We start from the raw sequence: 56,514 nt of genomic DNA on the forward strand, positions 1-56,514 counted from the left end.
GGCATCGGCCACCGAGTCGCCGCCGGTGATGCTGGCGGCGATGGGGATTCTTGCCGCGGCCTGTACCGGGCTGGCGCTCGCACCGCAGGCGCTCGGGCCGGCACTTTCCCGCGCTGTCGGCGCTGCCACTGGTACGTCCGGCACGGTGATGAGCGGCGGGGTGAGCCTGCGACTGGCCGGGATCGCCAGCACTATGTCCCCGCTGCTGACCGCGATCGCCCTGGTGGTCGCGGTGGCCGGCACGGCCGGCCTGGTCCGGCTGGTGACCGGGCGGGTCGCCCGACGCCGGGCGGTGGCATTGTGGGACTGCGGCGCCGGCCCACCCACCGCGCGGATGCAGTACACCGCCACCTCGTTCGCCGAGCCCTTGCAGCGGGTCTTCGACGACGTCCTCGCCCCGGAGACCGACGTCGACGTCACCCCGCACGCTGAATCCGCGTACCTGGTCGCCCGGGTGGCCTACCAGACACGGGTCCCCGACCGGGTGGAGCACGCCCTCTACACACCGCTGATCACCGCGGCCCGCCAGCTGGGCCGGTTGGGGCCGGTGCTGGCCAACGGCAGCGTGCACCGATACCTCGGCTACGGGTTCTTCGGCGTCACCGGCCTGCTGCTGATCCTGGCGGTCACCCGATGACCACGACAACCACGTCCGCGCTGATCGCCACCCTGCTCGCCACCGCGGCGCAGGTCGTCGTGGTGGCGGCCGGAGCACCGCTGCTGGTCGGGGTGATGCGCCAGGTCCGGGCGCGGTTGGAAGGCCGTGCCGGCGCCGGTGTCATGCAGCCGTGGCGGGACCTGCGCAAGCTCCTGCGCCGCCAGCCTGCCACGCCGGCCGGGACCGGCTGGGCGTTCCGGCTGGCCCCGCTGCTGCTGATGGGGACCTCGCTGGTGCTGGCCGCGGTGATACCGCTGCTGAGCACCGCTTCGCCCCTGGACCCGGTGGCCGACCTGTTCGCCGTCGTCGGGCTGCTCGCGCTGGGCACCGTCGTCCTCGCCCTCGCGGCCCTCGACACCGGGACGGCGTTCGGCGGGATGGGTGCCAGTCGGGCAATCACCATCCTGGCGTTGGTCGAGCCGACCATCCTCGTCGCGGTGCTCGCGTTGTCCGCCCGGGTCGGCTCCACCAACCTGGCCGCGATCGTCACCGCCACCCTGCACGACCCACTGCAGGTCGTCTCCCCTGCCAGCCTCCTGGCCGCGGCCGCCCTCACGATCGTGGTGGTGGCCGAGACCGGGCGGCTGCCGGTCGACAACCCGGCAACCCACCTGGAACTCACCATGATCCATGAGGCGATGGTCCTGGAGTACGCCGGCACCGACCTGGCACTGCTCGAGTGGGCGTCCTCGATCCGACTGACCGTCCTGCTCGGCCTGCTCGCCAGCCTGTTCGCGCCCTGGGGCATCGCCGGCACCAGCCTCGCCGCCCTTCCCCTCGCCATACCGGCCTTCCTGGTCAAAGTGGCGGTGTTGGGGGCCGGATTGGGCGTGGCCGAGGTGTTCATCGCCAAACTGCGCCTGTTCCGGGTGCCGGAACTGCTCGCCGGCTCCTTCGTCCTTGCCCTGCTCGCCGTCGCCTCCTCCTTCTTCCTCGCCTGAAAGCACCCATCGCCTGAAAGCATTGAGAAGCCTGACGTGACCGACACCCGCTATCCGCTGTTCCTGGACCTGGCCGCTGGCCTGTTCCTGCTCACCGCGATCGGTGTGCTGTGGCGCCAGCAGCTCTCCTCCATGATCCGGCTGTTCGGCCTGCAAGGCGCCGCCCTCGCGGCCATCGTCGCGATCCTCGGCCTCCACCAGCACAGCCTGGAACTGATCCTCGTCGCTGTCGGGCTGGGCGTGCTGCGCGCCGGAGTACTGCCCTGGCTCGCCCGGCGAGCGTTGGGCGACTCCCCGGGCGAGGCCCGCGAGACCCGGCCAGTGATCAACGTGGCCGCGTCCCTACTGGCCGCAGCCGCGCTGACCTTTCTGGCGTACGCGGTGACCCGGCCCCTCGTCACGCTGGCACCGTCACCGGCGACCACGATCCTGCCCGCCGCGGTGGCGGTGGTGCTGATCGGGTTCTTCACCCTGGTCACCCGCCGCCGCGCCCTGTCCCAGGTGGTCGGGTTCCTGCTGCTGGACAACGGGATCACCGCCACCGCGTTCCTGGCCACCGCCGGGGTCCCGCTGATCGTGGAGCTCGGCGTCTCCTTCGACCTGCTGCTGGTCGTCCTCGTGCTGCAGGTCCTGACCACCCGGCTGCGCACCGCCTTCGGCAGCACCGACCTGGACGAACTACGGGAGCTGCACGACTGATGACCATCATCCTGTTGCTCGCCCCGATCGGGTTACCACTCGCGGCCACTCTCGTGTATGCCGCCGCGGGCTGGCGTGGCCACAGCACCGCATGGGCGGGCGTCGTCACCACCGCCCTGCTCGCGGCCGACGCGGTGACACTGGCCACCACCGTCACACAGCACGGCCCGGTCCGCACCGCCGGCGGCCTGCTCCGCGCCGACGCCCTCTCCGTATGGATGCTGCTCGGCGTCGCGGCGGTGGCCTTGCTGGCCTGCTGGGCTTCCCCGGCGTACCTGGCCGCCGAGCACACCAGCACGAGCCGGGCCCGCTGGTACGGCGTCCTGCTGCACCTGTTCATCGCTGCGATGGCCACCGCGGTACTGGCCGGCAACCTCGGCATCCTCTGGGTCGCGGTGGAAGCAACGACGATCGTCACCGCGTTCCTGGTCGGGCACCACCGCAGCCGCACCGCGCTGGAAGCCGCCTGGAAGTACGTGGTCATCTGCTCCGCCGCCATCGCCGTCGCGTTCCTCGGCCTGGTCCTGCTCTACTACGCCGCCCGGCACGCCGGCCTCGGCAGCGAGCAGGCCCTGGACTGGGCCACGCTGACCGGGTACGCCCACCAGTTGGACCCGGCCGTCACCCGAATCGCGGTCGGTCTGGCCGTCGTCGGGTTCGGTGCCAAGGCCGGTCTCATCCCGTTGCATGCCTGGCTGCCCGATGCCCACTCCCAAGCCCCCGCTCCGGTCTCGGCCCTGATGTCCGGCGTCCTGCTGCCGGTGGCCCTCTACGCCGTGCTGCGGGTCAAGGCGATCGCCGACCCCGCCCTCGGCGCCGGCTACCTGCGCACCCTGCTGCTGACACTCGCCCTGGCCACCCTCGCCCTCGCCGCCGTGCTGCTGATCGGGCAGCGCGACTACAAACGGATGCTGGCCTACTCCTCCATGGAACACATGGGCCTGATCGCCCTGGCCGCCGCCATCGGCACCCAACTCGCGATCGCCGCCCTGCTGCTGCACATGGCCGGGCACGGCCTGGCCAAAACCGTCGCCTTCCTGTCCGCCGGGCATATCCTGCACCGCCATACCAGCAGCCAGATCACCGACGTCCGCGCCCTGGCCACCCGCATGCCGCTGCTCGCCGGACTGTTCGGTCTCGCCGTCCTCGCACTGCTCGGCTTCCCACCCGCCGCGCTCTTCGCCAGCGAACTGGGCATCGCCCGCGCCGGCGCCGGCGGCGGACTGATCTGGGCAACCGCCGCCGCGTTCATCCTCATGCTCGTCGCGTTCGCCGCCATCGCCGCCCACACCGGGCGGATGCTGCTGGGCCCCCCACCCGTCCCGGAAACAGTCACCGCTGACGCGAGCGACCCACCAGCCGCGTTCACCCTCACCGCCGCGACGCCACTGATCGCCGGACTCCTCGGGGTGGCCGCTCTCGGCATCACCCTTGGCCCCTTCGCCGACCTCCTGCACACCGCGGCCAGCATCGTGGCGGCATCATGACCGACAACACCGCGACCACCAGCCCACCACCGCTGCCCGGCGGCCAACCCGTCGGCCATCACCGCGTCGCCATCCCCACCACCGCCGCCACTCTGGCCGAACACGCCGACGTCCTGCAGCACCGCGGCTTCCGACTCGCCCTGGTCGCCGCGCACCACGACCATGGGCCAGACCGCGACACGCTGCGCGCCGTGTACCTCTACACCGCCGCCGACCCCGACCGGCGAGTGGAACTGCACCTGCCCATCGACCGCGACGACCCGGCCGTGCCGACCCTGGCCGGGCTGTCGTTCCCCGCCAGCCGGTTCGAACGCGAAATGCACGACCTCTACGGCATCCAACCCCTCGACCACCCACTGCCCCGGCGACTCATCCGGCACCGGCACTGGCCCGCCGGCTGGTACCCGATGCGCCACGACGCCGGCCCGCCACCGCAGTTCGGTGACACCGACGAGTCATTCCCGTTCCTCACCGTTCAAGGCCCGGGGGTGTACGAAATTCCGGTCGGACCGGTCCACGCCGGCCTGATCGAACCCGGCCACTTCCGGTTCTCCGTCGTCGGGGAGACCATCCTGAAACTCAAGGCCCGCCTCTGGTACGTCCACAAAGGCATCGAGCAACTCTTCCAGGGCCGCTCTGTCCAAGGTGGCCTGCCACTGGCGGAACGCATCTCCGGCGACACCGCTGTCGGCCACGCCCTGGCCTACTGCCTCGCGGTCGAGGACGCGCTGCACATCCGGGTCCCGGTCAAGGCACGGCGGATCCGGGCCATCCTGCTGGAACTCGAACGCCTCTACAACCACATCAGCGACATCGGCGCCCTCTGCAACGACGTCGGCCACGGCATCCTCAACGCCCACGCCCTGCGCATCAAGGAAACCCTGCTGCGCCTCAACAAGGACACCACCGGGCACCGGCTGCTCCGCGGCGGCATCCTGCCCGGCGGAGCCGACCTCCGCCAGGTCCCCGACCCGGCACACCTCGCCGCAATCGGCGCCGACATCCGCGACGTCACACGACTCGCCCTCGGCAACTCACTGGTCGCCGAACGCTTCACCGGCACCGCCGTCCTCACCGCCCAGCAGGCCCGCGACCTCGACACGCTCGGCTACGTCGCCCGCGCCAGCGGCCTGAACATCGACGCCCGCCGCGACCACCCCACCGGCATTCTCACCGACGACGGCCTGCAACTCGGTGACCTGCTGACCGTCCCCACCCACACCGGCGGCGACGTCCTCGCCAGGTTCCAGCAACGCGCCACCGAAATCGACGCCTCCCTCGCTGTGCTCGATACCCTGATCCGCACCGTCACACCCGGCGTCATCGACGGCTCGCCCACCGCCGACCGCACACCCCCAGCTGGTCCCGGAGCTTCCGGCGTGGGCATCGTGGAGAGCTGGCGCGGCACCATCGTGCATCGCGTCGAAACCGGACCCGACCAGCGCCTGACCCGGGTCAAGATCGTCGACCCGTCGTTCTTCAACTGGCCCGCCCTGCCCGTCGCGCTCGCCGGTACCATCGTGCCCGACTTCCCCCTCGCGAACAAAAGCTTCAACCTCTCCTACGCCGGCAACGATCTCTAGGAACAAGCGGGACACGGGCACACGTCCCAGCCAAGTACACGGGGTCACACCCCCGACCGGAGGAACGGCCGAACTCGCCGGAGTCGCCGGTGTGGTTGCCGAAAACCTCATCCGGGCAGGTCAAGCGGCGTGTTTGTATTCGTGGAGGATGCCGCCGAGGCGATCGTGTCGTCGGACGCGGAGCCTGGCTATCTGGTCCGGATCGGCGATCGGTGTGGGCAGTGGGTGCAGCGGTCGCGCGTTGGCGGGGCCTTGGTGTGGTCGATGTTCGTTGTAGAAGTGTTCGAATTCGCGCAGTGCGTGCAGGAGGTGTCGCTGGTTCCAGATCAGTGTCCGGTCCGGTAGTTCGTGGCGGCAGGTCCGTACCCACCGTTCCATGATCGAGTTCATGCGGGGTGTCTGGATGCCGCTGAGTACGACCTTGATACCGGCGTCGGTGAGCACGGCGTCGAACAGTTCGGGGAACTTGCCGTCCCGGTCGCGGATCAGGTACTTGGCGTTGGATCCGGCGTCCTCGAGGTCCATGGCGAGGTTTCGCGCGACCTGTGCTACCCAGGAGGCGGTCGGATGGGCGGTGGCGCCGAAGACCCGGATCCGGCGGCTGGCGTGCTCGATCATCGCGAGCACGTACATTCGTGTCCCGCTCAACGTGACCGTTTCGAGGAAGTCTCATGCCAGCAGGGCGTCGGCCTGCGACCGTAGGAAGTCATCCCAGGTACTGGAGGACTGTTCGGGTACTGGATCGATCCCGGCCTCTTTGAGGATTTCCCAGACCGTGGACGCGGCGACCTTGACTCCCAGCACGAGTAGTTCGCCGTGGAGACGTCGGTAGCCCCAGCTGGGGTTTCCTTCGCCAGGCGCAGCACCAGGACGCGGATGGACCGTAGCGTGCGTGACCGGCCGGGGCGCTTGGGTCGGGAGGCGGCTGCGTGGCGGCGGGCGATGAGGTCGCGGTGCCAGCGCAGGACAGTGTCGGGGCGGACGAGGAGCCGCAGTCGGTGGAGCACGTCGATGGGCAGTTGATGCAGCAGCGCTGCCAGGAACGCTCGATCGGTCGGGTCGAACCGCACCTTCTCGTTGCCCAACTGGCGTTGCAGCACCATGATCTGGTGGCGTAGGGCGAGGATTTCGGCGTCCTTGTCCCGGTCGCGATCGGTAGCAGCCGCAGGATCGCGAGCGCGTTCGTCACACCGAGGTACGCCAGTCGTAGCAACACGACGGGCCATCATCCCGCAGTTGTCCTCGGCCATGCGTGAGGACGGCCGTACTTTGAACGGGTCGAGATCCCTGATGGCCCGGTATGACCCTGACCAGGGTGGATGACATTTTCGGCAAGCACAACGTCCGGAGGGTGGCCGTTGAGGATGACCGGCCGTGCCGCCACCCCGCTGTTGGCCAGTTCCACCGCGACCAGGTCCTTGCCCCAGGCCACCAGCTGCCGGGTCGTCAGAGCGACGAGCTCGGCGCCGAGATGGTCCCAGTGCACGGCGTGGATCGCATGCAGCACCGCGCCCCGGACCCGAGCCTCTGCCGCCGCCGCCAGCGCCCGGCGGGAGTGTTCCGAGGTGTCCACCCCTGCAGCACCGCGCCCCGGACCCGAGCCTCTGCCGCCGCCGCCAGCGCCCGGCGGGAGTGTTCCGAGGTGTCCACCCCGACGATCACCCGCCCGGCGGGCTGCCCCGCTGGCGCGTGTTCCCGTACGACCGTCACCGGGCATCGCGCCGCCGCCAGGTAGGACCGGCTCACCGAGCCCCAGCAGCAGTCCGACGATCGGGTTGCGACTTCGGAATCCGGCCGCCAGGATGTCCGCTTCCCGGCAGGCGGCGACCAGGTCGGCGGCCGGTTTACCGCCACCGTAACGGAACACCACCGAATACCCTGCGGTCAGCGGCTCCACTGTCGTTCGCAGCGCAGCGAACACCGCCTCGCCGTCCACGGTATCGGACAACTGTGCGGCGGGTGCCGGCGTGCCGCCCTCCACGACTGTGCAGACGACCAGCCTGGCACCGTGCAACTTCGCTGCTGCGGCACCCCACCGCGCCGCCGCCAACGCGCTCGCGGAACCGTCAAAGCCCACCACAACCTGCTCGACCACTGCACTGACCCTTCCGCAACGCTGGCCTTCTCAAGGGCACCCCGGCTGGGGGTAGCGCCGGGACGGCGGTGACGTCATGACGGTGGCTCACCGGGACCGCAGCATCACCCGGGTCGTCGCTCGGCAACGATGCCGTACCGCCGTCACCGCCCGGTTCGTCCCCTGGAGCGCTGGCGCAGCACGGCATGTCGAACGGTGCGGCTGACGTCACTGGCGGACACGATGCCGACCAACTCATCGTTGCTGACGACCAGCGCCCGGCCATCCGCGCTCCCAGCCAGTCGTGGCAGCAGCTCCATGATCGGCTCGTCCGGAGCCGCGACGGCCACCCCGCTCAACGGGCAGGCCACGTCACGCAGCCGGGTGTCGGCCCGCCGCTGCGGCGGCACCTGCTCCATGCGCCGCAGCGTGACCAGCCCAGCCGGACCCGAACCATCCACGAGCGGAAACGTCGAGTGCCTCGCGCCCCACAGATAATTGTCGACGAAGTCCGCAACGGTCAGGTCCGCCGGCACGGTAGCGGGCCGCGGTGTCATGACCTCAGCGACCCGGACCCCGGCCAGCGCTGCGCCCTGCACCGTCTGCCGCTCCTCTGCCGCCGCGGCGGACACGATGAACCAGCCGATCAGCATCAGCCACAACCCGCCGAGCCCGGCATCGAACAGCACCTGTCCGAGACCCAACGCGATCAGCAGGGCACCGAACACCCGGCCAGTCCGGGCCGCCGCCACAGCAGCCCAGACGCGGTCCCCGCGCCACTTCCACAACCCGGCACGCAACAACCGCCCCCCGTCCAGCGGCGCCGCGGGCAGCAGGTTGAACGCGGCCAGTACCAGATTGATCCCCGCCAGCCAGCTCACCGTGCCGAACACCAGGCCATGCCACCCCGCCGCGGCCAGCGCCACCGCGACCGCGGCGAACCCGAAACCGATCAGCAGGCTGACGAGCGGCCCGACGCCCGCGATCCGCGCATCGGCACCCGGACCGGGCGCCTGCCCCCGCAACCTGGCCATGCCACCGAAGATCCACAGCGTGATGCCGTCCACTGCCATGCCGTTGCGACGAGCCAGCACGGCGTGGGACACCTCGTGCGCGAGCAGACCGGCGAAGAACACCATCGCCGCGGACAGCCCGGCCACGACGTAGGCCCACCCCGGCCGGCCCGGATAGTCGGTGGGAAGCCGGCTGGCCGCCAGCAGCCATGCAAGCAGCCCGAAGATGATCAGGACACTCCAGTTCACGCCGACCTCGACGCCGGCGACCCTGCCCAGGCGGAAGCTGGCAGTCATGTTGACCCCCTCACGCCACACCGCCGGACCGGCACTCGCCGACCGCCGGCAACGTTGCGATATCCGTCGGGCACAGGCACAAACCTCGCCGGCAGCAGCGTCACACGCGCCTCCGTCATCACCACGGCGGTACTCGGCAGGCGCGGCACAGCGATGGCCGTATCGCAACGACCGCCCCGGCCGTCGCCACAGTCGACAACGCGGGCCCGCCGCGGATCTCGGCGTAGCAGTCCGGACCGCAGCGCAAGACCCGCTCGCCACGGAGCAGTGTCGGGCAAGGCCGGCGCCGGAGCGAAGCGGGACGTGACGTCGACGTGCGAACATCCGCGCACACGCCCATCAGCGTGCACCGGCCCGTTCACCGCACGTCGTCACCGTTGACCGCCGGTCCCATCCCGCCGCCGTGACCGTGCACGGTCACGGCGGCGTAAACTCCTGTAGGGGCTCAATACTCCGATGTGGCGTTGACCAGCGGCGGCGTGGCAGGTCGGCTTGCGAGATGATGCCACACTGTGTCGCCTCGCTTGCTGTATCTGATCTTCTGCCGGGTGCTTGGCTGGCTCGTGCTGCTCGCCCGGACCACGGCCGCGAAGAACGCCGAGATCCTCGTTCTACGTCACGAAGTGGCGATCCTGCGGCGGCAGCATCCAAAGCCGCGCTTGTCCTGGCCCGACCGTGCCGTTCTCGCCGCGTTGATCCGGCTGCTGCCCAGGCAGTTGAAGGCCTTGCGGCTGGTGACCCCGGCGACGGTGCTGACCCGGCACCGCCGACTGGTCGCCCGGAAGTGGACCTACCCCAACCATGGCGGCCGGCCCCGCCTGAACGGTGAACTCGCCGATCTGATCGGACGACTCGCCGTCGAGAACCCGACCTGGGGCTACGTCCGGATCCAGGGCGAGTTGCGCAAGCTCGGCCACCGCGTCAGCCGCGCCACCATCCAGCGACTGCTTCGCCTGCGGCGCATCCCACCCGCCCCGCAGCGGTCGCAGACCACATGGCGGCAGTTCCTGCGCACCCAGGCCGACACGATGCTGGCCTGCGACTTCCTGCACGTCGACTGCGCTGTCACTCTCACACGCGTATACGTGTTCTTCGTGATCGAGGTTGGCACACGCTACGTCCACGTGCTGGGTGTCACGACGAACCCCGACGGAGCCTGGACCGCGCATGCGGCCCGCAACTTCCTGATGGACTTCGGCGACCACGCGGACCGGTTCAGGTACCTCATCCGCGATCGCGGCGGACAGTTCACCGCCATGTTCGACGCGGTCCTCGCCGGCGCGGGCATCGAGGTGATCAAGACCCCGCCGCGCTGTCCTCGGGTCAACGCGTACGCCGAGCGGTGGGTGAGAACGCTACGAAGCGAGCTCACCGACCGGATGCTCATCTTCGGGCAGCGACATCTTCGCCATGTCCTGGCCGAGTACGTGAAGCACTACAACGAGAGCCGGCCGCACCGGGCCCTGAGCCTGTCACCGCCACACCCACCGGCCACCGTCATTGATCTTGCGGAGCAGCGGCGGATACGGCGAAAACCGATCCTCGGCGGGCTGATCAACGAGTATCAGCGGGCCGCATAGATCCTCAAGAAGCCGTAGGTCACCACCGGTACGGGGTATTGAGCCCCTACACCCATCGATCAACCCAGACTTTCAAGATCTGTAGCGTCCGGCGCTGTTGAGTACGCCCTCGATTGTTGGCGCCGGTCGGTCTCGGTGCGCGGGATGATTGAGCTTTATCATGTACGGCGTGGGCGTTCGCGATTGGTTCGTCGGCCTGACCGCCGTCGTGGTCGTGGGTGGTGGCGCCGCGGCGTGCTCAGCGCGGCATTCGACGCACGCCACGATCGACGTAGATGCCGTGGTCGCCCTGGCTGATCAGCCCGTCCATGTGCGGGTGTCGGGCCTGCGGGCCCGCGAGGCCGTCACCGTCGCGTCGCAGGCCGCCGACGCCAAGGGTCAGCGCTGGCGCGGGGAGGCGACCTTCGCGGCGGACGGCGACGGCGTCGTTGACCTCGATCGGTCCGCGCCTGTGTCGGGCTCGTACGGCGGCGCCGACGGCATGGGCCTGTTCTGGTCGATGCGGCCGGCGACCGGCGATCCGGACGAGGCGTGGTTCAGTCCCGGGTACCCCGACGCGGCCGGGGCGTTCGAGGTCCGGTTGACCGTGACCGTGGCCGGTCGGGAGATCGCGGCGCGCACCTTGACCAGGCAGTGGAACGCTACCGGTGTGACCCACCGGACCCTGACGCTCGACGTCGACGGAGTGGCCGGAGTCCTGTTTCTGCCGTCCCCGGGTGCCGTACGCCGCCCCGGCGTGCTGCTTCTCGGCGGTTCCGAGGGCGGTGTCGGGCGGAAGTACGACGCGGCGCTGCTCGCCTCGCACGGCTACCCGGCGCTGGCGTTGGGCTACTTCGGTGTACCCGGTCTGCCCGAAACCCTGCGCGACATACCGCTGGAATACTTCGTGACGGCGGCGCGGCTCCTACGCGCGCAGCCGGGGGCCGATCCCGGTGGGGTGGTGGTCAACGGCTACTCCCGCGGCTCCGAGGCGGCGCTGCTGCTGGCCGAGTCCTACCCCGATCTCGTCCGCGGCGCCATCTTGTACGCGCCCAATGACGTCGTCTGGTCGAGCTTTCCCGGCGGTGGCAACGCCTGGACCAACGGCGGCGTCGCAGTGCCGCGCACCGCCATCCCGGTCACCCACGTGGCCGGTCCGGTCCTCGCCATCGCCGGCGGCAAGGACCGGCTCTGGCCGTCCGCCGCGCAGGCGCAGCGGATCATGCAACGCCTCGACGACGCCCACATCACCGCCGCGCACCAGGCCCTGGTCTATCCGGACGCCGGCCACGGCGTCGGCAGCTTCCCGTACCTTGCCGCGGGCACGTCGTCGCCGATCTCCCCGGATGCCGATATCGCCAGGACACTGGGCGGCACCCGCGACGCCGACGCCGCGGCCCGCAGCGACGGCTGGCCGAAGGTCCTCGCCTTCCTGGCCGCCTGAGCCAGCCCCCCGACCGTCTGACTGGCGTCCGACGCGCCTCCGGCTGCATCTACTCAAAGGACAAGCCACCCATCAACCAGCATCTACATAATGAACCCGGGCCGCCGTACTAGAGCGTTCTGCCCGGTTTTGGCCGAAATCTTGCTAGCGCTTCCGTTAGCGCGCGCTAACAAGAACTATCCAATGTGTACATCATGAGCTTGAATATTCCCAGCTCACACTGTCGGGACGGCGGGATTCGAACCCACGACCCCTTGACCCCCAGTCGTTGAAGGCCCCAGCGATGTGCTCAAGCACGTTCTCCCAGGTCACCGAAAGTATGAACCGGCCGAGCAAAGGGGTCTACGAATCATCTTGCCGTCGGAGCCCGGCCGCTGTCCGGAGGTGGCGTTTGTCGTTCATGCTGCGCTCAGCGCCTCGGCGGTCGGGGCGAAGTCCGGCGCGATGAGTCCTGCAAGGTCGTCGGCACTCTGGCGCCGGCGGCCGGCGTTGACCCGGGAGTAGTAGCGCATCAGCGTCGCCGGATCATGACCGAGACGCTCAGCCACCTCCACTATGCCGTACCCGAGGTCCAGCAAGTTCGAGGCGACCAGGTGCCGGATCTGGTGCGGACCGAGCGGCCGTCCCCGCCGACCGGTGAACATGTACCCCGGCGCCAACGCTTTCCTTCCCTGCGGCCTCGCACCGGTCACGACTGTGAGCGTCGCCGGGTCGAGCACCAGACTGCGGGTGCCGTTGTGCGACTTCGGCGACTTCTCCCGCACCCGACTCGTCGGCTCCTCAACCACCCGCTGCCGGCGAACCGTCAACGTCGCAACGTCCGGTTCGAGATCGCACCAGCGCAGACCGCACAGCTCGCCGCGACGCAAACCCGTTGTCAGCAGCAACCGCCACATCGGAAACAGTCGGTCGGCAGCAACATACTCGTGGAACGGCCGGACCTCGTCCACGGTCCACACCGCACGCAGGTCGTCGGACTCCCGCGGCTTGCACGCACCGGGAGGCCGACCGGTCTGTTCCCCGAACGCCTTACCCAGAACCAGAGTAGCTAGCAGTCTCCAACTGCTGATATGCGCGCTCGACCATCCGGCCGCTCAACCGCGACGCATGTACCCGACCCACCATCGGATAGATCAGGTTCAACAGGCGACCGTAGTTGTACACCGTGTTCGGCTGCAACTGCTGCACCCGACCCGCCAACCAGTCCTCACACAACGTCTGCACCGTGTCCGACAGCCGCAACCTCGGCCGCTGCGCGTCACGCTGCCGGCACAACCGCCGATACTCCGCCAGTGCCGCCCGCTCCGTGACGAACCCGCCCCGACGGGCCTGCAACCGCGAACCAGCACCATCACGACCCAACTCCAACCGGAAACCGAACAACCCAGTCACCGGACCCCGAACGATCACATCAACATCGGCCATGACAACCTCCGCTGCCGCTCAACGTTCTGGAATGAACCCTCCACTCCATCCGACCGCGACACAGCCCCAATCACAACAGCACTCCACACCACCGGAGGAACCCCAAAATCGAGTGCACCGTCTTGACGCAAAGCACCAGCGACGGGGATACGGTTCGCGTCCTGGTCGACCTTGCGCGGAATACACACCCTGAGTAGACGTCAGTACTTGGGCGGACTTCCTGCGGTCGCGGACCGCCGCCCGGCTGTGGCGCTACCGCGATGCCGCTGCCACGGCGTCAGTGATGGTCCGGACGACTCCGTCGTGGGGCGCCGCGGCATCCACTGTGGACACGTTCGGCCCGGCCTTTGATGTGCCGACGGTGATGAACCGCTTCGCCGGAAACGCCGGCGCGCCCTTCACGACCGCCCGCACCGGCAGGTCCCCAGCGGCGAAGATCAAGTCGCAGCCGCCCTGGGCGAGACTGTTGAGGAACGTGACCGCGTTGTCGACGGTCTGCGCATCGCTGATCTCGAGGTACTGCACCTTCGCCCGGGTCTGCAGCGAGGCGTCCTGCATCGCCTTCCACACCGGCTCCGCCGCCGCGTCGCGCACCCCGTCGCTGGGGGTAAGCAGGCAGGCGGTGAACTGCAGGTACTCCCGCTCCCGCAGCTCGGGTGCCCGGTCCGGCCACGACACGACCACGAGCACGATCGCAACCAGCAGCGCCGCGCCGCCACCGGCAAGCCACCGCTGCGGCACCGTCAACCGCCGCCACCCCACGGCCGGCACCGGCTTCGTACGCTTCATCGGCCCACACGCCATGACACCCTCCCCGTCGAACTACGAGCCGCCTCCGGTCCGCGGCGCAGACGGCAGGAGACCGCCGCCGGAGACTCCAGCGAGAGCTTCCCCACGGCCGGTCACGCCAAGGGTGCGGATTTCAGGCCGGCGAGCACGCGCGACGACCTTCGTCACCACCTTGGAGTAGCGGTCGGCACAGGCATCCGGCTGTCAGGTTGCGCCGGCGAGGGTGCCGTACACCGTGTCCTCGCCGTACTCTTGGAAGAGGGACTCCGCGTCGTAGGTCCGCACCGCCTCGGCCCACTGCGGCGGACCGGAGACGACATACCAGTCGTGCTCCTCGTGCAGCAGATACACACCGGACCCGGCCGACGCCGCGATGCCGTGCCGCGCGAGGATCTCCGCCTCCCGCCCGGCCGGGGCCTGCCGCAGGTATAGGTCCTCGAACACGGGCGGGAACGACATGAACTTCACGGCAGAGAAGCTCACCTCGAGCCGCTTCGGCAGGCCCGCCTGCGGCACGGCGTTGCTCATCAGGATGATCTGGCTGTGTGTCCGCGTCGCCCGGGCCAGCTGGAACTGCCGGCCCGGCGCCCGCAGCTCCGTCAACGAATCCATGGCAGCTCCGGAATCTTGAAGTTGATCCACTCGTCCTCGTTCTGGGGTAGTCGGGGCCTGACCGAGTCGCTCACGTCGACGCCATTCTCCCACCATGAGACCGTGTCGAGCGGCCGCGGCTGATGGCGGCCGATGCCGATGAACGACAGCCTGCCGAGGCTCACACGAGAAGTCATCGGCCGTGTCCCGCCACACGGACCATCGTTGAGGTACAGCCGGGTGGTCCTGCGGACCTGCGCCGCCGTGCAGGGTGGGCGTCGCCGCGGGCCGGGCTCATGGCCACCAGCAGCTTCGGCGGCCATGTCGCTGCGCCCTGCTTCGTCACGTTCCACCGGATGACCGGTCGGCCTCCAGACCCTGCCGGCCTTGGCCGGCCATGGGCAGCTTCACGTTGACAGACGTGCCAGCGCCGGCCGGGTTGGTCAGTGTGAATGTACCGCCGAGCGCCTCGACGCGGTCGCGCAGGCCAGCCAGGCCGGAGCCCTGGTTCGGGTCCGCGTCGCCGGCGCTGTCATCATGGACGGTCACGGTGAGGATCTCGCCAGGCGCCGACTCGTCGGCGACGACGTCGATCTCCACGGAGACCTCCGAGACGTCGGCGTGCTTGGCCGAGTTGGCGAGCGCCTCCGAAATCACATGGTAGGCGGCGACCTCGACGTAGCCGGGCAGGCGATGGTTCAGCCCGCCGTGCACCGCCACCGGGACCGCGCTGCGGCGGGCGAGCGCCTTGACCGCGGGGACCAGTCCGCCCTGGGAGAGGAGTGCTGGATGGATACCGCGGACGATCCGCTGAAGGTTCTCGAAGGCGGCGGACAGCCCCGCGGAGGTGTCCGACAACCGGGACCGTACCTCGCCGAACTCCTCGGGGATCATCGCCTCGGCGAAGCGCAGCTCCAGCCCGAGCGAGATGAGCCGCTGCTGGACGGTGTCGTGCAGCTCGCGTTCGATGCCGCGGCGGGCCTCGTCCGCGGCGAAGACGAGCCGGGCCCGCGACGCGGTGAGCTCCGCCCGGCTCTCGGTGTTGGCGATCGCGGTCGCGACGAGCTCGGTGAACTTCGCAAGCTCATGCTCGATGCCAGGCGGCGGCGGGCCGGCCCGGCGCCATAGGGCGACGACGACGCCCCAGACCCGGCCCTCGACGACGATCGGCGCGCCGACCGAGGCGTGCATGCCCCCCGCGTGGGCGAGATCGGCCAGCGGGCCGCTGCGGCCCTCATACGAGTCGATGCGGGCCGGACGGGAGCGGTGCAGCGCCAGCTCCGCGACGCCATCGGCGACGTCAACCTGTTTGCCCAGCGTCGACTCGGATCCTGGCTCTCTGTTGTACTCGGCGACGCCGGTCACCGTCCTGGGACCGTCCCAGCGCCAGACCCGCGTGGCGTCCGCGTTGAACAGATCGGCCGCCTCGATGGCGACCGCTGCGACGATCTCGGTGAAGGCGACGCCGTTGGCCACCAGCACTGCCACCCGGCGCAACGCCGCCTGCTGGGCGAGGAGGGCCTGCAGCCCGGCCCGGTTCGCCTGCAAGGATCCGCCGGCCCGCAGCACGGTCGACAGCCCGGGCACCACCCCGTCCCGCAGACGCCGCAGGACACGGTCCGGGATGTCTCCGGGGACGACGAGCGCGCCCGGGTCCAACGGCAGCTGGATCTGGCCCTCGCGCTGCGGTACCGGGTCAGGCTCGATCGCCGCATACGGCAGCTGCATGGCGTACGCGATCCGATCGGAGGCTTCCGGAAGTACAGCGCGCACATCGTCGGCGCCGAGGATGAGCCGGGTCATCTCGGCGACCGCGTCGGCCTCCCGTTTTCGTTCGATGGACTCGAGCGCCCGCGCGCGGGCCAGCTGCGCCAGCGAACCGGAAACCGTGGCGACCATGAGGTACACCGAAAGCCCGAGCCAGTCCCGCCAGTCCCCGGTCTGGAAGCGCCCGATCGGCGGGGTGTGGAAGTAGTCGAACGCGAGCGCGCTGAGGATCGACGTCGCCACACCCGACCACAGACCCCACACCGTGGAGACGACGAGGACACCGGGCAGGTAGACGAGAGCCAGGGCTTCCATCGGAGCAACCTGCCGCAGCGGGACGACCAGCAGGGTCTCCACGACGGTGAACCCGGCGCCGACTGCGATCCCTACGGCAGCTGACGGCCGGCTGACCCGCACCAGCCATGACGCTAGGCGTCCGTGCATCAATCGGTCCTCTTGTCGAACACATCGGTTCCGGCGTGGCTGGGCAGGCGGAGCCGGTCGAGCGGAGGCAACCAGTCGATGCTAGGACGGCACGCATCGAACGCCGGACTCGTTGCGGTCCGGGTGCCGCGGATCACCCCATGATTCACCTTGGGTGCGGCGCATCACCGCTCCGGATCACGCGTCCCACCGACACGGCACCGCCAACACATTGCCTTGCAGTTCCAGAGCACCGGCCGTCTCGGCGAGCGCCAGTGCACCGTTCTTGACGGCGTCGAACAGCGGCCCGCCGACGGGGTCTGGTCACTCGGCCAGAAATCCAGATCGCCCACGGCCCCCGGCAATGCCGCGCGGCAGCCGCCGCAGATGCTCCACCACGGTGCGGTCGAACCCCGATCGCCATCAGATCCTGCTGGATCGGGATGTCCACCTGCACATCGGGGCGGTACTTCTCGCTCGCCACGTCAACCTGTCATCGAACATGCGACCGCAGCCGGTCGGGGCCTAGAACAAGATCGCCCCACCAGAACCAGCGCCGACCCGCGTGCTGCGATCTGGCCAACTCGTCCAGCAGGTTGCTGCCCTGGACCAACTCGGTGTCGAGTATGGGGGTGACTCGGCCGGTTGGATTGAGGCCGATCAGCCCGACGAACTGGTCCGTGAGGCCTTGATCGGCGAGTGAGAGCGTCGGCTCGCCGGTTGAGCCGACAGGCCAGGCCTGTCCACCGGGCGTGCGGATGCGGCTTTGCCTTGTGCAGTCAGACGACCCTGACATCACGTGTCACTAGGTGTCACCTGTTGCCAGACTGGGCCTGTGGGGACGGCGTCCCCGCGCACGACGCAGCACGACAGCTGCAACTCGTTGCGCGGCTGCGCCGTGTTCAGCACCCCGTTCACTACACGCCGCAGCAGCGACTCACGGCGCGGCAGCGACGCCGACACTCAACGCCAACCGGCGTCGACGCCGGCGGTCGCAGCGGACCTGGGCGAAGCCGGGCAGCCGCTGCGACCAGGAGCGTGGCCGAACGTGAGCAGCTACCCGCAGGTGGATACGATGTCGGCGCGCTGACGCTGCAGGTGCCGGTAGACCTTGACAGCGGTGAGCAGCTCCCCGGCGCGGTTGGACGGTTCGGTGATCTGCCGCCAGCCGAACGGTTCGCAAGCGAGCCACACGTTGTGTCCGCCGCTGCCGCCCGGGCCGTCGTATTCGATGTCCACGACGTCGCCGGTCGACAGGGATCGGCACCCGATCAGCCGGTACACGCATGCGGCCAGGAATGCGGTCTCGCCCTCGGCGGCTTCCCGGTGGGTTTCGAGGTCGTCGAGGCCGGCGTTGCAGACGTGGAAGGCCCACTCTGCGACGGTGTGCGCGTCGCGGTCCGCGGTGTGTGGGAGCCGGTAGGAGGTCACGGCGGCGAGCAGCTGTCCGTCCTGGTAGGGCTCGAACCAGGTGCGCATGTTGTGGTAGACGGTGACCGTCGGCATTCAGGGTTCCTTTCGGGCACCGCCGCGTGGCCGGTGCGCCTGCGCCGTCCCATCAGGTGTGGTCGGCGAACCGGAGCAGCGGCGGTGCGGGTGGGCGATCCGGGCGGGGGATGCCGTCCTGGGTCACGCTGACCCGATGTGCGGACCGTCCCGACGGCCGTGGCCAGGCAAGGCCGCCGGACGCGGTGCGTCTTCCGTACGGCGGGTCCACGCCCTCGCAGTGCTGCGGTCCCGGGTGCTGGCCGGCGTGCCTTGCCGGGCGAGGACGGGGACGGTACAAGCACGGCAGGGCAGCAGCGCCCGGACGGCCCCCGACCGGCCGCCACCGCGACGGCAGTGCATCCGCGACGACGAACACCGGTGTGGTCGCGTCCGGTCGATTCCGGCGAGTCACCGCCACGAGGATTTCCCAACCCAACGGTCTCGCGTACCGTCTACTACGCGGCGCTGCGATCGTCAGGCCGGGCGGTGCAGTGCGGTGTGTCCCGGGTGAGCGTCGTCCAGACGGGTTCGAAACCGGGACGCTGTTTGTCGTCACCCCGGCGGGCGCGGCGACCAGCAGGTGTTCCAGCATCCGTGCGGTGGTCGCCCCAGGCCGAAGACCCGGGGCGACCTTAGCCTGAATCCACCGACCAACCGTGACGTCATGAGACGAGCAGGCATGGGAAATGCCCTCTGAACTGGACGAATGGCAGTTGTCTAAGCTTCCGTCACCCAGGTCGAGAGGTCATCTCGTAGGTGCGGTTGTTGCATGCTGCGCTCCGGCGACGACCTGAGCCAACACTGCACCCATGGTTCGCGCCCCCTCCGCTGCGCTCCGGACCGCTCACTGGACCATCCGCAGGCCGTCGGCCACGGCGCCGCGCAGGTCCACGTAGCCGGCGATGCGCCGGTACACGCCGCCGTAGGCGTCGCCCGCAGCGGCGACGTCGACGAGCCGGGGCTGCGGGTAGTACCGCATGAAGAACGCCCGCACGGTGACGTCGGTGACCCGCCACCGACCGGGCGCGACCTGGGTGAACGTGAAGCGGGGCACGACCGAGTCCTGGGTGTTCTCCTTCGACCCGTCCGCGAACCGGACCAGCAGGTTGCCCAGGCCGTAGGCGACCCACTTGTCGCCGATCTTCTCGAACGGCTGCACGACGTGCACGTGCATGCCGATGATCAGGTCGATGTCGGGGCTGGCCAGCAGCTCCCGGGCGAGGCCGAACTGGCCGCGGTCGGGCTGGTTCTGGTACTCCGTGCCCCAGTGCAGCGACAGGATGACGATCTCGGCGCCGGCCTGCCGGGCCGCGCGGGCCTCGGCGAGGATCTGGCCGACGTCGATGAGGTTGGCCATCCACGGCTTGCCGGTCGGCCGGTGCAGGCCGTTGAAGCTGAAGGTGTACGACAGCTGGGCGATCTTCACGCCCCGCACGTTGACGACGTCGGGGGTGGCGGCCTCCTCCGCCGTGCGGGCGGACCCGGTGTGCCGCAGCCGCACCCGGTCGAGGTTGTCCAGGGTGCGCCGCACGCCGGCCTCGCCGTAGTCGAGGGTGTGGTTCGAGGCGGTCGAGCAGGTGTCGAAGCCGCTGTCGGCCGCCGCGTCGGCGAGCTGCGGCGGTGCGCTGAAGATCGGGTAGCCGGTGAACGGGCCCTCGGGCGGGGCCAGCGGCTGCTCGATGTGGCAGATCGCGAGGTCCGCCTGCCGGACGGTCGGGGTGACCGCAGCGAGGATCTGGGTGAAGTCGTGGCCGGTCCGGCCGGCTGAACGGGCGTCGGCGGCGGCCTGTTGGCTCAGAGCGGGCTGGACGAACAGGTCGCCGGCGGCGACGACGCTGAGGTCGGCCGGCCGAGCCGGGGCGGCGAGCAAGCCCACGGACGGCCGATCCGACGTGGCGGGCTTGCCGGGGCCGCCGGCGCCAGCGGGACGGGCCGGATGCGGATGGGGGTGGATGGGCGCGCCCGTCGCCGGGACGGCCAGCACGAGGCAGAGCAGGACAGCGAGCGTTCTCCGCATGGCGCCACTGTCACCGGGGCCGGTGAGCGCCCACCGCGTTTCGGCCAGCAGCCATACTGCCTGTCACCCGATCGCATCCTGGCACCGTCCGGCCCGGGTCCCGGGACGGCTGCGGACCGTGGCGCGCGATGGCTCGCTCGCCGGCAGGTGCGCGGTCCGCTCACCCCGCGGTGCCGCCGGAAGGGGTGACGCCGCCGGCGGTGTTGAAGCGGCCCGGGTTGTCGGCGTGGAAGCTCTGGGTGAACCGCCGGGCGAGTGCTCCTGGCCCGTCCCGGCCTGACGCCTCGGTGCCAGCCTCGGCCACGAGGCGTCGGATCCAGTCGAGTTGCGGATGGATATCGACGCCTGTGTCCGGTCCGGCCGCAAGGTTCGCGAGGAGGAGACGCGGTTGCGCCAGCGCGTCGCCGAGGGCGTCGTCGAGTCCCTCCGGAATGCGCATGGGTCGGGGACTCTGCTTTTCCGTAGTCTCGGGTTCCGCTTCTCGGGAGGCGTCCTGGCGATCGACCGCAGACCATTGAACCGGTCCACCTCCGGCAGGAGGTATTCGTCGAGGAACCGCGCCGTCCAGCCGACCGTCGCCGGGATCCCGTCTATGTCCTGGCAGGTGCTGTAGAAACGCTCTTCCGAGAAGCCCGGGGAAATCTGCGCCACGCACGCACCGACGGTCAGCCGCAGCGGGTCGTAGTCGACGTCGGCGTACCTGGCGAGATCGCGTTCGACCCTGTTCCTGCCGAGAAATACATCCGTACCGGTCAGCAGGCATCTCGATCTTCGGGGCGGATCTTGGTCAGCTCCTCTCGTGCCCCCCGACTCATCGTCGTCGGCGACTACGCGATGATGCCGCTTCATGCTGTTGCGACTGGCGTACCTGGGTATCACCAACGCGTTCGCGCTGCTGCGGCTGCTGCCGGGCAGCGACCGGGACAAGGACGCGGAGATCCTCGCCCTGCGCCACCAGCTCGCGGTGCTGCACCGCCAGCTCGACGGGCAGCGAATCCGGTTCGACCCAGCCGACCGCGCCTGGCTGGCCGCGCTGCTGCACCGCCTTCCGAAACCCACCCTGCATAGCCTGCAGTTATTGGTGCGGCCCGACACGATCCTGCGCTGGCACCGTGACCTGCAGGCCAGCCGCCACGCAGCGGCGTCGCGGCCTCGTCGACGGGGCCGGCCACGCACCATCCGCTCGATCCGCGTACTGGTGCTGCGCCTGGCGCAGGAGAACCCGTCGTGGGGCTATCGGCGGGTGGACGGGGAACTGCTCACCCTCGGAGTCACGGTCGCCGCCTCCACGGTCTGGGAGATCCTGCGCACCGCCGGGATCGACCCGACGCCGGACCGGGTCGCCACCACCTGGGCACAGTTCCTGCGTTCGCAGGCCGAGGCGCTGATAGCGGCGGACTTCATCGAGACCATCACGCTGACCGGCATCAGGTTGTACATCCTCGCCGTCATCGAGCACGCCAGCCGCCGCGTCCGTGTCCTCGGCGCGACCGCGCACCCGACCGCCGCGTGGGTGACCCAGACCGCCCGCAACCTTGTCATGGACCTCGAGGACACCGGATGCCAGGTGAAGCACCTCATCCGGGATCGGGACGGCAAGTACCCGGCCCTGTTCGACGCCGTCCTCGCCGACGCCGGGATCACCTTCGTGCGCAGCGGCGTCCGCGTTCCCCGGATGAACGCCGTGATGGAACGCTGGGTGCGGACATGCCGACGCGAGCTGCTCGACCGGACGCTGATCTTCAACCAGCGACATCTGCTGCACGCGCTCCGCGAGTTCGAGATCTTCTACAACGGACACAGGCCGCATCAAGGCATCGCGAACGCCCGGCCACTCACGCCGCTACCCGAACCGATCACCGATCCGGACCGGATTACCCGTCTGAACATCCACCGACGTGACCGCCTCGGCGGCATCCTCCACGAGTACGAGCATGCCGCCTGACCTGCGCGGACCGAATTTCCGGCAACTACAGGGCTCGGCGGTCGAGGCCGTCACGGCCTGGCACTGGGACGGGCTGGAAGGGTCCATGCTCGCCGACACCAGCCCCCGCATCGAACGCGAGTTGGCGGAGCGGCTCTCGCAGCACGAACTGGACCGTGTTCTGGCCGATGCGGGGTCGTCGGGTCCGATCGCCCGGGCGGTCGTCGAAGGGCACCCGGTCAAGGTGCTGCTGGCCGCGGCCCGCCGCGCCCGCATGCTGGTGCTCGGCAGCCACGGCCACGGTCGGTTGCGCCACGCGGTGCTCGGCTCGATCAGCGAGGAATGCGTGCGGCACGCGACCTGCCCGGTGGTGGTCGTCCCGTTGCCGCCGGGGAACGTGGAGCAGCTGGACGCCGTTGCCGTGCCGGCCGGCCGCTGAGCCGGGGGTGCTGTCGGGCCCGAATCGGTCCGACCGCGCCCGTCATCGCCACCGGTACGGCACGACGATGTCCGCGATCATGGCGGTCGGGTCCCTGCGGCATCCTGTCCGGTAGTGTTCCCAGCTCGATCCGGTCGAGCGGAAACCCCTGACGGACAGCCAGGCCCGGAGTGCGGTGTGGGCGTCTTCGAGCTCGTCGCGGCCCAGCACGTCGAACGCCATGATCGCGGGGCCACCCGGCAGCCCGGTGACCCCGGCGCAGGTCAGCGGTGCGGCGTCCAGCGACGAGACCGCGTCCGGCACCTCGACAACGCCGCGCTCGAAGGCGACCGCGTATTCGGCGTATGCGCCGTTGACGGAGTAGCCGGTGTTGAGCTGGTGTTCGCACAGCGTCTCCCAGCCGGTCAGGCAGTAGCGGCAGCGTCCGCATGCGGCGGCGAGCCAGGGAATCGCCACCCGCTTACCCAGCCAGTCGCCGGCGACACCATCGCCGACCGCCTCGACCACGCCGACGCCCTCGTGGCCGGGAATGAACGGTGGCGTGGGCTTCACCGGCCAGTCGCCGCGCACGGCGTGGATGTCGGTGTGACACAGCCCGGACGCCGTGATGCGCACGAGCATCTGGTCCGGAGCGGGCACCGGCTGCGGGAGTTCCTCGATCTGCAGCGGTTGGTCGAATCCGTTGACGACTGCGGCTCTCATGACGGTACCTCCAGTGCTGGTATCCCCCCGTTTTCGGTGTGTTGCCGCGCGAGGCGTTCGGCGCGTTCCTTGATGCCGAGCAGCATCTTGCGTTCCATCACGAGGCTGCCCGGCTCCATCACCAACAGGTCGGCCAGCCGGTGGACAAGGGTGGCCTCCGGCACGGCGATACGGTTACGGCTGACGAGGCGGGTCGATGCCGCGTCCGGGTACAGGGCGAACGCCCAGACCCAGTGCCTGTCTTCCGACCGGAACGTCAGGGTCCGTTCGCGGTCGACGACCTCGGCCCGCATCCGCGGACCCTTTTCCCCCAGCGGCAGCAGATCGCCGCTGCGCAGGTGCTGAAATTCGGGCAGGATCTCCTCGGCGCTGTGCATGTCGAGGCCGAGCAGGTTCTCGATCCAGTCGTAGGTGTATGCGCCGCCGCGGCCGCTGCCCATCTGCACGAGCCACGGCCAGATCGCGCTGGACGGGGCGTCGATGGTGACGGCGCGGGTGGAGCAGATGTCCGGCCGTGGCAGCAGCTCGTCGCCGGGGATCGCCCGGGTGACCTCGTCGGCGGTGGCGCCCCAGGTCAGGCACCATCTGCGCAGCAGCAGCGGGTACGCCGCCGCCGTCAGACCGGCCGCGACCACCAGACCGGCTCCGAACCTACGGGTACGTTTCCTCATCGCCGGTTCCCCTTACACGTTCCGGGGAATCCTGCCGGTGCACGCCAGCACGCAGCGCATCACCTTGTGGCCGGGGTCCGCGGTCGGGTCGTACATCAGCGGGCAACCACCGTCGATCACGGTCATGCCGTGGCTGCGGCCGTACTCGGTGGCAGCCGCGGACACGCTGCCGGCGTCCATGGATCGGTGCATCCACACCTGCCGGATGCCGAGGCCGGCGCATTCCCGGACGGTCGCTTCGGCGGTCTCCGGTCGGGTGCCGATGACCACGGCGTCGACGCCCCCGGGGACGGCGCCGAGGCTCGGGTAGCAGCGGTCGCCCTCGACCTTGTCCGTGTTCGGGTTGATCGCGAAGACCTCGTAGCCGCGTTCCTTCAGCCGCTGGTACACGACGTTGCTGCCGTGGCCCTGCGCGGTGCGGGACACGCCGGTCACCGCGATACGTTTGCTGGCAAGGAACTGGGCCGCGGCCACTTTAGTTCGCATGTCGTCCTCCCTGTTGGCCTTTCAGTAGGTTGTGGGCCTGGCGGTGGTGAACGTGTCCCGGACCCGGGTCAGGAGCGCGGCGTCCGGCGGGGGTGTGTCGCGCAGCGCGAACGGGATGCCGAGCCGGTCGTATTTGGCCGCGCCGAGGCGGTGGAACGGCAGGACGTCGACACGTGCCACGTTGCCGAGGCCAGCGGCGAATCCGGCGACGCCGGCAACGTCGGCGGGGTTGTCGGTAAGTCCGGGAACGAGCACGTACCGCACCCAGACGGGAGTGCCGCGGTCGGCGAGGCGACGGGCGAAGTCCAGCGTCGGGCCGATCTGCGCGCCGGTGAGGGTGTGATAGCGGGCGGGGTCCCAGGACTTGATGTCGAGCAGGACGAGGTCGGTGACGTCGAGGAGGTCGTCGCCGGCGCGCATGCCGAGCGCCCCGGAGGTGTCCAGGGCGGTGTGCAGGCCGAGTTCCTGGGCACCGGTGAACAATGCGTGTGTGAACGCCGGTTGCAGCAGCGGTTCGCCGCCGCTGACGGTCATGCCGCCGCCGGTGGTCCGCACGAACGCGGCGAAGTTACGGACCTGGGCGATGATCTGCTCGGCGGTGGTCGCGGTGCCGTCGCGCATGCGCCAGGTGTCGGGGTTCTGGCAGTACAGGCAGCGCAGCGGGCACCCGGCGAGGAACGCAACGAACCGGGTGCCCGGGCCGTCGACGCCGGTGGAGACGTCCCAGGAGTGCAGCCGGCCCTGGGCCGGACGCCACCAGTCGGGGGAACCTGTGGCGTCCGGCCGGGCGGTCCCGTCGCGGGGGGTGGTTGACGGGACGGTCGGGTGGCTCATGTCGAGCCGTGGAAGGTGCGGTTGACCACGTCGCGCTGCTGCTCCGGGGTCAGCCGGACGAAGTTGACGGCGTAGCCGGAGACGCGGATGGTCAGCTGCGGGTACCGCTGCGGGTGTTCCATCGCGTCCAGCAGCGTGGCCCGGTCCAGGACGTTGACGTTGAGGTGGAAGCCGCCGGCTCCGGTGTACGCGTCGAGGATGCCGACCAGATTGGTGACCCGTTCGGCGTCGGCGCGCCCCAGGCCGTCGGGGGTGACGGTGCTGGTGAGGGAGATCCCGTCGCGGGCCGAGGTGTACGGCAGCTTCGCCACCGACAGCGCCGAGGCGACCATGCCGTGCGTGTCGCGGCCGTTCATCGGGTTCGCACCCGGGGCGAACGGCTCACCCGCGCGGCGGCCGTCCGGGGTGTTGCCGGTGTGCTTGCCGTACACCACGTTGGAGGTGATGGTCAGCACGGACTGGGTGTGGATCGCGCCGCGGTAGCTGGCGTTCGTACGGACCTTCTCCATGAACGCCTCGACCAGCCACACGGCGATGCTGTCGGCGCGCTCGTCGCCGTTGCCGTAGGCGGGGTAGTCGCCGTCGATGACGTAGTCCACGACGAGGCCGGTGGTGTCCCGGACCGGTTCGACGTGCGCGTAGCGGATCGCGGCGAGGCTGTCGGCGGCGACGGAGAGTCCGGCAATGCCGCAGGCGAGGAACCGGCGCACCGGGTAGTCGTGCAGCGCCATCTCGATGCGCTCGTAGGCGTACTTGTCGTGCATGTAGTGGATGATGTTGAGGGCGTCGACGTAGGTGCGGGCGAGCCAGTCGAGGGTCCGGTCGAACGCGGCGAGCACCTCGTCGTAGTCCAGGACGTCCCCGGTGATCGGCGGGGCGGCGGGTGCGACCTGCGCGCCGGTCATCTCGTCGCGGCCGCCGTTGATGGCGTACAGCAGTGCCTTGGCCACGTTGACGCGGGCGCCGAAGAACTGCATGTCCTTGCCGACGCGCATCGCCGAGACGCAGCAGGCGATGGCCGTGTCGTCATCGCTGTACTGCCGCAGCAGGTCGTCGTTCTCGTACTGGATGGCGCTGGTGTCCATCGACACCTTGGCGCAGAAGCGTTTGAACGGTTCGGGCAGCGCCGGCGACCACAGCACCGTGAGGTTCGGCTCGGGTGCCGGGCCCAGGTTGTACAGCGTCTGCAGGTACCGCAGCGACGTCTTCGTGACGAGGGTCCGCCCGTCGGCGCCCATGCCGCCGATCGACTCGGTGACCCAGGTCGGGTCGCCGGAGAACAGCTGGTCGTACTCGGGGGTGCGCAGGAACCGGATGATGCGCAGCTTCATGACGAAGTCGTCGACGAGTTCCTGCGCGCCGGTCTCGGTGAGCGCGCCCTCGGCGAGATCCCGTTCGAGGTACACGTCCAGGAACGTGGAGGTGCGCCCGAGCGACATCGCCGCGCCGTTCTGCTCCTTGGTCGCCGCCAGGTAGGCGAAGTACAGCCACTGCACGGCCTCCCGCGCGGTGCGGGCCGGGCCGCCGATGTCGTAGCCGTAGCTCGCGGCCATCTCCTTGAGCTCCTGCAGGGCGCGCAGCTGCTCGGCGAGTTCCTCGCGGTCGCGGATGACGTCCGCGACCGCGGCGTGCTCGTCGAGGGTGGCCTTGTCGAGGCGCTTCGCGGTGATGAGGAAGTCGACGCCGTACAGCGGCACCCGCCGGTAGTCGCCGATGATCCGGCCCCGCCCGTACGCGTCCGGCAGGCCGGTGATGACGCCGGCCTTGCGGGCGGCGAGGATCTGCGGCGTGTACGCGTCGAACACGCCGGCGTTGTGCGTCTTGCGGTACCGGGTGAAGATCTCCTTCACCACAGGGTCGAGCTCGTAGCCGTAGGCCTTCAACCCGCTTTCGACCATCCGCAGCCCGCCGAACGGCATGATCGCCCGCCGCAGCGGCGCGTCGGTCTGCAGGCCCACGATGAGCTCGCGCTCGCGGTCGATGTAGCCGGGCGCGTGCGCGGTGATCGACGCCGGGGTGTGCGTGTCGACGTCATAGATGCCGCGCTCGCGCTCCTGCGGGAACATCGCGGTCAGCAGACCCCACACGTGGCTGGTCCGATCGGTCGGACCGGTCAGGAATCCCTCGTCGCCCTCGTACGGGCGGACGTTGGCGCGCACGAAGCCGGCCACGTCGACCTGCTCACGCCACGAGCCGCCCTGAAAGCCGCGCCAGGCGGCGAGCTCGGCCGGGGCACTGATGGTGGTCATCGGTTCCTCCTCGATGGTTCCTGCTACGGATCAAGCCTTTCCCGGCACGGCCGGAGGCGGCAGGGCCGGAAGACCTGCCGCCTCGGGACCTGTCACGTGTTCACTTCAGCCACGGCGCCTTGCTGACCAGCGCCGTCTCCCCCCACCACCTGCCGAGGCCGAGCGTGTCGCCGGCCTGGGTCAGGGCGAGCCCGACGATGGTGCCGGCGTAGATGAGGTGGTCGTCCATGAACGGGTTGTTCGCCGGCGGCAGCACCGCGGTCCACATGAGCACCAGCAGCAGCGCCCCGGCGACAGCGGCGACCCGCATGCCGATGCCGAGGATCAGCGCGACACCAATGCCCAGCAGCCCGAGCATGAACAGCCAGTCCGCCCAACCGGCGCCCGCGATGCCGTTGTAGAAGTCTTTGAACGGGCCGGCGACCGCGCGGCCGAGGAACCCGTTGGTGGGGCTGCCGCCGTTGATCCAGGCGGCCTTCTCGGCGGTCTCGTGGCCGAGCCCGAACAGCTTGTCGAGGAACGCCCACAGGAAGACCCAGCCGAGCGCGATGCGCACGCCGGCGAAGACGTACCGCGCAGCGTTCGCGGACTTCGAGCCGGTCGTGGTGGTGTGGGTGGTGGCGGTCCGTGCGCCGCCGTGGGCGAGGGTGGCCATTGTTCTCGCATCCCTTCGGGGTGAGGTATCGGCCTCATGTGCTGACGTGACCAGGCTCGCGCCGATTGATGATCGTCAGCAGAGTCGACCGGTCCCCAGCAACGGGACGAAGGTCCTGCGGCGTCGACGCAGAGCCGAAGGTCCCGGGCTGGAAGGGCTGCATGGACGCGAACTGATGACCTTCGCCCCATCCGCCAGCGCGCGGTGCGCACGGAGGCTGACGGCAGCGTTCACACCTGACTGGAGGCCGCCGACATGGGTACACAGGCACGCACGACGTCTCGCCGGGTCCGGGAGGCACGGGCCCAGGCGCAGAAGCGCACCCAGACTCGGCACCGGTATGCGGCGATCGGCGGCGGGGCGATCATCGTCGTGCTGCTGGCTGCGATCGCGTTCGTGCTGGTCGACGCCGCTCGCGGCGAGCAGTCCGCGGCGCCGGCACCGTCGTCGACGGCCGTTCCCGCGGGGACCACCGCTGGCGGCGCGATCGTCGTCGGCAGTGGCCCGGTGACGGTGACTGTCTATCTGGACTACCTGTGCCCGTTCTGCGGCCGGTTCGAGCGGGCCAACAGCGCCGAACTGGAGCGGCTCGTCGCCGACGGTACCGTCCGCCTGGAGCTGCACCCTCTCGCGTTCCTCGACGACAAGTCGCGTGGGACGCGGTACTCGACCCGCACGGCGAACGCCGTCGCCACGGTCGCCGACCAGGCCCCAAGGGTCGTGCTCACGTTCAGCGACGCACTGTTCGCCCAGCAGCCTGGCGAAGGCGGTCCCGGCCTGACCGACGAGCAGATCGCGTCGATCGCGGCAGGAGCGGGCGTGCCCACGGACGTCGCGGCGACATTCACCGCACGCCGCTTCGAGCACTGGGTGGCGTCCTCCACCGACGCGGCGTTCCAACGTGACGGCGTCACCGGCACCCCGACGGTGAAGGTCAACGGGAAGCTGTTCGACGGTGACCTGTACACCGCAGGCCCGCTCACCGCCGCGATCACGGCCGCCAAGGGGTCGGCGTGACCGGAACGCTGGGCCGGGTCCGGCGGTTGCGGCACCGCGACGGCTGGATCTACGGCACGATGCTGCTGTCGGCGGTCCTGAGCCTCCTCGCCTCGTTCGTGCTGTCGATCGACGCGGTCAGCCTCGCCGCCGACCCCGCCGCCGACCTCACCTGCAACATCAACGCCGTGCTGTCCTGCGGCACGGTCGGCAGCTCCTGGCAGGCGCAGCTGTTCGGGTTCCCGAACGCGTTCTTCGGGCTGATCGCCGAACCCGTCGTCATCACGATCGCGGTCGCGAGCCTGGGCGGGGTGCGGTTCCCGCGCTGGTTCATGCTGGCCGCGCAGGTCGTCTACACCGTCGGTGTCTTCTTCGCCTACTGGCTGTTCTACCAGTCGTCGTTCGTCATCGGCGCCCTGTGCCCCTGGTGCCTGCTCATCACGGTGTCGACGACCCTGGTGTTCTCCACCCTCACCCACGTCAACATCCGCGACGGCAACCTGCCGCTCCCCCGCCGCGCCGCACCGGCGCTCCAGGCTGCACTGGACGCTGACCTGGACGCCATCGCGGTCACCATCTGGCTGCTCGTCCTGACGCTGATGGTCGTCGTGAAGTACGGCAGCGCGCTCGTCGCCTAGCCCTACGGAGCTGAACCCATGACGCACATGTTGATCGTCACCACCGTCGTCGTCCTGGTGTACGGCCTGGCAGCCGCTGCTGTGCTGGCCGTCTACCGGGCCGCCGACGACGCCGCAGGGACCCGCGCGATGCTGGCGGTGCGGCGGATGGCGCGGCGACGCGCGGAGCAGCAGCCGAGGCGCTCGGGCGATGAGCAGCTCGCGCTGGCCGAGGCCGCCGTCGCCCGGCGGGTGGTCGCCGGACGCCTCGACCCAGCCGCATACCAGCGGACGATGGCCGCGATCGCCGCACAAGATGCCGTCACGCGCCCGCTCTCCACGCCCGAACCGCCCCGATAGGGCCCGCTGTGAGTGACCTTCGGCCCGTGCGGCACGGGCAGCCGCAGCGCATCGTGGGCAGCGAAGGGGGTAGACCGATGAACGACCTACGCGTCCGAGATGTCATGAACCCGTCGGTGGTCGTGGTGACCGCCGACCGCACCTGCCAGCACGTCATCGACGTCATCACCGAATTCGGCGTGAGCGGCGTCCCCGTCGTCCGCGACGACGACCGCGTGATCGGCATCATCTCCGAGGCGGACCTGCTGCCGAGACTGCATCCGGCCGATGCCGCACCATCAGCCGGCGAACCGCCGGAAGTACACCGGAAGGCGGAAGCCCACACCGCCGGGGACCTGATGACCGCACCGCCGGTCACCGTGACCGCCGGCTCCCTTGTGAGCACCGCCGCCGGACTGATGGAACAGCACCGGGTGAAGCGGCTGCCGGTCCTCGACGACGACACCGGGATCCTCGTCGGCATTGTGACCCGGCGGGACCTGTTGCGTGGCGCGCTGCGATCCGACGAGACGATCGAACGCGAAATCATGGAAGAGTTGCTCGTCCATGGTCTGTGGTTCGAGCGAGCGGGCATCACCGCCGCCGTCCAGGACGGCGTGGTGACCCTGTCCGGCAGCGCAGAGCACCGCCGCGATGCGCTGACGGTGGTCAGTATCGCCGACGCTGTGGACGGCGTGGCGGCGGTGGTCGACAACATCATCGCAACCAGCGACGCAGCGCCTGTCGGTCCCGCCGGCCTCACCGGCACGGCCTGCGGATGAACGCCGGACCGGCGGCCCCGGCCGACTGCCTGACCGCGGACGGCCGGGTCGTCCGGGTCCGGGCCGTCACGGCAGCGGATATGCCGGCGCTACTCGCGTTGCACGAGGGCACGTCCGCGCAGAACCGGTACCTGCGGTTCTTCAGCGCGGGCGCCGGCCTAGACGCGGAGGTCCGACGGCTGACCAGACCCGCGGACGAGCAACACCTCGCGCTCCTCGTCGAGCACGGCGACGAGGTCCTCGCCGCCGGCTCCTACGAACGGGTGAGCACCAGTGAGGCCGACTTCGCTCTCCTCGTGCACGACGCGCACCACGGCGAAGGCCTCGGCACCCTGTTGCTGGAGCACCTGGCCGCAGCCGCCCGCCGTCAGGGCGTCACCGCACTCATCGGCGATGTCCTGGCCGGCAACGGCGCCATGCTGCGCGTCAGTCGCGGCGTCGCACCCGGCGTCCCACGCACGTCCAGCGACCCAGGCATCGTCCAGGTCAGGATCCCGACGCTGCCCGACGAGGCCGCCCTCGCCGCCGTCGACGAGCGCGACCGCACCGCCGAATACCAGTCACTCAGACCGCTGCTCGCACCGACCTCCGTGGTGGTGATCGGCGCGGGCCGGCAACCCGGCGGCGCCGGCCACGAGGTCCTCGCCGCGCTCATCGCCGGCAGGTACGACGGTGAACTGTTCGCGGTCAACCCGCGCGCCCGGAATGTCTGCGGCCTGCCCGCGCTGCCGTCCGTCGCGCTGGTCGGTGAGCAGATCGACCTGGCGATCGTCGCAGTACCCGGCAAAGCCGCACTCGACGTGCTGCGGGACTGCTGCGCGGCCGGCGTCCGCGCAGCGGTCGTCCTCACCTCGGATCTTGACGAACCAGTCCGAACGGAGCTCGTGCGCATGGCGCGGCGGCACGGCATGCGGCTCGTCGGCCCCGACAGCCTCGGCGTGCTCAACACCGACCCGAAGGTGCGGCTCACGGCAACGTTCGCCGCCGCGCTCCCCCCTGCCGGTGGGCTCGCCGTCGCGTCACAGTCCGGCGCGATCGGCGTGGCGATCCTGGAGGCAGCCGCACGCGACGGCGTCGGCGTGTCCAGTTTCGTGTCGCTCGGCGACAAGGCCGACGTCAGCGGCAACGACCTGCTGGCCTACTGGCACGACGACCCGGCCACCCAGGCGGTCGCGCTGTACCTCGAGTCGTTCGGCAACCCACGACGGTTCGCCACAGTCGCCCGGGCGATCAGCCGCCGCAAGCCGGTGCTTGCCGTGAAGAGCGGCCGGCACGCTGCAGCGGCGTCCGACAGTGCGGTCGACGCACTCTTCCGGCAAGCGGGCGTCATCCGCACCGACACCCTCGGCGAGCTGCTCGACACGGCCAGGGTCCTGGTCGGCCAGCCGCTGCCGGCCGGCGGGCGGCTCGCGGTCGTCGGCAACGCTCGCGGGCTCAACGTACTGGCGGCCGACACCGCCACGGCGGCAGGCCTCACACTGGCGACATTCGGCGCCGCGACCACGGACCGGCTCCGCCGGCTGATACCCGACGGGCAGGACCACGGCAACCCCGTCGACCTCGGCACCGCGGGCACCGCGGAATCCATCGCCGGCGCAGTCCGGCTCGTGGCCGCCTCCGGCGAGGCGGACCTGCTCGTCGTCACCTTCGCCGCGACCCGCACGAACGACAGCACAGCGACGCTACGCGCGTTGGCCGCGGCCGCCGACGCGGTCCCGGACCTGCCGGTCGCGGTCGTGGCGGTCGGTGTCCCCGATACCCCTGCCGCGCTCGGCCGTCGGAAGGTTCCGGTGTACCAGCTGCCGGAGCCGGCCGTGCACGCCCTGGGCAGGGCGGTGCAGTACGCCGCATGGCAACGTGCACCCCTCGGCGGGCGCCCTGTGCTGCCCGGCGTCGACGCCGCAGCCGCTCGTGACATTGTCGGCACGGCGCTGCGCGGCGGCGGCGGGTGGCAGCCAGCAGGTATCGCCCGGCAGCTGCTGCGGGCGTACGGCATCCCGGTCCTCGACGCCCACCTCGCCGACGGCGTCGCCGCAGCCGTGGCCGTCGCGGCGGGCCTCGGCTATCCGGTCGCCGTGACAGCAGCGGCACCCGGGCAGCGGCCGGGCGGCGCGGTCCGGCTCGGCCTGGTCGATGCGGCGGCCGTGCGGCACGCCTGCCACCTGATCGGCGCGTCGCTCGGCGAGGACGATCCGGCAGTGATGGTGGAGCGGATGGCCTCCCCCGGGGTCGAACTCCGCGCCGGCATCACCCACGACCCGTTGTTCGGTTCGCTGGTCACGGTTGGCGTCGGCGGGCCCGCCGAGTTGCACGGTGAGCCGGTCCTTCGGCTCCTGCCGGTCACCGACCAGGACGCCGCCACCATGTGGCGGTCGCTTCGCAGCGCCCCGCTGCTGACCGGCCACGCGGGTGACGCGCCCGCGGACACCGACGCGCTGGAAAACCTGCTCCTCCGGCTGGGCCGGCTGGCGGTGGACCTCCCCGACGTCGCGGAGCTCGCACTCGACCCGGTGCTGGCAGGACCGTCCGGGTGCGTGGCCGTCGACGTGCGACTCAGACTGTCAGCGGTCGGCAGCGAACCGGACCCGTACCTGCGGGATCTACTGCATCGTCCGAGCATCAACGGCAACCGGGAGCCGAACCAATGACACAACTGGAATTCGCGGGTCAGCCAACCGTCACGGGTCCCCACGGCACGATGCTGGCGCCGGTGGCGGAGCACCACGCCGACAGGTCGCGACCGGTCGGCGCGTTCGCCATCCACACCGACGGCACAGTGTCCTTCGTGCCGGTCACGGACCCACAGCGGCTCGCTTGGTGTGCCGTGGCCGGCCTCGCCGCCGCAGCAGCCATTGCCGTCGCCGGGGCGGTCAGGCGGGGCCGCGGCCCGTCGATCGGCGCCGTCCACATGGGTCCGGGCGGCTGGGTCAGTCTGAAAGGGGCTACACCGTCGCGGCTGTTGCCCGCACGGCGTCCGCGCCGCCCGTGGTGGGCGCGGCTGCTGCGGGCACACCGGCTCGTCGTGGAGTGAGCGCCTCCTGCTTCCCACCGGCCGGAGCCAGCGGCTCGGCGTGACCTACGCGGGGCCGGCGCGTGCGGTGTGGTTCGCCTCGGGCGACTGACCGCTCACCCGCCACGACATACGCCTGGGTGGTGACGCGGCCGCCGCGATGGCCGGCATACCGGCTCCGAGCGTGCCGCTTGCGGTGGTGGGCGGACGGCCCCCGGCCACCCGCCCACCTTGCCGCCTCGTCGGTCAGAACATCACGGGCGACTGATACCCGGCCGGCTGGTCACCGGCGTCGTCCAAATCGAACGACAGGTGGCTGACGACGTCGACGACCCCGTCGACGCGTTCGACCTGGCGGATCAGGGCCGGGATGAGCGAGCCGCGTTCGACCTCGCCGAGCAGGGTGACGATGCCGTCGTCGACCTCGACCCGCAGCTTGGATCCGTCGACGCCGACGAGCCCGTCCATGGCCTCGGCGACGATCTCGCGGCGGATCTCCTCATCGGGGCGCAGGAACACCTTCAGCAGGTCCCGGCGGGTCACCATGCCGATGAGCCGGCCCATGTCGTCGACGACCGGGAGCCGCTTGAGCGCCTCCGTCTCCATGATCCGCGCGGCGGCGACCACAGACGTGGTGCTCATGACCGTGACGGCCGGGGCGTTCATCAACTCGCCCGCGGCGGTCGCGTGCGCCTTGCCGCGGGCCTGGCGGGTGTGCCGGTTCTCGAACAACCGCAGGTGGTTGTCGTCACCCGCGAACTCGATCTTCGGCACCAGATCAGCCGACGACACCACGCCGACAACCCGGTCGAATCCGTCGACGACAGGGGCGGCGTTGATCTCGTGCGCCTCCAGAAGGTCGACGATCTCCTTGAACGGCGTGTCCTCCTGCACCGATATCGCGCCGATCGTCATCACGTCGGCGACGTTCCAGCGGCCCATGGCCTTGCCTCCTTGTCACGCTCATCTTTTCCAGCTCTTGTCCTGAGCCGACCGTATGGCCGGCCGGACATGCGCAGCAGGGCACAACGGCACCTCTGCGGGTGACGTTCGACCGGCCCCCGCATCCAGGTCCATCGGCCCTGTCCCGGGCAAACAGCGGTGCATAGCTTCGAGACGGACCCCTTGGAGGTGCGCCGTGGCGTTGACTGTGGCGACCAGGATGACCGCGGGAGCGGCCACCATCGGTGAGCATGCCTGCCTGCAGGACCTTGTCGACGTTGTCGACGGTCGCTGGGTGACCGGTGTCGCCGTCGTGGCCGTCGTCGACGACTTCGGCCGGCTGCTCGGAGCCATCGAGCCCGCTGATCACCCGGACCTGTTCGGCTGCACCGCCGGGTCACGTGTCGCCGGCACACCCCGGCACCGGCGCCGCCGAGCCGGCAAACGCCAGGCAGTCACCGGCGACCTCATGACAGCCGCCGTCATAGTGCCCGAGATGTGCCCGGTGAGCCGGGCGGCGCGGGCGCTCATCGCGGCCAGCGTCGACGCGGCGTTTGTCGTGGACGACCTGGGCGTCGTACGGGGCGCCATCACCACCCGCCAGTGCCAGCCGGCACCAGCGGTTCGTACCGCGCCGAAGGAGGCCGGCCGTGACCAAGTATGTGTATGACTTCGCCGAGGGCAGCAAGGAACTCAAGGACCTGCTCGGCGGCAAGGGCGGCAACCTCGCCGAGATGGCGAACCTCGGATTGCCGGTGCCGCCCGGCTTCACGGTCACGACCGACGCGTGCCGCGCGTACCTGCGCACCGGCGACGAGCCGTTCGGCCTCGCTGACGAGATCGACCTGCACCTGGAGCGGCTCGAACGTCAGGCGGGCCGCCGGCTCGGCGACACCGCCGACCCGCTGCTGGTGTCGGTGCGTTCGGGGGCGAAGTTCTCGATGCCGGGCATGATGGAGACGATCCTCAACGTCGGGCTGACCGACACGACCGTCATCGGCCTGGCCGGGCAGACCGGCGGCGACGAGCGGTTCGCCTGGGACTCCTACCGACGGCTGATCCAGATGTTCGGTCGTACCGTCTGCGACGTCCCCGGCGAGCAGTTCGACCGGGCGCTGGACGCGGCCAAGGCGGCCAAGGGCACCACCGACGACCTCGGCCTGGACGCCGACGACCTGCGGGCGCTCGTCACGACGTACAAGGAGATCTTCACCGCACACACCGGACGGGCGTTCCCGCAGGACCCGCGCGACCAGCTCGACCAGTCCATCCGGGCAGTCTTCAGCTCGTGGAACGCCGAACGCGCCGTGCTGTACCGGAGGCAGGAGCACATCCCCACCGACCTCGGCACCGCGGTCAACATCGTCGCCATGGTCTTCGGCAACCTCGGCCCCGACTCCGGCACCGGGGTGGCGTTCACCCGCGACCCGGCCACCGGTGCCCCCGGCGTCTACGGCGACTACCTCGCCAACGCCCAAGGCGAGGACGTCGTCGCCGGCATCCGCAACACCATGCCGCTGCAGGACCTCGCTGGTCTCGACCGGCGCTCCTACGACGAGCTCCTGGCGATCATGGCGCGGCTCGAGGCGCACTACCGGGACCTGTGCGACATCGAGTTCACCATCGAACGCGGCAAGCTGTGGATGCTGCAGACCCGCGTCGGCAAACGCACCGCGGCCGCCGCGTTCGTCATCGCCACACAACTGATCGACGACGGCGTCATCGACGCCGACGAAGCGCTCACCCGGGTGACCGGCGCGCAGCTCGCCCAGCTGATGTTCCCGGCGTTCAACCTCGCTGGCCGGCCGGAACGGATCGCCGCCGGCATCGCCGCGTCGCCCGGTGCGGCAGTCGGCGCGGTCGTCTTCGACGCCCGGAGAGCCGCGGAGGTCGCCGCGGACGGGACTGCGGTGATCCTGGTGCGCCGCGAGACCAACCCCGACGACCTGCCCGGCATGATCGCCGCACAGGGCATCCTGACCAGCCGCGGCGGCAAGACCTCCCACGCCGCCGTCGTCGCCCGCGGCATGGGCAAGACGTGTGTCTGCGGCGCGGACGGCATCGACGTCGACGTCCATCAGCGACGATTTACGGTGGACGGTCACGTGGTGTCCGAGGGCGACGTCATCTCCATCGACGGCACCACCGGCAGCGTCTACCTCGGCGCCGTCCCGGTCCAGCCGTCGCCGGTCGTGCGCTACTTCGAAGGCACCCTAACCCCGGGCGCCGACCCGCTCGTCGCAGCCGTTGACCGGATCCTCGGCCACGCCGACAAGGTCCGGCGGCTCGCGGTGCGCGCCAACGCCGACACCTATGACGACGCCGCCCGCGCCCGCCGATTCGGCGCGCAGGGCATCGGCCTGTGCCGCACCGAGCACATGTTCCTCGGCGAACGGCGACCGCTCGTCGAACGGCTGATCCTCGCCCGGACCGACAAGGAACGCGACGCCGCACTGGCGGACCTGCTGCCGTTGCAACGCGCGGACTTCGTCCAGCTGTTCCAGGCGATGAACGGGCTACCGGTCACCATCCGGCTGATCGACCCACCGCTGCACGAATTCCTTCCCCCGCTGGACGAACTGTCGGTCAAGGTCGCCCTGGCCGAGTCACGCGGCGAACCGGACGGCCACGACCGGGCACTGCTCGACGCGGTCCAGCGCATGCACGAGGAGAACCCGATGCTCGGCCTGCGCGGAGTCCGCCTTGGGCTGGTCGTGCCCGGACTGTTCGCCATGCAGATCCGCGCCGTCGCCGAGGCGACCCTCGCCTGCCGCGAGCAGGGTGTCACGGTCCTCCCCGAGATCATGGTGCCGCTCGTCGGCGCCGTGCAGGAGCTCGAGGCCGTCCGCGAGGAGGCGCTGCAGCTGCTGCGCACCCTCGGCGTCGACGCCCGCATCGGCACCATGATCGAGGTGCCCCGGGCCGCCCTCACCGCCGGTGAGATCGCCCGCGCCGCGGACTTCTTCTCCTTCGGCACCAACGACCTCACCCAGATGGGCTGGGGCTTCTCCCGCGACGACGTCGAAGGCGCGTTCTTCACCCGCTACCTGGAGCTCGGCATCTTCGGCGTCTCACCGTTCGAGTCGATCGACCGCGACGGTGTCGGCCGGCTGGTCCGCATCGCCGTCGACGAGGGCCGCCGCACCCGTCCGGACCTGCACATCGGCGTCTGCGGCGAACACGGCGGGGACCCCGAATCCATCCACTTCTTCCACGATGCCGGACTCGACTACGTGTCCTGCTCCCCGTTCCGGGTGCCCGTCGCCCGGCTCGAGGCGGGCCGCAGCACCGTCGCCGCGACCGGCTCCGACACCCGCTGACATGACCGACGTGCCTGGGACGAAGATCCCGGACGGTCGCGCCTCGATCCCATGACGCGCCAAGCTCGCCGCGCCAACCTGAAGACAGGAACTCGCAAGGAGGACGCCATGAACCCCCAACGGATCGTGGTCGGATACGACGGCTCCGACGAGGCACGCAAAGCGGTGGACTGGGCCGCCGCCGAGGCCGAACGGACCCACACCCCACTGCAGATCGTGCACGGCTACCACGTCGCATGGCCCAGCATCTACTACGACGTCACCGCCGAGCTCATCGAAGCGGCCGAACGCGCCGGCGAGCAGCTCGTCGCCGACGCCGTCACCCGCGTCCGGGAACACCACAACGGCATCGACGTCATCGGCACCGCCGTGCACGCATCCGGTGCGGCGACCCTGCTCGACCTGACCGACACCGCCGCAAGCCTCCTGGTCGTCGGCAGCCGGGGCGCCGGCGGCGTCAGCAACCTGCTGCTGGGATCGGTGAGCCAGCAGGTCGCGACGCACTCCCGCACGCCGGTCGTCGTCGTGCGCGGGCACGCCGACGCGGTCAGCGGGCCGGTCGTCGTCGGTGTCGACGGTTCCGCGTCTGGGGAAGTGGCGCTGCGCCTCGCGTTCGAGGCGGCCACGGCCCGCGGCGCCGAGGTCGTCGCGATCCGCGCCTACGTGCCACCATCGCCGACACTCGTCCTGCGGGACGCGGCCGAGGCGGCAGAGCGGGCCGCGCTGGAGTCGTCGCTTTCCGGTTGGCGTGAGCGGTACCCCGGCGTCAAGGTCGAGGCACTCGTAACCGCGGGCCGCACCGCGAAGGTGCTCATCGGCGTGTCGCACACCGCACAGCTCGTCGTGGTCGGCAGCCGCGGGCACGGCGGCTTCACCGGCCTGCTGCTCGGATCCGTCGGCCAGCAGCTCATGCACTGCGCGGAATGCCCGGTGCTGATCGCCCACGCACCGGCGGCGCCGTAGCGACGCTCGGCGAGGGCACCTGCGCACCCGCGCACGTGCCCTCGCCGTGTCCACCTGCCACCGACAGTCCAGTTCGCCTTGTCAGCGTGCCGGGCGAGGGCCCCGGCGGAGTGGGACCTTCGCCCCTGGCTGATGCTCGGGCGCGGTGTGATGGTCGAGATATGACGCCCACCCTGACGACGGTCCCGGAGGGACTCACCACCGCCGAAGTCACCGAAGCGCGCAACCGGCACGGCCGCAACGAGCTGCCCGTCGCCCGGCCGCCGTCGATTCTGGCGCGGGTCGGGGTGCAGCTGCGCGATCCGCTGATCGTCGTCCTGCTCACCGCGATGGTGGTCACGGCCGCGCTGCGGGACGTCAGCGACCTGATCGTGATCCTGCTGGTGATCGTGCTCAACACGACGGTCGGCGTCGTGCAGGAGCTGCGCGCCGACCGGGCGGTGGCCGCGCTGCGGCGTATGGCCGCGCCGTCGGCCCCGGGTCCGCCGCGACGGCACCGACGTGTCCGTCCCGGCCGGTGACCTCGTCCCCAATGACCTGGTCCGCGTCGAAGCGGGCGACATCATCCCGGCGGACCTGCGGGTCGTCGAGGCGGTCCGGCTGACACTGGACGAGTCGGCGCTCACCGGCGAGTCGATGACCGTGGCCAAGGACGTCGACGAGGAACTGTTCGCCGGCACCGTGACCGCCACCGGACGGGCCGCGGGTGTCGTGGTGCGCACGGGCCCGCATAGCACCTGCAGGCGCGCGCGCCACCCAGCCGGGCGGCATCAACAAGCGCCTCCCGCACGTCCGGCGTGACCGGCTCGTCGCTGACCACCCGGCGGTCCGTGCGCCGGACCAGCAGCAGTTGCAGGAGGTGCATCGCGTGTGGGTCCACCGAACCGGCCGCGATGGCATGGACGACGGCGAGCGGTTCGGCGGCGGGCCGTTCGACGCGGTGCGACCAGCCCTCGGCGTCCAGGGCGACCCGGGCGTGGTGCAGGGCCGCGCCGCAGCTGAGCAGCATCAGGCGGCCGGCGGGGTCCTGTTCGTGCAGCTGCCGGTCGGTCACCGCGTACAGTTCGAGCCGGTCGCCGCGCACGACCCACCGCCACGGCTGGGTGTTGTGCACGGACGGCGCCAGCCGGGCGGTGTCCGCCGCCCGGGCCAGCGCCTCGGTTGCCGTGGTCATCCCTGCTGTGCCCAGTCGCCGAGGGTCCAGTCGCGCACCTCGGGCATGTCTTCGAGGTGCTCCACCACGTACGCCTCGTGCTCGGCGAGTTTCTGCTCGCACCACGCCTTGAGCTCCGCGGCGCCACGGGGCAGCCGCTTGGCGTTGTTGATGGCGTCCATCACGAGGTGGTAGCGCGACGCGCGGTTGCGGACCGTCATGTCGAACGGGGTCGTGGTGGTGCCTTCCTCGATGAAGCCGCGGACCCGGAACCGGTCGGCGTCCGGCCGGCCGTGCACGAGCTGGTGGATCGCGCCCGGGTAGCCGTGGAAGGCGAAGACGACGTCGACACGGTCGGTGAACAGCTCCGTGAACCGGGTCGGGCTCATCCCGTGCGGGTGGTCCTTCGGCCGTGGCAGCGTCATGAGGTCCACGACGTTGACGACGCGCACCTTGAGCTTCGGCAGCCGCTCCCGCAGGATCTGGGCCGCGGCGACGGTCTCCATGGTCACGACGTCGCCGGCGCACGCCAGGACGATGTCGGGGTCGGTGCTGCCGTCGTCGGTGCCGGCCCAGTCCCAGATCCCGGCGCCCTGCGCGCAGTGCTCCACGGCCTCGTCCATGCTCAGCCACTGCAGCTGGGGTTGCTTGTCGATGACGATGAGGTTGATGTACGAGCGGGACCGCAGGCAGTGGTCGGCGACGGACAGCAGGGTGTTGGCGTCCGGCGGCAGATAGACGCGGGCGACGTCGCCGCGCTGGGTGAGCACGACCTGGATGAGGCCGGGGCCCTGGTGGGAGAAGCCGTTGTGGTCGTTGCGCCACGCGGTGGAGGTGAGCAGCACGTTGAGGCTGGGAACCTTCGCCCGCCAGTCGAGGCGTTTCGCCTCCTGCAGCCATTTGCCGTGCTGGACGGTCTGCGACGCGGACACCATCGCGAACGCCTCGTAGGTGGCGAACATGCCGTGCCGCCCGGTGAGGTTGTAGCCCTCCAGCCAGCCGTGGCAGTTGTGCTCCGACAGCACCTCCATGACCCGCCCGTCGCGGCTCAGCGCGACGTCGGTGTCGGTGACCCGTTCCATGAACGCCCGGTCGGAGACCTCGAAGACGGCGCCGAGCCGGTTGCTGTTGGTCTCGTCGGGGCAGAACAGCCGGAACCGGTCCGGGTTGCCGCTGTACACGTCGCGCAGCATCTCCCCCAGCCGTCGGGTCGACTCCGCGTGGGCGGCGCCCGGCGTCTTCACCTCGACGGCGTAGCCGCGGAAGTCGGGCAGGTCGAGGTCGCGGGTGAGCAGGCCGCCGTTGGCGTGCGGGCTGGCGCTCATCCGCAGGTCACCGTCGGGGGCGAGGCCGCGCACGAGTGGAACCGGCGCGCCGGTGGCGTCGAAGAGCTCCTCGGGCTGGTAGGAGCGCAGCCACCGCTCCAGCAGCGCCAGGTGCTCCGGGTTGTCCTTCACCCCGGACAGCGGCACCTGATGGGACCGCCACGTGCCGGTGACCTGGATGCCGTCGACCTTGTCGGGGCCGGTCCAGCCTTTCGGCGACCGCAGGATGATCATCGGCCAGTGCGGGCGTTTGCCGTCCCAGTCGCCGCCGCGGGCGGAGCGCTGGATCGCCCGGATCTTCCCCCATGCCTCGGCGAGGGTGGCTGCGAAGCGGTGGTGCATGCCGGGCAGGTCGGAGCCGCCGACCTCGAGCACCTCGTAGCCGTGGCCTTCCAGCAGCGAGCGGACCTCGGCCGGGTCCTTGCGCCCCAGGACGGTCGGCCCGGCGATCTTCGCGTCGTTGAGGTGCAGGATCGGCAGGACGGCGCCGTCGCGGGCCGGGTTCAGGAACGAGATGCCCTTCCAGGAGCCCTCCAGGGGGCCGGTCTCGGCCTCGCCGTCGCCGACGACCGCGACGGTGAGCAGGTCGGGGTTGTCCATCGCCGAGCCGAACGCGTGGACCAGGACGTAGCCGAGCTCGCCGCCCTCGTGGATGGAGCCCGGCGTGGTCACGGAGACGTGGCTCGGGATACCACCAGGGCTGGAGAACTGCCGGAACAGCCGCAGCACGCCCTCCTCGTCCTGCGACACGTCGGGGTAGACCTCGCTGTAAGTACCTTCGAGATAGCCGGCCGCCACCAGGGCGGGGCCGCCGTGGCCGGGACCGGCGAGGTAGATCGCCTCCTGGCCGGTCAGGCGGATCAGCCGTGACACGTGGGCGTAGATCAGCGACAGGCCGGGGCTGGTGCCCCAGTGCCCGAGCAGCCGGGGTTTGATGTCACCCGGTTCGAGCGGGCGGCGCAGCAGCGGGTTGCCCTGCAGGTAGATCTGGCCGATCGTCAGGTAATTGTTCGCCCGCCACCACGCGTCCAGTTGCGCGACCTCGTCGTCGCTTGGCCGGCCGAGCGCGCTGGTGAGGTTCTCGTCGGTGGTGCGGTCCGCGACAGCGGTCACCGGACGTCCTCTCTCGGATACATGCCTGTTCAGGCTCTGGTCGTGCGGTCAGCAGTCCATCCCGGGCATACGGACCCGAGGCTACGCCACCCGGATGAGGTGTGCGGCTCGGATCATCAGGAACATCACGGCTGCCCGGGTGAGCCGACGGTGTCGGTGCCGGAGCGCCGGATGGTCGGCGGAACCGGTTCGATGCCGTCGACGGGGGTGCCGATGCGCATGGCGATCGCCGGGTGTCCCACGCCGCCGAGCAGCCGCTGCAGCGCCACACGGGCGGGGAGGACCTCGACGACCTCGCTGATCGGCGAGGCGGCGAGCCCTCTGGCGGTGAGCGTGAGCCAGACGTCGGAGAGCGCCTCCCCTGCGGCGACCCAGTTCGCGGGCTCTTCGGCGTCGACGATGAGGACGACGTAGACGGTGCCGCGGTCGGTGCCGGTGCCGGGGGCGAGGGCGGCCGGCCGGGCCAGGTCGAAGTCCCGTGGAGCGATCGTGCGCTGCGTGGGCGGGACGGTGCTGCGGGCCGAGACGCCGTCGCGTTCCTCGCGGGTCCGGGTCGTCCAGGCGAGCAGGTCCTCGCGGAAGCGGAGGTCGCCGTGTTCGACGTCGCCGGCGTGCGCGACCGCCGACGCGAACGCGGTCACCTGGTCGGCGCGGACCACGTGCAGGTGGACGCCGTGCCGCTCGGCGGCGGCGCGCAGCTCGTCCAGGACCGCGTCGGAGGGCCGCTCATCGCCGAACGGGCGACGGTCGGTGCGCCGCTGATAGATCGCCCGGTACAGCAGATCGTCCGCCGCGCACGCGCTGCCCTGGCGGACCCGGGCGACCAGGTCGGGCCGGGCGGGGTCGGGCAGCCGGGCGATGTCGGCGTCGAAGCCGGCGGCCAGCAGCGCTACCGTCGCGTGGTGCAGGGCGGTGCCGCAACTGAGCAGCAGCAGCCTGCCGTCAGGGTCGAGACCGTCCAGCCGGCGGGACCGGTCTGCCCACAACTCGGCGTGGTTACCGGCCAGCCGCCACCGCCACGGCTGCGTGTTCAGGATCGACGGTGCGCGCAGCGCCGCGATCGAGGCCTCGGCGACCTGGTCGATCTCGGCTCGCAGGTGCTGTGTCATGACGGCCTCCCTATCAGTGGCTCACATCAACGATCGCGTGTACGCGGACCCGGCAGCAGGGCCGATGGTCACACCTTCGTGGGCCCGATGGCCCCGCTCAGGGCCGGCGAGGTCGTCGGGGCACGTTCCAGCGCGTGTTTGACGTCGCGGAGGAAGACGACGGCGTCGCGGCCGTTGACGACGCGGTGGTCGTACGCGAGGCCCAACGAGAACCAGGTGCGCGTCACGACAGTGCCGCCGGCACCGGCGACGGCGTCGCGGTGGGTGCCGGACAACGCGAGCATGCAGGTGGTGCCGGGCGGAATGATCGGCTGGGTGAGCAGCACGTCGGTGTAGTTGGTCAGTGAGAGGCCGATGTTTGCGCCGGTGAGCTCGTCGGCGCGGAAGGCACCGTGCCGTGCCTTGCCGGAGAACGCCGCCAGGACGTCACCGACCTGTGCGTGCGTCAACTCGCCGGCGTGCCGCACGACCGGCAGGTACAGCCCCGCGCCGGTGTCGACGGTGACGGCGACGTGGGCACCGTCGGGCACGAGGACCGTCGCGTCGTCCTGGTAGGCGCCGAAGCACAGCGGATACCGGTCGCGGAGCCCTGCCACGGCCTTGACGAGCAGCTCGACCACGCCGACCGGTCGCTGTCCGGCCGCCTGCAGCTCCCTGCGCAGCGCGGCCACCCGGGTGGCGTCGACGCGGATCGCCGTGTACGCCGCGGGGATCGACATGTGGGACCGGGTGACGACGTCGGCGACGGCGCGCTGCTGCCTGGACAGCGGATGGCTGGTGCCGGCGGGGGCGTGCGCGTCGGTGAGGAGCGCCAGCACGTCGCTGCGCCTGATCACCGTCCTGCCGAGGCCGCTCAGGCGGGCGGGGTCCACACCCGCCTGCTCGATCAGCGCACGGGCCGGCGCGGTCACGATCAGCCCGGGATCGCTGGCCGCGGCGCCGGTCGCGGCGCCGGTCGCGGCGCCGGTCGCGTTGTCACGCGGCGGCGCGGCGAGGAACACCGTCCGTTCGGCGTCGGACTCGAAGAGGTACGCGACGAGGTCACCGGGTGTGCATTCCGCCGGGGCGTCGACGGTGCGGTGCAGGATGCCATCGGCCGGGGCGATCAGGTCCTCGGCGGTCTTGGACGTCTCCACGAGCGCCACGGCCGTGCCCTCGGTGACAGGGTCGCCGTCCGCGCAGTACCACTCGAAGAGCGTGTAGGCGACATCGTTGCTGTTGAGTTTCGGCAGGCGGATCTCACGCACCGACGGCCTCCTTGATCTGGTCGTGGATCGTCGTGTCCTGCAGCAGCACCCGCCGCTCGAGGTGCACGGCGGCGGGGATGACACTGTCCAGCGAGGTCAGCCGCAGCACCGGCCGGCGCAGCCGTCCCCAGGCACGCTCATGCAGGTCCGCGGCGACCTCGTCGCCCCACGTGCCGCCCGGGGTGCTTTCCTCCGCGACCGTGACCTGCTCCGCCCCGGCGGCGAGGTCCAGCAACGGTGCCACGTCGAACGGATGCAGCTGAAAGGGCACGACGACCTGGCAGGCCAGCTCCGAGACCCGCTCGGTCCGGGCCGGCGCCGCCGTCATCGCCCGCTCCACGTCGCGAGCGGCCGCTGCTGCACATCGGTGACCACGGCGTCGATCCGGTCCCGTGCTGCGCGGTCCGACGCCGCGAACTGCTCCGGGAAACGGTCCTCGTAGCCGGTGCACCAGTCACGGGCACGGGCGGCTGCCACGGCCTCGGCGGGCCGCGCGTCGTCGCCTTTGCTGTGCGGGCCGAGCCGCGTGGTGCGGAACTCCACGACAAGCGGCATGGGCAGGTCACGGACCCGGCTGACGGCGGTGCGCAACTGCGCCCGGATCGTGTTGACGTCCGTGGTGTCGACGAGCTGGTGCTCCACCCTGAAGGCGGCGGCCCGCCCGGCGATGCTGCCCGCCAAGTGCATCGGCGTCGGCGTCGACTGCGCGATCCCGTTGTGTTCCACCAGGATGAGCAACGGCAGCCGCCACAGGGCCGCCATGTTGAGCGCCTCGTACACCGCACCCTCACCCCACGTGCCGTCACCCATGAAGACGGCGACGAGCGCGTGGCGACCGGACAGCCTGTGCTGCAGCGCGATCCCGGCGGCGATCGGCAGCGTCTGGCCCTGCACCCCGCTGGACAGGAACCCCTCCCGGTAGAGGTGCTGGCTGCCGCCGACGCCGTTGCAGATCGCACCGGCCCGGCCCATGATCTCGGCCAGCAGACCGGCTGGATCGTCGAACCTGGCCAGGTAGTGGCCGTGTCCGCGATGGTTGCTGACGATGCAGTCGTCGGCCTCGAGCAGTGGGCGCAGCGCGACCGGCACGTACTCCTGGCCGAGGCAGGTGTGGGTGGTGCCGTCGAGCCGGCCGGCGTCGAACAACTGCAGCAGCCGCGTCTCGAAGTGCCTGATGACCAGCAGTGTGGTGAGGTCCTCGTCCGCCAAGCGGGTCAACCCGCTGTCCTGACGCACGGGCGTGTCTGCGGTCAGCGTCATGTCGGTCCAATCAGGATCGGAAGGTGCCGGACCGACGCTATGGCTGTCGGTCGACGCCGCCGAGAGCCGAAGGTCCCGGCCCGGCAGGGACCTTCGGCGTGGGGTTCACCACCGCCCCGGGCTCATGACCGGGTGGTGCCGTAGTAGGCGGTCCGCATGATCTCGCGGAGGTCCTCGAGCATGGGCATCCTCGGGTTCGCCGGGGCGCACTGGTCGAGGTAGGCGTTCATCGCCTGCTGCGGCAGCGCGTCGAGGAACGTCTGCTCGTCGACGCCGGCGGCCTGGAACGACGGCTCGATGCCGACCTCTGCGCGCAGCCGCTCCACGGCGGCGGCGTAGGACTCGACGCCCTCCTCCGGCGTGCGGGCCGGCAGCCCGAGCGCCTGCGCGATCTGCTGGAACCGTTCGGGGGCGACGTACCGCTCGTACTTCGGCCACGCGGTCAGCTTCGCCGGCACCTGGCCGTTGTGCCGGATCACGTGCGGCAGCAGGATCGCGTTGGTGCGCCCGTGCGCGATGTGGAACGTCGCGCCGAGGGTGTGCGCCAGGGCGTGCACCATGCCGAGGAACGCGTTGCCGAAGGCCATGCCGGCGATCGTTCCGGCGTTGTGCATCTTCTCCCGCGCGACGGGGTCGCTGCGGCCGTGGTGGACGGCGGCGGGCAGGTGCTCGAAGATCAGTTTGATCGCGTGCAGGGCCAGGCCGTCGGTGTAGTCGTTGGCGTACACGGAGACGAACGCCTCGGTGGCGTGGGTCAGGGCGTCGAAGCCGCTGTCCGCGGTGACGTTCGGCGGCAGGTCGGCGGTCAGGACCGGGTCGATGATCGCGACGCTCGGGGTGAGCGCGTAGTCGGCGAGCGGGTACTTCATGCCGGTCTTGGTGTCGGTGATGACGGCGAACGGGGTGATCTCCGCGCCGGTACCGGACGTCGTCGGGATGCAGACGAGGCGGGCGAGCCGGCCCAGGGTCGGGAACGTGAAGGCCCGCTTGCGGATGTCGAAGAACTTCTCCCGCATGTCGGTGAACTCCACGCCCGGATTCTCGTACAGCAGCCACATCACCTTGGCCGCGTCCATCGGCGAGCCCCCGCCCAACGCGATGATCGTGTCGGGCCGGAACGAGCGCATGAGCTCCGCGCCGCGTTCCACTGTCGCCATCGTCGGCTCCGGCTCGACGTTGTCGAGGATCTGCACGGTGACCGGGTTGACGCTGCCGCGCAGGACGCCGCGGATGCGGTCGACGTAGCCGAGCCGGGTCATCGTCGCGTCGGTGACGACGGTGACGCGGTGCACGTCGGGCATGTCGGAGAGGTACCGGATGGCGTTAGGCTCGAAATAGACCTTCGGCGGGATCTTGAACCATTGCAGGTTGTTGGTACGACGCCCGATCCGCTTGATGTTGAGCAGGTTGACCGCGGACACGTTGCCGGACACCGAGTTGCGGCCGTAGCTGCCGCAGCCGAGCGTCAGCGACGGCAGGAAGGCGTTGTAGACGTCGCCGATGCCGCCCTGCGAGGAGGGCGAGTTCCAGATGATCCGGACCGCCTTGACCCGCTGGCCGTAGGCCTCCGCGGTCGCTGCGTCGGCGGTGTGGATGACCGCGCTGTGCCCGAGCCCGTCGAGCTCGACCATCTGCTCGGCGAGGCGGAACCCCTCCTCCTGCGAGCCTGCCCGCAGCATGGCGAGGACCGGGCACAGCTTCTCCCGGGTCAGCGGCTCGTGCGGGCCGACGCCGTCGACGGGCACCAGGATGACCGACGTGCCGGCGGGGACCTCGAAGCCGGCACCGGCCGCGATCCAGGCCGCGGAGCGGCCCACCACGTCCGGGTTGAGCTTCGCGCCGGCGCAGTTGCTGCCCGCCACGGCGCCGAAGATGAACTGCTCCAGCAGCTGCTTCTCGTGCGGGGTCGCCACGTGGGCGTGCAGCCGCTCGAACTGGGCCACGGCCTGCTCGGCGATGGCCTCGTCGAGGATGACGGCCTGCTCGGACGCGCAGATCATGCCGTGGTCGAAGGTCTTGGAGACCACGATGTCGTGCACCGCCCGCACCACGTCGGCGCTGCGCTCGATGTACGCGGGGACGTTGCCGGGCCCCACACCGAGCGCCGGCTTGCCGGCCGAGTAGGCGGCGCGGACCATCCCAGCGCCGCCGGTGGCGAGGATGACGGCCACCCCGGGATGCTGCATGAGCGTCTGCGTCGCCTCGATCGACGGCGCCTCGACCCACTGCACGCAGTCGCGTGGGGCGCCGGCGGCGATCGCGGCGTCGCGGACGACCCGCGCGGCCTCGGCGCTGCACCGCTGCGCGGCCGGGTGGAACGCGAACACCACCGGGTTGCGGGTCTTCAGCGCGATCAATGCCTTGAAGATCGTGGTCGACGTCGGGTTGGTCACCGGCGTGACAGCGCACACGACGCCGACCGGCTCGGCGATCTCGACGATGCCGTTGATCTCGTCGCGCGAGACGATCCCGACGGTGCGCAGCCCGGCGAGGCTGTGCGCGATGTGCTCGGAGGCGAAGACGTTCTTGACCGCCTTGTCCTCGAACACGCCGCGGCCGGTCTCCTCGATCGCCAGCTCGGCGAGGCGGCCGTGCTGGCTGAGCGCCGCGACGGAGGCCTTCTTCACGATGTGGTCGATCTGCTCCTGGCTCAACGCGGCGTAGGCGTCCAGCGCCTTCAGTCCCTTGGTCACCAGACGGTCGACCGCCGGTACTGTGCCTTCGACGGGCACGTCGAACTGTTCGGCGATCGACGGAGCGAGGGTCCCGGCCACCGTCATCACATCCTTCAACTCCGTGGGCGGCACGGACCGGTCCGGTCCACGTCTTCATCCTTTGACGGTCCCGGCATCGGGCACAGTGCCCGAAGGCCCGGCAACGAATGACCAAGGTCCCGCATCGGCGCTCGCGCGGCGACGGCAACCAATGCTGCGGCGATGCCGTATACCCAGCCCCAGACGTCCTCCGTGTCGCGAAGTCGACGTGCGGCACCCGCAGCAACGTTGCCAGCGCCGCTCGGGGAGCTGAGTCGTGCCGCACAGCGCGCCGGCAAGCGTGCGGTGCCCCACCGCTCGGACCGCGGTAGCCAGGTCTGAGGCCGACCGCGCCCTCGGCCGGGATCGGCGATGTGCCGATCGGTCCGCTGGAGAACAGCCACACCGCCGCGATCAGCGCCGCACCGTGCCGGCCTGCGAACTGTACGAACTGGCCGCAGCCAGCGCCCGGCATAGCCGGCGCTGCGCAGGACGACGACGCGGCAGGCGTTGAGGGCCGTCACGTCGTCGATAGCGGCGGTGTGCGTCCAGCCCGCACTCAGCGAGGGTCGCGCCGAGGTCGGCGGCGATCTTCGTCGTCGAGCCGTGCCTGCTGGCCGCGGTGGCAAGGATGACGCATGATGGCTGTCGTCGGGGCTTGCCGATTCAGCCGACGACGGCCGGACGCGGGATCGCCTGCCGTTGGGTCCGGACGACAGCGACCGGACACACCGCATTGCGGACCAAGGTCTCTGGCACCGCGCCGAAGCCGATGCGCGGCTCCCCGGCGCGTTCCCTGGCTCCCACGACGACGAGTGAAGCGTCCGCGGCCGCGTCGAGAAGGCGCGCCGCGGGGTCGACCCCGTGCAAGACGTCCAGCGCGACAGGAACGTCGGCGAACGCCGCGCGCCAGCTGGCCAGAGCCTGGCTGAGCTGCAGCCGCGCGTCGGCATCCTCGTGCGGGTCCTCGGTGCGGCCGGCGGGCTTGCTGATGTAGCACACCCGGATACTGGTGCCGCGGCGCTGGGCCGCCTCGAAGGCGTAGGAGATCGCCGTCGGCGAAGGCGCTGCCGCGTCGAGTCCCAGCACGACCGGACGTCGCAGCGCGTCCTCGCCCACGGTACCCACGACGACCACGGGGCACGACGCGTATGCCATCACATGCGACGCCACCGTGCCGATGTGCACGCGCTGAAACCCATCCCCGGCCGGGGCCCGGCCGTGACCGTGCCTGCCGAGCACGATGAGGTCGGCCGAGCGGGAGACTCGGACCAGCGCGGCACCTGGCGCCCGCTGCACAATCGTGCTCTGCACGTCAACGCCCGGACTCGCCTGGAGCAGTTCGGCGCGGGCCATGTCGAGCAGCCGGATCGCCTCTGCCTCACAGTCGGCGGTCAGATCGGGCGGCAGCAGGGTGGCGTACGCAACCCGGTCGAGGAGCGAATGCACCAGCCGGACCAGGCCGCCGCCCACGGCCGCTTCCACGACGGCGAAGCGGGCCGCCGCCCAGGAATCCACGGAACCGTCGAACCCCGCGACGATCCTGATCCGTGATGACATGTCGTCCTCCGTCAGATCGGAACAGCAGAAACCCTGGTCGTCGGTGGCCGGTCAGGCGTCGAAGGTGTGGCTGAGCCGGGTTGTCGTGTCGTCGAAGCCCCAGGTGAGGGCGTCGTCGGTGACGCCGACGACACCGTCGAGCCCTCGGATCAGCCGGACCACGATCTGGGCGCTGCTGCGCCGATCGATCCTCCCGGTGAGGGTGACGTGCCCGTCCGCGACGGTGACGTCGACCTCAATCGGGTCGATCCACATGATCCCGCGAAGGACGGACTCGATGACGTCGCCGCGGATGGCGTCGTCGGTGCGCAGGTACCGGCGCAGCAGGTCCCGCCGCGAGACGATGCCGACCAGGTTGCCAGCGTCGTCCACGACAGGGAGCCGCTTCACATTGCGGTGCTCCAGGAGCTTGGCCGCGTCGGTGAGGGTCGCCGTCGCCTTCACCGTGACCGCTGGGGCCGTCATCAGCGCTGCGGCCGTCTCACCGGACGCCTTCTCCTTCGCCAAGCGCAAGCGCCGACGTTCGAAGAGCCTGGCGTGGACCTCGGCGCCGTTGAACTCGACCTTGTGCAGCAGGTCCGCCTCGGACACCACGCCGAGCACGCGGCGGCGGTCGTCGACGACCGGCGCGGCGCTGACCCCGAACTCGATGAGGAGGTCGACGATCTGCTTGTACCCGAGATCGGGTGCGACCGTGACCACGCCGGTGCTCATCACATCACGTACCAACAGCGAGCTCATCGACCTGCTCCCTTCCATGGGGCATTCGGCTTGCCTTTCACCCTGGCCCCGAGACCGAAGCGGCGCACGGGCCGAAAGTCCCTGATCCCGGGCACACGACCCGTCGGCCAGATTTCTCTCAGCTTCCCGAGCTGCAGATATGCGCAACTGCTCGTCAGCAGGTCGTGGGCCACACGATCGGGGAAAGAGGTGGAGGAGCATGTCCGTGCCGCTGTATCAGGCGAAGGCCGAACTGTTCCGCACGCTGGGCCATCCAGTCCGTATCCGGGTACTGGAGCTCCTGCAGGACGGGCCGAAGCCGGTGCGCGACCTGCTGGCCGACATCGGCATCGAGGCACCGGGGCATATCACAGCAGCTTGCGGTGCTCCGGCCACCGACAACGAAGCGATGCTGTGGTTGCTGGAGCGACTCAACCAGGGGCAGGAGCCGCGAAGCGACGCTGCGCGCGCCCGGTATTTCCCGGCCGGGACCTGGGCACCCAGGCTCGCCCGGTTCGAGGCCGCCGGAATGATCGTCCGGGATTCGGACGGTCAGGTCGGGCCGACGGAGGCGGGCACCCGGCTGGTCCGTCGCCGGTTGTACGACGACGTCGACGGCCCGGCGAAGCTGCCGTTCGACGTGAGGGTCGGCCCGATGGCCTCCGGCAGCGCAGTCATGGGCGACGGCCGGATCTGGCAGCAACTCGCCGCCCAAGGCGTACGCAACATCACGGCGGTGGAGATGGAAGCCGCGACAATCGCCACGATCGCCCACCGCCGCGCCATTCCCTGGCTGGTCGTCAAGGGAGTGATGGACCACGCTGGAATGGGTAAGGACGACCGGTACAAGACCTTGGCTGCCCGCTGCGCGGCCGAGGTGTTGTACGCGCTGCTGGAGCAGGCGCGGCCGGCCCCACAGGTCGCGGACAACCATGCACCGTCAACAGGACCGTCGGCAGCGGTCCGGCCCAACGTACTCCGATCGGTACCGGCCGCTGTCACCGCTGCCGTCGTCCTTGCGGCAGCAGCCGCGATTCCGGTGACACTGGACCAGTTTCGGGACAGAGGCGCTCAAGGCAGCGAGGTCTACTACCCGTTCGATCTTTCATTGACGGGCGGGTTTGCATATGACATCGATGTAGATCCCGACGAATCACCGCTGAAGAACTTCGGCACCGCTGAGAACGAACCCGCCGACCTTGATCGGGACCTGTACCGGAGTGGGCTCGACACCGAGCTCGTGAATTGGATGATGTACGTGCCCGAGATGACCCGTCGGCGGGTCAAGTCCGAAATGCTCGCGACGCTGCCGTCGACAGAAACCATGTCGCAATGCCGCGGCCTCACCGTTTTCCCGACGGCCGCGATCGAAGGTAGGCATGCAGAAGTGGGAACAAGTTCTGCGTCCGAACCGGAAAAGGCCGGCGGGCGGTGCTTACGCTGATACAGCTGCCCAGCAAGCAGGACGCCTCCGTCAAAGTGCAGGTCACTCTGCTCCGCTGAGCGCAGGTTCGACGCGTGCCGGCTGGGACAGACGAAGCCTTCCGAGATCCCTGAACGGCGTCAGCGCTGGCGCGGCCGATCACCACTGCGGCAACGACACGAAACCGGGCTGCGGCAACAGGCTCTTTGACGTTCCGAAGACGACGTTCATGAACTCGCCCGCAGTGTCCTTGATGTCGTCGCAACTGGCCGCTCCAGGCGCAAGGTCCATCATGACCACCGCGGTTATAGTCGCGCCGACCGGGCGGCCCGCAGTACCAGGTGCCCCGGCCACACACCGGCGATGCGGACACTCGCCGTGACCTCGGCAGTGTCCCGCAACTCCTCAAGGATTGGTGCCGTCTCGCGCTCGGCGTGCAGGTATGCGGTCCAGACCTGCAGACGATGCCGGGCAGATGGAAGGCGATGACTGCAGTATCGATCGCGGTGCCAGCAGGGCCATGCTGACAACTCCTGATGTCGGTTGAGGTCGGCGCCCGTCACTGCGAATGGGCCAGAGTCCTGATTAGTCAGGACTTACGTGCCCGAATCGAACAATCGCCACGCGCGCTCGCCGTCCGATACCCGATCAACGGCTGGGTCAGACCGTGACCGGACTCAACTCGTAGCCGGTGACCAGGTCACAGTCGATGCCGATCACACAGTTCATCGGCTCGTCGACCCAGGGACGCAGCAACTGCTCGTACCGTGCCTGCAGGGCGGCGTCGAGGATCAGCCTCGCGGCGCCGGTGACGACCACCGTCCAACCCGTCTGGGCCTCCAGGTCGAACGTGTCGGCCTCGTATGCCACCACGACCGCGCCGCTCTGGGTGGCCGCGGACGCCAGCGCCCCGCCCAGGTTGCTGCGGATGACGATGGTGTTGCCGTCGACGAGGTGATTCACAGGCCTGATCGCCGGCAGCGCTCGCATGCTGAACACCACCCGGCCGACCGGCACGGAGGCCAGCAGTTCCAGACAGCGGTCGCGGCCCAATGGTCGCATCGACGCCATCGTTCCCCCTTTTCAATGCGGTGAACTCTGCTCCGGCGGACCGGTCCCGGGCCAGGGCACGACGGCCTGTGTCGGCAGGACCTTTTCCTCTGATACCGGCAACCACCCGGCGACCGTTCCGCAGGGGTCCTTGGTACGCCGAGACCGGTGCCGTTCGGCCCTGCTGCCGTCCTGCAGTCTGCGCGGCGCTCCGTTCAACGAGCGTGGCGCGACTTCCGGTGACCTGTCGGATCTGGTGGACGGAGACGGTGTTAGTCCTACGCGGGCCGACCGAGGTGGCCCTTCAGCGCACTGCGGGCGCGGTCGGCGCCAGCGCCATACCTCGCAAGGTCCGCAGCAACGCGATCACGGCCGCGGCGAGCACGACGCCGACCGGAATCACGACTAACCAACCAGGTTCGTGACCGCGCAGGTGCGCTACCAGCGGCGTGACCATGATCGGTACGCAGGTCAACGCGAGGAAGACCAGCTGGCCGGGCGCTGTGGCATACCCGAGCGGATGCCGGCGCAGCAACAGGACCCCGGTAGTGGCGACGCCGGGCAGGAACACCGCCAGGTCGAGCACGTGCACCGGGTTCGTCGGCACCTTCCAGTCGCTCGCGCTGCGCGACATACCACCCGCAAGCAGGTCTGCGACAATCTCGCGGAGCCAGAGCGCGGCGAACAACGTGGCGACGACGATGAGCAGCCACCCGACCACCGGCATCCGTCGACCCGCGTACCGTGCCTCGATCGCGGCGACGCGCAGACTCGACGTCCCCCCGACGACCGCAAACGTCGACAGTCCGAGCACCGCGAGCCACAGCAGGAACAGCGGACCGAAGTGCACGGAGAACGCATAGATCGCGTAGTTGTACACAGCGAACCAGAGGCATCCCAACCAGACAAGGTATGCGCCCGGTGACCCGCGCACCGCTGCCGTCCCGAGCAGGACGAGCAGCGGTGCGAGCAGCACCAGATTCACTGCATCTTGAGCCATCGCCGCGTCGGCCAGGACGGCGGTCTCCCCGCCGTAGATCAGGTCCCCGGCCAGCAGCCCGGCGATGCCGCCCGCTGCGGCAAGAGCGGCGGCGGAATGCGACAGCAGGCACCAGCGCCTCGGTAACCGGACAGACAGCCCCTGCCCCAGACGACCGCCCGGCACCGGGCGCGAACGAACCGGCTCCCCAACGGCAGACAGCGCGCGCCGGCCTTCCCGTTGCCGGCGGCGCCGCTGTGCCGCAGCCATCAGGCGGGATCGCCGACCCACGGGGCGCCGCGGTAAGACCATGACTGACTGCTCCTCAGAGGTAGACAGGTGCCGTTCCAACCCTGACCGATACCGCAGGCGTGCGGCAGGGCCAAAGTCACTCGCAGGGGCGCCGACCGGCCCGTCGTCGTCCCAGGCGCGGTAGGTTTGACCAAACACGGAAATGTCAGACTGATGTGCTATTAGCACCTTCTCAGCTGTTTTGCCGCTATGGCCGGGGGGAACTGCTGGGTCACCGATCGAGTTGCTGGTGCCGGAGAACGTTCACCACGCCCGTCCCGGGCACCGACAGCGGTACCTCAACGACGCCCGTCCGCGGCCGATGGGCGCCGGGGCACCCCCTGGGCGGACGACGCGAAGACGGCAGCCACTTCCCCGCCGAGATCTCACTGTCATCGATTGACACTGCCAACGGGCCGCTGGTGGTCGCCGCAGTGCGAGATGCCAGTGACCGCATCCGCGCCGAGGCAAAGTTTCGCGGCCTGCTCGAGGCCGCCCCCGATGCCATCATCGGCGTCATCACCGACGGCGCCATCGCGCTCGCCAACTCCCAGGTCGAGCGGCTGTTCGGCTATCAACGCGATGAACTGCTCGGTCAACCCATCGAGATCCTCGTTCCCGAACGGGCCCGCGCAGTACACCTGGCGCATCGTACGGGCTACTTCAGCCAGCCCCAGCCCCGGCCGATGGGCGCGGGCATGCAACTGGCCGCCCGGCGTAAGGACGGCAGCGAGTTCCCCGCGGAGATCAGCTTGTCCGCGCTGGACACTGAGGACGGCCCGATGGTCTCAGCCGCCATCCGGGACATCTCCGACCGGCTGGAGGCCCAGGCCGAACGCGAGCGGCTCAAAGCCGCCGCCGAGCGGGAGCGGCTCGAATCGCAGCTGCATCAGTCCCAGCGCCTGGAAAGTCTGGGTCAGCCCGCCGGTGGGGTGGCGCTGAGATCCAGTCCAGCCCCGGTGCGAGAACGGCGTTCAGCGCATATCTCCCGGCCACCGACCAGCAACCTGTTCAGGTGGAAGAGACCACCTCCACCACAGCCTACAGCCACGGCGGAGAGACGGTCCTCGTCGTCGAGGATGAGGCCGCACTCCGGGAAGTCATCCGCCGTATCCTCACCCAAAACGGCTACCACGTCCTGACCGCGGACAGCGGACCGGAAGCGCTCAAGCTCGCCGAACACAGCGGTCAGGCCATCCACCTGCTCCTCACCGACGTCATCATGCCGCACATGCTCGACAAGGAACTCGCCACGACGCTCTGCGACCGGTACCCCGACATCCGGGTGCTGTACATGTCCGGCTACGCCCAACCAGCGCTCGCCTCCCAAGGAACGCTCGACCCCGG

The 56,514-nt window shown here is 70.2% G+C and carries 53 protein-coding genes and 2 pseudogenes (2 of these 55 running past the window's edge); 25 read left to right on the plus strand and 30 right to left on the minus strand.

Going from position 1 to position 56,514, the window contains the following annotated elements:
• The 5 genes in view from OHA72_RS56425 to OHA72_RS56445 are tightly spaced (at most 53 nt apart) and all read left to right on the plus strand, a layout consistent with a single transcriptional unit that may run on beyond the window.
• Positions 1–637, plus strand: partial view of a proton-conducting transporter transmembrane domain-containing protein gene (locus tag OHA72_RS56425; RefSeq protein WP_327011860.1) — the end only. Its footprint begins 1,379 nt before the window's first position; the window shows 637 of its 2,016 coding nt (coding positions 1,380–2,016); its start codon lies off the left edge, out of view; it ends in the stop codon at positions 635–637.
• Positions 634–1,599 carry a respiratory chain complex I subunit 1 family protein gene (locus tag OHA72_RS56430; protein WP_327004347.1) on the plus strand — a complete coding sequence of 322 codons (966 nt, stop codon included), beginning with the start codon at positions 634–636 and terminating at the stop codon, positions 1,597–1,599. The genes OHA72_RS56425 and OHA72_RS56430 overlap by 4 nt, the downstream gene beginning before the upstream one ends.
• Positions 1,600–1,635: 36 nt before the next feature.
• Positions 1,636–2,298 carry a hypothetical protein gene (locus OHA72_RS56435; RefSeq protein WP_327004348.1) on the plus strand — a complete coding sequence of 221 codons (663 nt, stop codon included), beginning with the start codon at positions 1,636–1,638 and terminating at the stop codon, positions 2,296–2,298.
• 53 nt (positions 2,299–2,351) lie between these two features.
• Entirely contained in the window at positions 2,352–3,785 is a 1,434-nt protein-coding gene (locus OHA72_RS56440; RefSeq protein WP_327004349.1) for a proton-conducting transporter transmembrane domain-containing protein, read from the plus strand.
• Entirely contained in the window at positions 3,782–5,368 is a 1,587-nt protein-coding gene (locus OHA72_RS56445) for a hydrogenase large subunit (protein ID WP_327004350.1), read from the plus strand. The genes OHA72_RS56440 and OHA72_RS56445 overlap by 4 nt, the downstream gene beginning before the upstream one ends.
• A 120-nt stretch (positions 5,369–5,488) precedes the next feature.
• Here the strand turns inward: OHA72_RS56445 and OHA72_RS56450 are convergent, their stop codons facing one another.
• A complete protein-coding gene (locus OHA72_RS56450; RefSeq protein ID WP_327004351.1) occupies positions 5,489–6,001 on the minus strand; it encodes an integrase core domain-containing protein in 513 nt (170 codons plus the stop codon).
• 296 nt (positions 6,002–6,297) lie between these two features.
• Between OHA72_RS56450 and OHA72_RS56455 the strand changes: the two genes are divergently transcribed.
• Positions 6,298–6,486 carry a hypothetical protein gene (locus tag OHA72_RS56455; RefSeq protein WP_327004352.1) on the plus strand — a complete coding sequence of 63 codons (189 nt, stop codon included), beginning with the start codon at positions 6,298–6,300 and terminating at the stop codon, positions 6,484–6,486.
• A 107-nt stretch (positions 6,487–6,593) separates the two neighbouring features.
• On the opposite strand, the gene OHA72_RS56460 is transcribed toward OHA72_RS56455, so the two are convergent.
• Both OHA72_RS56460 and OHA72_RS56465 read right to left on the minus strand, forming a co-directional pair.
• On the minus strand, positions 6,594–7,463 hold the full coding sequence (locus tag OHA72_RS56460) for a universal stress protein (protein ID WP_327004353.1): 870 nt from the start codon (positions 7,461–7,463) through the stop codon (positions 6,594–6,596).
• A gap of 143 nt (positions 7,464–7,606) precedes the next feature.
• The gene (locus tag OHA72_RS56465; protein WP_327011861.1) at positions 7,607–8,752 is read right to left on the minus strand and encodes a site-2 protease family protein; all 1,146 of its coding nucleotides are present in this window, start codon (positions 8,750–8,752) and stop codon (positions 7,607–7,609) included.
• 512 nt (positions 8,753–9,264) lie between these two features.
• Here OHA72_RS56465 and OHA72_RS56470 point away from each other — a divergent pair.
• Both OHA72_RS56470 and OHA72_RS56475 read left to right on the plus strand, forming a co-directional pair.
• A complete protein-coding gene (locus tag OHA72_RS56470; RefSeq protein ID WP_327004354.1) occupies positions 9,265–10,332 on the plus strand; it encodes an integrase core domain-containing protein in 1,068 nt (355 codons plus the stop codon).
• A gap of 169 nt (positions 10,333–10,501) precedes the next feature.
• The gene (locus tag OHA72_RS56475; RefSeq protein ID WP_327004356.1) at positions 10,502–11,755 is read left to right on the plus strand and encodes an acyl-CoA thioesterase/BAAT N-terminal domain-containing protein; all 1,254 of its coding nucleotides are present in this window, start codon (positions 10,502–10,504) and stop codon (positions 11,753–11,755) included.
• Between the two features lie 398 nt (positions 11,756–12,153).
• On the opposite strand, the gene OHA72_RS56480 is transcribed toward OHA72_RS56475, so the two are convergent.
• The 9 genes from OHA72_RS56480 to OHA72_RS56520 form a co-directional block, all read right to left on the minus strand.
• Entirely contained in the window at positions 12,154–12,705 is a 552-nt protein-coding gene (locus OHA72_RS56480) for a site-specific integrase (RefSeq protein ID WP_327004357.1), read from the minus strand.
• Positions 12,706–12,784: 79 nt separating this feature from the next.
• The gene (locus OHA72_RS56485; RefSeq protein WP_327004358.1) at positions 12,785–13,180 is read right to left on the minus strand and encodes a hypothetical protein; all 396 of its coding nucleotides are present in this window, start codon (positions 13,178–13,180) and stop codon (positions 12,785–12,787) included.
• A gap of 252 nt (positions 13,181–13,432) precedes the next feature.
• Positions 13,433–13,969, minus strand: a complete 537-nt coding sequence (locus tag OHA72_RS56490) for a hypothetical protein (protein WP_327004359.1) — start codon at positions 13,967–13,969, stop codon at positions 13,433–13,435.
• Between the two features lie 204 nt (positions 13,970–14,173).
• The gene (locus tag OHA72_RS56495; RefSeq protein ID WP_327004360.1) at positions 14,174–14,581 is read right to left on the minus strand and encodes a hypothetical protein; all 408 of its coding nucleotides are present in this window, start codon (positions 14,579–14,581) and stop codon (positions 14,174–14,176) included.
• Positions 14,569–14,745: a hypothetical protein gene (locus OHA72_RS56500; RefSeq protein WP_327004361.1), complete on the minus strand. Its 177-nt coding sequence runs from the start codon at positions 14,743–14,745 to the stop codon at positions 14,569–14,571. The genes OHA72_RS56495 and OHA72_RS56500 overlap by 13 nt, the downstream gene beginning before the upstream one ends.
• A gap of 157 nt (positions 14,746–14,902) precedes the next feature.
• Positions 14,903–16,771: a sensor histidine kinase gene (locus tag OHA72_RS56505; RefSeq protein WP_327004362.1), complete on the minus strand. Its 1,869-nt coding sequence runs from the start codon at positions 16,769–16,771 to the stop codon at positions 14,903–14,905.
• A gap of 1,035 nt (positions 16,772–17,806) precedes the next feature.
• A complete protein-coding gene (locus tag OHA72_RS56510; RefSeq protein ID WP_327004363.1) occupies positions 17,807–18,256 on the minus strand; it encodes a hypothetical protein in 450 nt (149 codons plus the stop codon).
• A gap of 826 nt (positions 18,257–19,082) precedes the next feature.
• Positions 19,083–20,255: a CapA family protein gene (locus OHA72_RS56515; protein ID WP_327004364.1), complete on the minus strand. Its 1,173-nt coding sequence runs from the start codon at positions 20,253–20,255 to the stop codon at positions 19,083–19,085.
• 160 nt (positions 20,256–20,415) lie between these two features.
• A complete protein-coding gene (locus OHA72_RS56520; RefSeq protein WP_327004365.1) occupies positions 20,416–20,694 on the minus strand; it encodes a hypothetical protein in 279 nt (92 codons plus the stop codon).
• 408 nt (positions 20,695–21,102) lie between these two features.
• Between OHA72_RS56520 and OHA72_RS56525 the strand changes: the two genes are divergently transcribed.
• Positions 21,103–22,200 carry an integrase core domain-containing protein gene (locus tag OHA72_RS56525; RefSeq protein WP_327004366.1) on the plus strand — a complete coding sequence of 366 codons (1,098 nt, stop codon included), beginning with the start codon at positions 21,103–21,105 and terminating at the stop codon, positions 22,198–22,200.
• Complete coding sequence (locus OHA72_RS56530; RefSeq protein WP_327004367.1) at positions 22,190–22,618, plus strand: universal stress protein; 429 nt, start codon at positions 22,190–22,192, stop codon at positions 22,616–22,618. Before OHA72_RS56525 ends, OHA72_RS56530 begins: the two co-directional genes overlap by 11 nt.
• 42 nt (positions 22,619–22,660) lie before the next feature.
• On the opposite strand, the gene OHA72_RS56535 is transcribed toward OHA72_RS56530, so the two are convergent.
• From OHA72_RS56535 to OHA72_RS56560, 6 genes are all read right to left on the minus strand, one after another.
• Entirely contained in the window at positions 22,661–23,320 is a 660-nt protein-coding gene (locus OHA72_RS56535) for an alcohol dehydrogenase catalytic domain-containing protein (protein WP_327004368.1), read from the minus strand.
• A complete protein-coding gene (locus OHA72_RS56540; protein WP_327004369.1) occupies positions 23,317–23,991 on the minus strand; it encodes an SRPBCC family protein in 675 nt (224 codons plus the stop codon). The genes OHA72_RS56535 and OHA72_RS56540 overlap by 4 nt, the downstream gene beginning before the upstream one ends.
• 12 nt (positions 23,992–24,003) lie before the next feature.
• Complete coding sequence (locus OHA72_RS56545; RefSeq protein ID WP_327004370.1) at positions 24,004–24,477, minus strand: CoA-binding protein; 474 nt, start codon at positions 24,475–24,477, stop codon at positions 24,004–24,006.
• Positions 24,478–24,498: 21 nt separating this feature from the next.
• Positions 24,499–25,311: a pyruvate formate-lyase-activating protein gene (pflA, locus tag OHA72_RS56550; protein ID WP_327004371.1), complete on the minus strand. Its 813-nt coding sequence runs from the start codon at positions 25,309–25,311 to the stop codon at positions 24,499–24,501.
• Entirely contained in the window at positions 25,308–27,560 is a 2,253-nt protein-coding gene (pflB, locus tag OHA72_RS56555) for a formate C-acetyltransferase (protein ID WP_327004372.1), read from the minus strand. Before pflB ends, pflA begins: the two co-directional genes overlap by 4 nt.
• A 100-nt stretch (positions 27,561–27,660) precedes the next feature.
• The gene (locus tag OHA72_RS56560) at positions 27,661–28,215 is read right to left on the minus strand and encodes a DoxX family membrane protein (protein WP_327004373.1); all 555 of its coding nucleotides are present in this window, start codon (positions 28,213–28,215) and stop codon (positions 27,661–27,663) included.
• A 255-nt stretch (positions 28,216–28,470) separates the two neighbouring features.
• On the opposite strand from OHA72_RS56560, the gene OHA72_RS56565 reads away from it, so the two are divergent.
• From OHA72_RS56565 to OHA72_RS56590, 6 genes are all read left to right on the plus strand, one after another.
• Positions 28,471–29,232: a DsbA family protein gene (locus tag OHA72_RS56565; protein ID WP_327004374.1), complete on the plus strand. Its 762-nt coding sequence runs from the start codon at positions 28,471–28,473 to the stop codon at positions 29,230–29,232.
• Positions 29,229–29,849 (plus strand): vitamin K epoxide reductase family protein, encoded by a 621-nt coding sequence (locus OHA72_RS56570; RefSeq protein WP_327004375.1) that lies wholly within the window; start codon positions 29,229–29,231, stop codon positions 29,847–29,849. Before OHA72_RS56565 ends, OHA72_RS56570 begins: the two co-directional genes overlap by 4 nt.
• A gap of 18 nt (positions 29,850–29,867) precedes the next feature.
• Entirely contained in the window at positions 29,868–30,188 is a 321-nt protein-coding gene (locus OHA72_RS56575; RefSeq protein WP_327004376.1) for a hypothetical protein, read from the plus strand.
• 104 nt (positions 30,189–30,292) lie between these two features.
• Entirely contained in the window at positions 30,293–30,949 is a 657-nt protein-coding gene (locus OHA72_RS56580) for a CBS domain-containing protein (RefSeq protein ID WP_327004377.1), read from the plus strand.
• Positions 30,946–33,597: a bifunctional acetate--CoA ligase family protein/GNAT family N-acetyltransferase gene (locus tag OHA72_RS56585; RefSeq protein ID WP_327004378.1), complete on the plus strand. Its 2,652-nt coding sequence runs from the start codon at positions 30,946–30,948 to the stop codon at positions 33,595–33,597. The genes OHA72_RS56580 and OHA72_RS56585 overlap by 4 nt, the downstream gene beginning before the upstream one ends.
• On the plus strand, positions 33,594–33,980 hold the full coding sequence (locus OHA72_RS56590) for a hypothetical protein (protein WP_327004379.1): 387 nt from the start codon (positions 33,594–33,596) through the stop codon (positions 33,978–33,980). The genes OHA72_RS56585 and OHA72_RS56590 overlap by 4 nt, the downstream gene beginning before the upstream one ends.
• A 225-nt stretch (positions 33,981–34,205) precedes the next feature.
• Here OHA72_RS56590 and OHA72_RS56595 read toward each other — a convergent pair whose 3' ends face one another.
• Complete coding sequence (locus OHA72_RS56595) at positions 34,206–34,901, minus strand: CBS domain-containing protein (protein WP_327004380.1); 696 nt, start codon at positions 34,899–34,901, stop codon at positions 34,206–34,208.
• Between the two features lie 196 nt (positions 34,902–35,097).
• On the opposite strand from OHA72_RS56595, the gene OHA72_RS56600 reads away from it, so the two are divergent.
• The 5 genes from OHA72_RS56600 to OHA72_RS56620 all read left to right on the plus strand — a co-directional run bounded on the left by OHA72_RS56600 (position 35,098) and on the right by OHA72_RS56620 (position 39,985).
• The gene (locus OHA72_RS56600) at positions 35,098–35,571 is read left to right on the plus strand and encodes a CBS domain-containing protein (protein ID WP_327004381.1); all 474 of its coding nucleotides are present in this window, start codon (positions 35,098–35,100) and stop codon (positions 35,569–35,571) included.
• Positions 35,552–38,221 (plus strand): pyruvate, phosphate dikinase, encoded by a 2,670-nt coding sequence (ppdK, locus tag OHA72_RS56605; protein WP_327004382.1) that lies wholly within the window; start codon positions 35,552–35,554, stop codon positions 38,219–38,221. Before OHA72_RS56600 ends, ppdK begins: the two co-directional genes overlap by 20 nt.
• 108 nt (positions 38,222–38,329) lie before the next feature.
• A complete protein-coding gene (locus OHA72_RS56610) occupies positions 38,330–39,184 on the plus strand; it encodes a universal stress protein (RefSeq protein ID WP_327004383.1) in 855 nt (284 codons plus the stop codon).
• A gap of 161 nt (positions 39,185–39,345) precedes the next feature.
• On the plus strand, positions 39,346–39,705 hold the full coding sequence (locus OHA72_RS56615; RefSeq protein WP_327004384.1) for a cation-transporting P-type ATPase: 360 nt from the start codon (positions 39,346–39,348) through the stop codon (positions 39,703–39,705).
• On the plus strand, positions 39,686–39,985 hold the full coding sequence (locus OHA72_RS56620; protein WP_327004385.1) for a P-type ATPase actuator domain-containing protein: 300 nt from the start codon (positions 39,686–39,688) through the stop codon (positions 39,983–39,985). The genes OHA72_RS56615 and OHA72_RS56620 overlap by 20 nt, the downstream gene beginning before the upstream one ends.
• 369 nt (positions 39,986–40,354) lie before the next feature.
• Here the strand turns inward: OHA72_RS56620 and OHA72_RS56630 are convergent, their stop codons facing one another.
• The 8 genes from OHA72_RS56630 to OHA72_RS56665 form a co-directional block, all read right to left on the minus strand.
• Positions 40,355–42,775, minus strand: coding sequence for a phosphoketolase family protein (locus OHA72_RS56630; RefSeq protein WP_442788444.1), 2,421 nt, complete (start codon positions 42,773–42,775; stop codon positions 40,355–40,357).
• 125 nt (positions 42,776–42,900) lie between these two features.
• Entirely contained in the window at positions 42,901–43,884 is a 984-nt protein-coding gene (locus tag OHA72_RS56635) for an Acg family FMN-binding oxidoreductase (RefSeq protein WP_327004386.1), read from the minus strand.
• A gap of 68 nt (positions 43,885–43,952) precedes the next feature.
• A complete protein-coding gene (locus OHA72_RS56640) occupies positions 43,953–45,131 on the minus strand; it encodes a 2-oxo acid dehydrogenase subunit E2 (RefSeq protein ID WP_327004387.1) in 1,179 nt (392 codons plus the stop codon).
• The gene (locus OHA72_RS56645; protein ID WP_327004388.1) at positions 45,124–45,459 is read right to left on the minus strand and encodes a transketolase C-terminal domain-containing protein; all 336 of its coding nucleotides are present in this window, start codon (positions 45,457–45,459) and stop codon (positions 45,124–45,126) included. Before OHA72_RS56645 ends, OHA72_RS56640 begins: the two co-directional genes overlap by 8 nt.
• Positions 45,456–46,391, minus strand: coding sequence for a thiamine pyrophosphate-dependent dehydrogenase E1 component subunit alpha (locus OHA72_RS56650; protein ID WP_327004389.1), 936 nt, complete (start codon positions 46,389–46,391; stop codon positions 45,456–45,458). Before OHA72_RS56650 ends, OHA72_RS56645 begins: the two co-directional genes overlap by 4 nt.
• Before the next feature lie 122 nt (positions 46,392–46,513).
• The gene (gene adhE, locus OHA72_RS56655) at positions 46,514–49,171 is read right to left on the minus strand and encodes a bifunctional acetaldehyde-CoA/alcohol dehydrogenase (RefSeq protein WP_327004390.1); all 2,658 of its coding nucleotides are present in this window, start codon (positions 49,169–49,171) and stop codon (positions 46,514–46,516) included.
• 639 nt (positions 49,172–49,810) lie between these two features.
• Complete coding sequence (locus OHA72_RS56660; protein WP_327004391.1) at positions 49,811–50,704, minus strand: universal stress protein; 894 nt, start codon at positions 50,702–50,704, stop codon at positions 49,811–49,813.
• Between the two features lie 51 nt (positions 50,705–50,755).
• The gene (locus tag OHA72_RS56665; protein ID WP_327004392.1) at positions 50,756–51,445 is read right to left on the minus strand and encodes a CBS domain-containing protein; all 690 of its coding nucleotides are present in this window, start codon (positions 51,443–51,445) and stop codon (positions 50,756–50,758) included.
• 199 nt (positions 51,446–51,644) lie between these two features.
• Between OHA72_RS56665 and OHA72_RS56670 the strand changes: the two are divergent.
• A pseudogene (locus OHA72_RS56670) lies at positions 51,645–51,816 on the plus strand (ArsR/SmtB family transcription factor); the annotation flags it as partial.
• Positions 51,817–52,100: 284 nt separating this feature from the next.
• Complete coding sequence (locus tag OHA72_RS56675; protein WP_327011863.1) at positions 52,101–52,868, plus strand: phosphorylase family protein; 768 nt, start codon at positions 52,101–52,103, stop codon at positions 52,866–52,868.
• A 138-nt stretch (positions 52,869–53,006) separates the two neighbouring features.
• Here OHA72_RS56675 and OHA72_RS56680 read toward each other — a convergent pair whose 3' ends face one another.
• The 3 genes from OHA72_RS56680 to OHA72_RS56690 all read right to left on the minus strand — a co-directional run bounded on the left by OHA72_RS56680 (position 53,007) and on the right by OHA72_RS56690 (position 55,146).
• A complete protein-coding gene (locus OHA72_RS56680) occupies positions 53,007–53,147 on the minus strand; it encodes a hypothetical protein (protein WP_327004393.1) in 141 nt (46 codons plus the stop codon).
• 360 nt (positions 53,148–53,507) lie between these two features.
• The gene (locus OHA72_RS56685; RefSeq protein WP_327004394.1) at positions 53,508–53,909 is read right to left on the minus strand and encodes a pyridoxamine 5'-phosphate oxidase family protein; all 402 of its coding nucleotides are present in this window, start codon (positions 53,907–53,909) and stop codon (positions 53,508–53,510) included.
• Between the two features lie 292 nt (positions 53,910–54,201).
• The gene (locus tag OHA72_RS56690; RefSeq protein ID WP_327004395.1) at positions 54,202–55,146 is read right to left on the minus strand and encodes a hypothetical protein; all 945 of its coding nucleotides are present in this window, start codon (positions 55,144–55,146) and stop codon (positions 54,202–54,204) included.
• Positions 55,147–55,601: 455 nt separating this feature from the next.
• Here OHA72_RS56690 and OHA72_RS56695 point away from each other — a divergent pair.
• Positions 55,602–55,943 (plus strand): annotated as a pseudogene (locus OHA72_RS56695) (PAS domain S-box protein); the annotation flags it as partial.
• A gap of 239 nt (positions 55,944–56,182) precedes the next feature.
• Positions 56,183–56,514, plus strand: the 5' portion of a protein-coding gene (locus OHA72_RS56700; RefSeq protein ID WP_327004396.1) for a response regulator. The gene runs 76 nt beyond the window's last position; 332 of the gene's 408 nt are visible here — the first part of the coding sequence; the start codon lies at positions 56,183–56,185; the stop codon falls past the right edge of the window.

This window comes from Dactylosporangium sp. NBC_01737, assembly GCF_035963215.1.
GTDB lineage: Bacteria > Actinomycetota > Actinomycetes > Mycobacteriales > Micromonosporaceae > Dactylosporangium.

Bases quoted from the DNA above. Each gene is read 5' to 3' on its own strand.
- OHA72_RS56585 (WP_327004378.1), top strand. From the start codon at position 30,946: ATGAACGCCGGACCGGCGGCCCCGGCCGACTGCCTGACCGCGGACGGC.
- OHA72_RS56565 (WP_327004374.1), top strand. From the start codon at position 28,471: ATGGGTACACAGGCACGCACGACGTCTCGCCGGGTCCGGGAGGCACGG.
- pflB (WP_327004372.1), bottom strand. From the start codon at position 27,560: ATGACCACCATCAGTGCCCCGGCCGAGCTCGCCGCCTGGCGCGGCTTT.
- OHA72_RS56645 (WP_327004388.1), bottom strand. From the start codon at position 45,459: ATGACGGCGGCGCCGGCCCGGACCGAGCGGGTCTCGGAGCTGGCCTGC.
- OHA72_RS56525 (WP_327004366.1), top strand. From the start codon at position 21,103: ATGCTGTTGCGACTGGCGTACCTGGGTATCACCAACGCGTTCGCGCTG.
- OHA72_RS56445 (WP_327004350.1), top strand. From the start codon at position 3,782: ATGACCGACAACACCGCGACCACCAGCCCACCACCGCTGCCCGGCGGC.
- OHA72_RS56505 (WP_327004362.1), bottom strand. From the start codon at position 16,771: ATGCACGGACGCCTAGCGTCATGGCTGGTGCGGGTCAGCCGGCCGTCA.
- OHA72_RS56575 (WP_327004376.1), top strand. From the start codon at position 29,868: ATGACGCACATGTTGATCGTCACCACCGTCGTCGTCCTGGTGTACGGC.
- OHA72_RS56520 (WP_327004365.1), bottom strand. From the start codon at position 20,694: ATGCGCATTCCGGAGGGACTCGACGACGCCCTCGGCGACGCGCTGGCG.
- OHA72_RS56590 (WP_327004379.1), top strand. From the start codon at position 33,594: ATGACACAACTGGAATTCGCGGGTCAGCCAACCGTCACGGGTCCCCAC.
- OHA72_RS56430 (WP_327004347.1), top strand. From the start codon at position 634: ATGACCACGACAACCACGTCCGCGCTGATCGCCACCCTGCTCGCCACC.
- pflA (WP_327004371.1), bottom strand. From the start codon at position 25,311: ATGAGCCACCCGACCGTCCCGTCAACCACCCCCCGCGACGGGACCGCC.
- OHA72_RS56530 (WP_327004367.1), top strand. From the start codon at position 22,190: ATGCCGCCTGACCTGCGCGGACCGAATTTCCGGCAACTACAGGGCTCG.
- OHA72_RS56580 (WP_327004377.1), top strand. From the start codon at position 30,293: ATGAACCCGTCGGTGGTCGTGGTGACCGCCGACCGCACCTGCCAGCAC.
- OHA72_RS56665 (WP_327004392.1), bottom strand. From the start codon at position 51,445: ATGAGCTCGCTGTTGGTACGTGATGTGATGAGCACCGGCGTGGTCACG.
- adhE (WP_327004390.1), bottom strand. From the start codon at position 49,171: ATGACGGTGGCCGGGACCCTCGCTCCGTCGATCGCCGAACAGTTCGAC.
- OHA72_RS56545 (WP_327004370.1), bottom strand. From the start codon at position 24,477: ATGCGAACTAAAGTGGCCGCGGCCCAGTTCCTTGCCAGCAAACGTATC.
- OHA72_RS56635 (WP_327004386.1), bottom strand. From the start codon at position 43,884: ATGACACAGCACCTGCGAGCCGAGATCGACCAGGTCGCCGAGGCCTCG.
- OHA72_RS56685 (WP_327004394.1), bottom strand. From the start codon at position 53,909: ATGCGACCATTGGGCCGCGACCGCTGTCTGGAACTGCTGGCCTCCGTG.
- OHA72_RS56650 (WP_327004389.1), bottom strand. From the start codon at position 46,391: ATGACGCTGACCGCAGACACGCCCGTGCGTCAGGACAGCGGGTTGACC.
- OHA72_RS56540 (WP_327004369.1), bottom strand. From the start codon at position 23,991: ATGAGGAAACGTACCCGTAGGTTCGGAGCCGGTCTGGTGGTCGCGGCC.
- OHA72_RS56450 (WP_327004351.1), bottom strand. From the start codon at position 6,001: ATGTACGTGCTCGCGATGATCGAGCACGCCAGCCGCCGGATCCGGGTC.
- OHA72_RS56610 (WP_327004383.1), top strand. From the start codon at position 38,330: ATGAACCCCCAACGGATCGTGGTCGGATACGACGGCTCCGACGAGGCA.
- OHA72_RS56485 (WP_327004358.1), bottom strand. From the start codon at position 13,180: ATGGCCGATGTTGATGTGATCGTTCGGGGTCCGGTGACTGGGTTGTTC.
- OHA72_RS56615 (WP_327004384.1), top strand. From the start codon at position 39,346: ATGACGCCCACCCTGACGACGGTCCCGGAGGGACTCACCACCGCCGAA.
- OHA72_RS56560 (WP_327004373.1), bottom strand. From the start codon at position 28,215: ATGGCCACCCTCGCCCACGGCGGCGCACGGACCGCCACCACCCACACC.
- OHA72_RS56690 (WP_327004395.1), bottom strand. From the start codon at position 55,146: ATGGCTGCGGCACAGCGGCGCCGCCGGCAACGGGAAGGCCGGCGCGCG.
- OHA72_RS56660 (WP_327004391.1), bottom strand. From the start codon at position 50,704: ATGTCATCACGGATCAGGATCGTCGCGGGGTTCGACGGTTCCGTGGAT.
- OHA72_RS56465 (WP_327011861.1), bottom strand. From the start codon at position 8,752: ATGACTGCCAGCTTCCGCCTGGGCAGGGTCGCCGGCGTCGAGGTCGGC.
- OHA72_RS56510 (WP_327004363.1), bottom strand. From the start codon at position 18,256: ATGCCGACGGTCACCGTCTACCACAACATGCGCACCTGGTTCGAGCCC.
- OHA72_RS56515 (WP_327004364.1), bottom strand. From the start codon at position 20,255: ATGCGGAGAACGCTCGCTGTCCTGCTCTGCCTCGTGCTGGCCGTCCCG.
- OHA72_RS56675 (WP_327011863.1), top strand. From the start codon at position 52,101: ATGGGCGACGGCCGGATCTGGCAGCAACTCGCCGCCCAAGGCGTACGC.
- OHA72_RS56490 (WP_327004359.1), bottom strand. From the start codon at position 13,969: ATGAAGCGTACGAAGCCGGTGCCGGCCGTGGGGTGGCGGCGGTTGACG.
- OHA72_RS56595 (WP_327004380.1), bottom strand. From the start codon at position 34,901: ATGGGCCGCTGGAACGTCGCCGACGTGATGACGATCGGCGCGATATCG.
- OHA72_RS56535 (WP_327004368.1), bottom strand. From the start codon at position 23,320: ATGAGAGCCGCAGTCGTCAACGGATTCGACCAACCGCTGCAGATCGAG.
- OHA72_RS56495 (WP_327004360.1), bottom strand. From the start codon at position 14,581: ATGGATTCGTTGACGGAGCTGCGGGCGCCGGGCCGGCAGTTCCAGCTG.